The 41004-nt window shown below is 66.2% G+C and carries 33 protein-coding genes and 1 pseudogene (1 of these 34 running past the window's edge); 13 read left to right on the top strand and 21 right to left on the bottom strand.

Annotated features, from left to right (window positions below):
* The 9 genes from P1U75_RS12230 to P1U75_RS12190 form a co-directional block, all read right to left on the bottom strand.
* Positions 1-1053 (bottom strand): acyl-CoA dehydrogenase family protein (locus P1U75_RS12230; RefSeq protein WP_300243700.1); only part of this gene is annotated, 1053 nt, incomplete at its 3' end.
* A gap of 5 nt (positions 1054-1058) precedes the next feature.
* On the bottom strand, positions 1059-2249 hold the full coding sequence (locus P1U75_RS12225; protein ID WP_300243696.1) for an acyl-CoA dehydrogenase family protein: 1191 nt from the start codon (positions 2247-2249) through the stop codon (positions 1059-1061).
* 13 nt (positions 2250-2262) lie between these two features.
* Positions 2263-3438 carry an acetyl-CoA C-acyltransferase gene (locus P1U75_RS12220; protein WP_300243693.1) on the bottom strand — a complete coding sequence of 392 codons (1176 nt, stop codon included), beginning with the start codon at positions 3436-3438 and terminating at the stop codon, positions 2263-2265.
* 15 nt (positions 3439-3453) lie between these two features.
* A complete protein-coding gene (locus P1U75_RS12215; RefSeq protein WP_300243691.1) occupies positions 3454-5541 on the bottom strand; it encodes an FAD-dependent oxidoreductase in 2088 nt (695 codons plus the stop codon).
* A gap of 298 nt (positions 5542-5839) precedes the next feature.
* Entirely contained in the window at positions 5840-7072 is a 1233-nt protein-coding gene (locus P1U75_RS12210; RefSeq protein ID WP_300243688.1) for a Tm-1-like ATP-binding domain-containing protein, read from the bottom strand.
* A 24-nt stretch (positions 7073-7096) separates the two neighbouring features.
* Positions 7097-8476: an aldehyde dehydrogenase gene (locus P1U75_RS12205; protein ID WP_300243686.1), complete on the bottom strand. Its 1380-nt coding sequence runs from the start codon at positions 8474-8476 to the stop codon at positions 7097-7099.
* Positions 8446-10068 (bottom strand): tripartite tricarboxylate transporter permease, encoded by a 1623-nt coding sequence (locus P1U75_RS12200; RefSeq protein ID WP_300243683.1) that lies wholly within the window; start codon positions 10066-10068, stop codon positions 8446-8448. Before P1U75_RS12200 ends, P1U75_RS12205 begins: the two co-directional genes overlap by 31 nt.
* A complete protein-coding gene (locus P1U75_RS12195; RefSeq protein WP_300243680.1) occupies positions 10068-10598 on the bottom strand; it encodes a tripartite tricarboxylate transporter TctB family protein in 531 nt (176 codons plus the stop codon). The genes P1U75_RS12200 and P1U75_RS12195 overlap by 1 nt, the downstream gene beginning before the upstream one ends.
* 56 nt (positions 10599-10654) lie before the next feature.
* On the bottom strand, positions 10655-11593 hold the full coding sequence (locus tag P1U75_RS12190) for a tripartite tricarboxylate transporter substrate binding protein (protein WP_300243678.1): 939 nt from the start codon (positions 11591-11593) through the stop codon (positions 10655-10657).
* A 152-nt stretch (positions 11594-11745) separates the two neighbouring features.
* Here P1U75_RS12190 and P1U75_RS12185 point away from each other — a divergent pair, with 152 nt between their 5' ends.
* Both P1U75_RS12185 and P1U75_RS12180 read left to right on the top strand, forming a co-directional pair.
* A complete protein-coding gene (locus P1U75_RS12185) occupies positions 11746-12525 on the top strand; it encodes an IclR family transcriptional regulator (protein WP_300243676.1) in 780 nt (259 codons plus the stop codon).
* A gap of 88 nt (positions 12526-12613) precedes the next feature.
* Positions 12614-13969 carry an aspartate aminotransferase family protein gene (locus P1U75_RS12180; RefSeq protein ID WP_300243674.1) on the top strand — a complete coding sequence of 452 codons (1356 nt, stop codon included), beginning with the start codon at positions 12614-12616 and terminating at the stop codon, positions 13967-13969.
* A 37-nt stretch (positions 13970-14006) separates the two neighbouring features.
* Here the strand turns inward: P1U75_RS12180 and P1U75_RS12175 are convergent, their stop codons facing one another.
* The gene (locus tag P1U75_RS12175; protein WP_300243672.1) at positions 14007-14546 is read right to left on the bottom strand and encodes a winged helix DNA-binding protein; all 540 of its coding nucleotides are present in this window, start codon (positions 14544-14546) and stop codon (positions 14007-14009) included.
* Positions 14547-14667: 121 nt separating this feature from the next.
* Here P1U75_RS12175 and P1U75_RS12170 point away from each other — a divergent pair, with 121 nt between their 5' ends.
* Together P1U75_RS12170 and P1U75_RS12165 are read left to right on the top strand one after the other, a co-directional pair.
* Complete coding sequence (locus tag P1U75_RS12170) at positions 14668-15759, top strand: LLM class flavin-dependent oxidoreductase (protein WP_300243670.1); 1092 nt, start codon at positions 14668-14670, stop codon at positions 15757-15759.
* Positions 15760-15764: 5 nt separating this feature from the next.
* Complete coding sequence (locus P1U75_RS12165; RefSeq protein ID WP_300243668.1) at positions 15765-16265, top strand: flavin reductase family protein; 501 nt, start codon at positions 15765-15767, stop codon at positions 16263-16265.
* Between the two features lie 227 nt (positions 16266-16492).
* On the opposite strand, the gene katG is transcribed toward P1U75_RS12165, so the two are convergent.
* From katG to P1U75_RS12145, 4 genes are all read right to left on the bottom strand, one after another.
* Entirely contained in the window at positions 16493-18658 is a 2166-nt protein-coding gene (gene katG, locus P1U75_RS12160; protein WP_300243666.1) for a catalase/peroxidase HPI, read from the bottom strand.
* Positions 18659-18887: 229 nt separating this feature from the next.
* Positions 18888-19124 carry a thioredoxin family protein gene (locus tag P1U75_RS12155; RefSeq protein ID WP_300243664.1) on the bottom strand — a complete coding sequence of 79 codons (237 nt, stop codon included), beginning with the start codon at positions 19122-19124 and terminating at the stop codon, positions 18888-18890.
* 10 nt (positions 19125-19134) lie between these two features.
* Positions 19135-20193 (bottom strand): permease, encoded by a 1059-nt coding sequence (locus P1U75_RS12150; protein WP_300243661.1) that lies wholly within the window; start codon positions 20191-20193, stop codon positions 19135-19137.
* A complete protein-coding gene (locus P1U75_RS12145) occupies positions 20190-20480 on the bottom strand; it encodes a metalloregulator ArsR/SmtB family transcription factor (RefSeq protein ID WP_300243659.1) in 291 nt (96 codons plus the stop codon). The genes P1U75_RS12150 and P1U75_RS12145 overlap by 4 nt, the downstream gene beginning before the upstream one ends.
* A 195-nt stretch (positions 20481-20675) precedes the next feature.
* Between P1U75_RS12145 and P1U75_RS12140 the strand changes: the two genes are divergently transcribed.
* The 7 genes and pseudogenes from P1U75_RS12140 to P1U75_RS12110 form a co-directional block, all read left to right on the top strand.
* Positions 20676-20858, top strand: a complete 183-nt coding sequence (locus tag P1U75_RS12140) for a hypothetical protein (protein ID WP_300243657.1) — start codon at positions 20676-20678, stop codon at positions 20856-20858.
* A 39-nt stretch (positions 20859-20897) separates the two neighbouring features.
* Positions 20898-21077, top strand: a complete 180-nt coding sequence (locus tag P1U75_RS12135; RefSeq protein ID WP_300243654.1) for a hypothetical protein — start codon at positions 20898-20900, stop codon at positions 21075-21077.
* Between the two features lie 54 nt (positions 21078-21131).
* Positions 21132-22967 (top strand): carbamoyltransferase, encoded by a 1836-nt coding sequence (locus P1U75_RS12130; protein ID WP_300243651.1) that lies wholly within the window; start codon positions 21132-21134, stop codon positions 22965-22967.
* 17 nt (positions 22968-22984) lie between these two features.
* The gene (locus tag P1U75_RS12125; protein ID WP_300243648.1) at positions 22985-24043 is read left to right on the top strand and encodes a hypothetical protein; all 1059 of its coding nucleotides are present in this window, start codon (positions 22985-22987) and stop codon (positions 24041-24043) included.
* 61 nt (positions 24044-24104) lie between these two features.
* Positions 24105-25439, top strand: a complete 1335-nt coding sequence (locus P1U75_RS12120) for a Rieske 2Fe-2S domain-containing protein (protein WP_300243646.1) — start codon at positions 24105-24107, stop codon at positions 25437-25439.
* A 9-nt stretch (positions 25440-25448) separates the two neighbouring features.
* A complete protein-coding gene (locus P1U75_RS12115; protein ID WP_300243643.1) occupies positions 25449-26294 on the top strand; it encodes a class I SAM-dependent methyltransferase in 846 nt (281 codons plus the stop codon).
* 225 nt (positions 26295-26519) lie between these two features.
* Positions 26520-26621: pseudogene (locus P1U75_RS12110) on the top strand (IS110 family transposase); the annotation flags it as partial.
* Between the two features lie 1683 nt (positions 26622-28304).
* Here P1U75_RS12110 and P1U75_RS12105 read toward each other — a convergent pair.
* Entirely contained in the window at positions 28305-29357 is a 1053-nt protein-coding gene (locus tag P1U75_RS12105; RefSeq protein ID WP_300243640.1) for an NAD(P)-dependent alcohol dehydrogenase, read from the bottom strand.
* Between the two features lie 297 nt (positions 29358-29654).
* On the opposite strand from P1U75_RS12105, the gene P1U75_RS12100 reads away from it, so the two are divergent.
* Together P1U75_RS12100 and P1U75_RS12095 are read left to right on the top strand one after the other, a co-directional pair.
* Complete coding sequence (locus P1U75_RS12100) at positions 29655-31535, top strand: sigma 54-interacting transcriptional regulator (protein WP_300243637.1); 1881 nt, start codon at positions 29655-29657, stop codon at positions 31533-31535.
* Positions 31536-31683: 148 nt separating this feature from the next.
* A complete protein-coding gene (locus P1U75_RS12095) occupies positions 31684-32676 on the top strand; it encodes a 4Fe-4S dicluster domain-containing protein (protein WP_300243634.1) in 993 nt (330 codons plus the stop codon).
* A 175-nt stretch (positions 32677-32851) separates the two neighbouring features.
* Here P1U75_RS12095 and P1U75_RS12090 read toward each other — a convergent pair whose 3' ends face one another.
* The 6 genes from P1U75_RS12090 to P1U75_RS12065 form a co-directional block, all read right to left on the bottom strand.
* Positions 32852-35317 (bottom strand): arsenate reductase (azurin) large subunit, encoded by a 2466-nt coding sequence (locus P1U75_RS12090; RefSeq protein WP_300243632.1) that lies wholly within the window; start codon positions 35315-35317, stop codon positions 32852-32854.
* A 12-nt stretch (positions 35318-35329) separates the two neighbouring features.
* Entirely contained in the window at positions 35330-35848 is a 519-nt protein-coding gene (locus P1U75_RS12085; RefSeq protein WP_300243630.1) for an arsenate reductase (azurin) small subunit, read from the bottom strand.
* 150 nt (positions 35849-35998) lie between these two features.
* Complete coding sequence (locus P1U75_RS12080; RefSeq protein WP_300243627.1) at positions 35999-37216, bottom strand: response regulator; 1218 nt, start codon at positions 37214-37216, stop codon at positions 35999-36001.
* Positions 37213-38631 (bottom strand): HAMP domain-containing sensor histidine kinase, encoded by a 1419-nt coding sequence (locus P1U75_RS12075; protein WP_300243624.1) that lies wholly within the window; start codon positions 38629-38631, stop codon positions 37213-37215. Before P1U75_RS12075 ends, P1U75_RS12080 begins: the two co-directional genes overlap by 4 nt.
* Positions 38628-39479, bottom strand: a complete 852-nt coding sequence (locus P1U75_RS12070) for a PhnD/SsuA/transferrin family substrate-binding protein (RefSeq protein WP_300243622.1) — start codon at positions 39477-39479, stop codon at positions 38628-38630. Before P1U75_RS12070 ends, P1U75_RS12075 begins: the two co-directional genes overlap by 4 nt.
* A gap of 178 nt (positions 39480-39657) precedes the next feature.
* Positions 39658-41004: the 3' portion of an NADP-dependent isocitrate dehydrogenase gene (locus tag P1U75_RS12065; RefSeq protein WP_300243619.1), read on the bottom strand. Its footprint extends 867 nt past the window's final position; only the last 1347 of its 2214 coding nucleotides appear in the window; the start codon falls outside the window, past its right edge; it ends in the stop codon at positions 39658-39660.

The raw sequence follows: 41004 nt of genomic DNA, 5'->3' as shown, positions 1-41004 counted from the left end.
GGCGATAGGGGCCAGTTCGTATTCCTGCGACATGGCGAGGCCGCCGTGCATCTGGATCGCCTCCTCGGCCACCACCCGCCCGGCGCGCCCGATCAGGTTGCGCGCCGCCGCGATGTGCCGGTCGCGCGACAGGGGGTCGTCGGCCAGATGACCGGCGGCGTTGATCACCGCCGAACGGGCCTGCTCCAGTTCGATCAGCAGGTCGGAGAACCGGTGCTGCAGCGCCTGGAACGTCCCGATGGGCCGACCGAACTGCTGCCGCGTCATCAGGTAGCCGCGGGTGAGTTCCGTCGCGGTCTCCATCGCGCCCAGCGCCTCGGCCGACAGCGCCACGCTGGCCGCCGCCACCGCCGCCGCGATGGCGGGGTAAGCTTCGCCAGCAGCCCCCAACCGGGCCGAGGCGGGCAGGCGCAGGTTGTCGAGCGTGATCTCGGCGGCACGGCCGCCGGCGAGCATCGGATAGCCGCGCAGGGCCACCCCGGCGCTGTCCGCCGGCACCAGGAAGAGGGAGATTCCGTCCGCGTCATCCGCAGCACCGCTTTCGCGGGCCGAGACGATCAGGGACCCGGCGGCCTCGGCGTTGACGACCACGGCCTTGCGCCCGTTCAGTACGATTTCCGCGCCGTTTTGTACGGCCGTGGTTTCGACCCGGCCGAGGTCATAGCGGCTGGTCGGCTCACCATGCGCGACGGCCAGGTGCAGGCTGCCCGCGATCACCTTTTCGAGCAGCGCCTGCTGGTCCGCGTCACCCAGCGCGGCGATCAGCCGTCCGCCCAGCACCGCGGTGTCGAGAAACGGCTCAACCACGCCGGCGCGGCCCAGTTCCTCGAACACGGTGGTGATGTCGAAACCGGCGCCGCCGAAGCCGCCCTGCTCCTCGCTGAACAGCGCGCCGATGACGCCCAGGTCGGCCAGTTCGGACCAGATCGTGGCGCTGATCCCGGTGTCGCTCTCGAGGATCTTGTTGCGTGCCTTGGTGGTGTACTTGTCGGCCAGATAGCGCCGCAGCGTGTCCTGCAGCATCTGCCGTTCATCGGTCAGCGTGAAATCCATGTTCCTCAGCCCTCCATCTTGACTTTGGCGATGATCCCGCGCTGGATCTCGTTCGAGCCGCCGAAGATCGACAGCTTGCGGTTGTTGAAATACTGCGCTGCCACGGGCCCGGCGTACTCCGGGCCGATCGGCGCGTTGTCGCCTTCGACCGCCTCGGAGGCGAAGGGCATCGCGTAGGGGCCCACCGCGCGCCGGGCGAGATCGTTGATCTCCTGCCGGATGATGGTGCCCTTGACCTTGAGCATGGAGCTTTCCACGCCGGGGGCTTGCCCCGCCGCCGCCTGGCTGATGATGCGCAGGTTGGTGGTGGACATCGCCATCAGGTCGATCTCGACCCGTGCCAGCCGGGCGGCGAAATGCGGGTTCTCGATCAGCGGGCGACCGCCGGCCATCTCGGCCCGCGCGATGCGCTTGACCGCGTCGATCCCGGCCTGGGAAAACCCGACGCCGGCGATGTTGGTGCGCTCATGCGTCAGCAGGTACTTGGCATAGGTCCAGCCCTTGTTCTCCTCGCCCACCAGGTTCTCGACCGGAACCTTCACGTCGTTGAAGAAGACCTCGTTCACTTCGGGCGTGCCGTCGAGCAGGATGATCGGGCGCACCTCGATGCCCGGCGTGTCCATGTCGATCAGCAGAAAGGAGATCCCCTCTTGCTGTTTCACGTCCGGGTCGGTGCGCACCAGGCAGAAGATCATGTTGGCGTGCTGGCCCAGCGTGGTCCAGGTCTTCTGCCCGTTGACGATGTAGTGATCGCCGTCGCGCACCGCGCGGGTCTTGAGGCTGGCCAGGTCCGAACCGGCGCCCGGTTCGGAATAGCCCTGGCACCACCAGTCTTCGCCGGACAGGATGCGCGGCAGGTAATGGTCCTGCTGTTGCTTTGAGCCGAATTTCTGCAGCACCGGCGCCAACATGCCGAGGCCAAAGGGCACGATGCGCGGGGCGTTGGCCATCGCCGCCTCCTCCTCGAAGATATGGCGTTGCACCGCGTTCCACTCGGCGCCGCCAAACGCCTTGGGCCAGTTCTGGGCCAGCCAGCCGCGCGCGTTCAGGATCGCGTGCCAGCGTTCGATATCGGCCTTGCCCAGCTCGGCGCCGGAGCGGACCTTGTCGGACAGTTCCTTTGGCAGGTCGTCGCGGAGAAAGGCGCGAACCTCGTCACGGAACGCCTGCTCCTCGGGGGAATAGCTCAGGTCCATCGGGACGCTCCTCTCAGTAGATTTCGAACAGGCCCGCCGCGCCCATGCCGCCGCCGATGCACATGGTCACCACGCCCAGCTTGGCGCCGCGCCGCTTGCCCTCGCGCAGGATGTGGCCGATCATGCGGCCGCCGGTCATGCCGAAGGGGTGGCCGATGGCGATGGAGCCGCCGTTGACGTTGCATTTCTCGTCGTCGATTCCGAGCCGGTCGCGGCAATAGAGCGCCTGCGACGCGAAAGCCTCGTTCAACTCCCAGATGTCGATGTCGTCGACCTTGAGCCCGTGACGTTCCAGCAGGCGCGGCACGGCAAAGACCGGGCCAATGCCCATCTCGTCGGGCTCGCATCCGGCAACGGCAAAGCCCTTGAAGGCACCCATCGCCTCGATCCCGCGCTTCTCGGCATCGGCGCTGTCCATCAGCACCACGGCGGCGGCGCCATCGGAAAGCTGGCTGGCGTTGCCGGCGGTGACGAAGTTGCCCGCGCCGCGCACCGGCTCCAGCTTGGCCAGCCCCTCGAGCGTGGTTTGCGGCCGGTTGCATTCGTCGCGGTCGACCACGACCTCTTGCATCGTGATCTCGCCGGTTTCCTTGTCCTTGACGGCCATGGTGGCGGTCATCGGCACGATCTCGTCGGCGAAGAGGCCGCTTTCCTGCGCCTTGGCGATCCGCTGCTGGCTGCGCAGACCGTATTCGTCCTGCGCCTCGCGCGTGATGCCATAGCGGTTGGCGACGATGTCGGCAGTTTCGATCATGGTCATGTAGACCGCCGGCTTATGCTCCAGCAGCCACGGATCGGGCGCTTGCCGCGCCTTGGGCTGCACCATCGAGATGCTTTCAACCCCGCCGGCGACCATCGGGCCGGCGCCTTCGCAGGTGATCGCGTTGGCGGCCATCGCCACGGTCTGCAGCCCGGAGGAGCAGAACCGGTTGACCGTCACGCCGGATGTGGTGATCGGCAGCCCGGCGCGCAGGGCGATCTGGCGCGCGATGTTGCTGCCGGTCTCGGCCTCGGGCGTGCCGCAGCCCATGAAGCAATCCTCGATCTCGCCGGGTTCGAGCCCGGAGCGCTCCACCGCGGCCTGCACCGCGTGGCCACCCATGGTGGCGCCATGGGTGATGTTGAACGACCCCCGGAAGGACTTGGCCAGACCGGTGCGGTTGGCAGCTACGATAACAGCTTGTTTCATCGGGATTTCTCCTTTTCAATCCTTGTTCAGATCGTCGAACGTGCGCCCTTCGGCGACGAGTTGCTCCAACAGCGGCGCAGGGTCCCAGAAATAGGGATCCGCCTCGGCCCAGGACTTGATGTCCGCGAGCAGCCCGTCAAGGCCCTGCATGTCGGCCCATTTCATCGGCCCGCCGCGATAGCGCGGAAAGCCGTAGCCGTAGAGCAGGGTGACATCGACATCGAGCGGTCGCTTGGCGATCCCCTCGCCCACCACCTTGGCGGCCTCGTTGACCATCGCGGCCATGTAGCGGCGCACGATCTCGTCGTCCGTGAACGCGCGCGGGGTGAGGCCCTGCGCGGCGCGGTCGGCCTCGATCAGCGGCATCATGTCGGGGTTGGGCACGCGGGCCTTGGCGCCGGCGGCATAGTCGTAATAACCCTTGCCGGTCTTCTGGCCGAAATTGCCCCCCTCGCAGAGCTTGTCGGCATAGGTGAAATCGCGCGCGCGCGGGTCCATCCCCTCGGCGCGCTTGCGCTTGCGCACGGCCCAGCCGATGTCGAGCCCGGCCAGATCGCCCACCGCATAGGGGCCCATGGCAAAGCCGAATTTCTCAAGCGCCGCGTCGATCTGATAGGGGCTGGCGCCGTCAAGGATCATGTAGTCGGCGCAGGTGCGGTATTTCGACAGGATGCGATTGCCGATGAAGCCGTCGCAGACCCCGGCGCGGACCGAGACCTTGCCCATCTTCTTGCCCAGCGCGAAACCGGTGGCGGCCACGTCCGGCGCGGTCTTGTCGGCGACCACGACCTCGAGCAGTTTCATCACATGGGCCGGCGAGAAGAAGTGCAGCCCGATGACGTCGCCGGGACGCGAGGTGCAGGCGGCAATCTCGTTCACGTCGAGGTAAGAGGTGTTGGAGGCCAGCACTGCGCCCGGCTTGCAGACCGCGTCGAGCTTGCCGAACACGTCCTTTTTCACGCCCATCTCCTCGAACACCGCCTCGATCACCAGATCGGCGTCGGAGAGCGCGGCGTAATCAGTGGCCAGCGTCAGCGATTTTTCGGTCAGCTCCTCGAACTGCGCCTGGCTGATCTTGCCGCGTTTCAGCGCACCTTGCAGGTTGCCCGAGATCCGGGTCTTGGCGGCCTGCGCCGCCTCCGCGTTCATCTCGATCAGCGTGACCTTGAGCCCCGAGAGCAGCGCCGAGGTGGCGATGCCCGCCCCCATGGTGCCGCCGCCGATGACGCCGATGGCGGTCAGGTCGCGGGGCGTCACCCCGTCCAGTTCGGGCAGCTTGCCAACTGCGCGCTCGGCAAAGAAGGCGTGGATCAGCCCCTCGCGCTGGTCGGTGGCCATGAGTTCCATGAACAGCTCGCGCTCGCGCTTCATGCCCTCGGCGAAAGGCAGTTCGCTGCTGGCCTGGATGCCGCGCACGGCGACGGCGGGGGCAAGCTGGCCGCGGCCCTTTTTCAGCACGGAATCATAGAGCGCGTCGAAATCCACCGGGGCGGGCGCGGCCATCTCGCTGATGGCGCGGCGGGGGGCGTTCGTGTCGATCAACTCTTGCGCATAGGCCAGGCCGATCTCGCGCGGGGTGCCGTCCTCGATGCGGTCTATGAGGCCCATCTCCAGCGCCTCGGCGGCGCCGACCTGACGGCCCGAGGTGATCACGTCGAGCGAAGCGTCGATGCCGATCAGACGCGGCAGGCGCTGGGTGCCGCCGGCGCCCGGCATCACACCGATCAGAACCTCGGGCAGGCCCATGCGCGCCTTGGGCACGGCGATGCGGTAATGCGAGCCCAGCGCAATCTCGAGCCCGCCGCCCAGCGCGGTGCCGTGCAGCGCCGACACCACGATCAGCGGCGAGGATTCGATGCGGGTGCAGACGTCAGGCAGGAAGGGTTCGGTCGGCGGCTTGCCGAATTCGCGGATGTCGGCGCCGGCGAAGAACGTCCGCCCCTCGCCATAGATCAGCACCCCCTTGGCGCCGTCCTTTTCGGCCCGCTCGATCCCCTCGACCAGCCCCTGGCGCACCGCGAGACCCAGCGCGTTGACCGGCGGGTTGTTTGCCGCCAGTACCGCGATATCGCCAATTTTCTCGTAAACAATGGCCTCGGACATCCGGCCTTTCCCCTCTTTGTGACCGGCCGACCCGCGCGCGGGCCCTTGTGCCGGTGTTGGTCGCAGTCTATCGGATTTCTAGCGGTGAAGGCGGCGCCTGTGCAAACCCGCAACGCATAACATTGCGTCACTTCCGGCTGTGCGGCGCGCGGTCAGGCCTCCCCTCCGACAATTTCGCAATGCGGAACCGGGTTCCGCAAGCTGCGCGCAGACTAGGCGCAAGCGGCAGATGAGATCAAGTCCAAAGCCCCGCGCGTAAGAATATTGCGGCGGGAACCGGGGGGGCGCGGGGATACGATCACGGGCGGGGAATGATCCCCGCGTCCACCCATGCGTCGAACCGGGCCAGCGCCGCTTCGGCAAAGGCGGCGTCGTTGATATGCGCCGTCAGCTGCTGCAGGTCCACGTTGGCAGGGCAGCAGGCCGTCACCTCGTCGCAGAAGGCGGCCAGCCCTTCGGCGTCGTGCAGGTCGGCGCCGGGGCGATCCCATTCGTTGCAACCGCCGCGCGGCAGCAGCAGGGCAACCGGGCCCGAAGCATCGGCCAGCTTGCCGCAGATCTCGCGCGCGACCTGCCGCCGTTCCCCGGAGGTCAGAACCGCCGAGGTCAACAGCCGGTTATGCGCATGGCTGGGCCGGTCGGCAAGCTGCGGCGGCGCCGGTTGCCAGCCGACATAATCGATCAGATCGTAGCACCCCGGCGCGACGATCTGCGGAATGCCGAGACGGCCCGCATGGGTCATCCGGTCCGCGCCTGCGCTGAGGCCGCCGAAGATATGGTTCGACACCTCCTGCGGGGCGAAATCCATCACGGCGGCAAAGGCCCCCTCACCGGCCAGCGATTCGAAGGCCCGCCCGCCCATGCCGGTGGCGTGGAACACCGCCACCTCGTATCCGCGTTTCTCAAGCTCGGGCTTCAGCGTCACCATGTAGCGCAGCACGGTCTTGCCGAATGAGGTCATGCCGATCAGCGGCCGGTTGCGTTTGGGCATCTCGACCGCCCGCGCCGCCCCCAGAACCGCGCCAGCAGCCTGGCTGAGCGAGGATTTGCAGACCGAGTTCAGCCCGTAAAGCCCGCCGGCCCAGAGGATCATCTGCACATCGGCCGGGATCCGTTCGGGCGGCAGAAGCGGCGAGAAGGACACTGTCGAGACGATGTACTTCGGCACCCCCAACGGCAGCGCCGCGCAGAGATCAAGCGCCAGGTCGGTGCCCATGGTGCCGCCCAGCACGATCACCCCGTCAATCCGTCCCTCTTCATAAAGCCCGCGCGCCAGGACCGCCGCGCCGCGCGCCATGATCTGCATCGCGGCATTCTCATTGCCGCTGTCGATCACCTCCTGGATGGAACTGCCGCCGGCCTGGGCGACGCGATATTTGGGAATGACGGTGCGTTCCTTCGGATCGCCCAGCACGCTGACGTCCATCGTCAGCACGCTGCCGCCCTGCCCGGTGATGCAATCGCAGAGGTAGTTCAACTCGTCGTCCTTGGTGTCATAGGTGCCCGCGACGAGGATGGTCTTGTCTGTCATGGCGTCCCCCCTCCCTGGGTTGCGTTACAGCTGGATCCAGGCTGTCTTGAGGTCAACGTATTTGTCGAGCGCGTGCAGCGATTTGTCATGCCCGTTACCGGATTGTTTGACGCCGCCCAGCGGCACGGTCATGTCGGCGCCGCCGTAGGTGTTCACATGCACCACGCCGGCACGGATGCCCGCCACCATGCGATGCGCGCGGCCAAGGTTGCCGGTCCAGACCGCGGCGGCCAGCCCGAAGTCGGTCGCATTGGCCAGGTGCAGCGCCTCTTGCTCGCTGTCGAACGCCGTGACGGCGAGGACCGGGCCGAACACCTCGCGCTGAAACAGCGTGGCGTCGGGGGTGACATGGGTGACGACGGTGGGCGCCATGTAGGTGCCGCCGGTCTCCTGCAGGATGCGGCTGCCGCCGGTGGCGATCCGTCCGCCCTCGGCCCGCGCCATGTCCATGAACGAGAGGTTGCGGCGCAGCTGATCCTCGGAGTTCACCGCGCCGATCTGAGAGGCGAGATCGAGCGGATCGCCCACTCGCAACGCCTCGGCCTCCTCGGTCAGCATGGCAACGAAGTCATCATGGACCGCGCGCTCCACCAAAAGGCGTGAGCCGGCAACGCAGACCTGCCCGGAATTGCGAAAGATCCCCATCGCCGAGACCTTTGCCGCCTGCCCCAGATCGGGGGCATCGGCAAAGACGATGTTGGGCGACTTGCCGCCCAGCTCCAGGTAGACCCGCTTGAGGTTGGAGGCGGCAGAGGCCTCCAGCAGCCGGCGGCCCGTGGCGCCCGATCCGGTGAAGGTCAGCACATCGACCCCCATCGAGGCCGACAGCGCCGCGCCGGTCTCGGCCCCGGGGCCGGTGACCACGTTCAGCACCCCGTCGGGCAGCCCGCAGTCGGAACAGATCTCGGCCAGCCGCAGCAGCGTGAGCGAGGCGGTCTCGGCCGGTTTCAGCACCACCGAATTGCCCATCGCCAGCGCCGGCGCCAGTTTCCACGCCCCGATCATCAGCGGGAAGTTCCAGGGCACGATGGCCCCCACCACCCCCACCGGTTCGCGGTGCACGAGGCCCAGCACATCCGCGGCGGTCGGCGCGATCTCGCCCGCCACCTTGTCGATGGCCTCGGCGTAATAGCGAAAGGTGCCCGCCGCCGATCCCGGCTCGGCCTTGAAGGCCATGTTGAACTCGGTCCCGTTGTCGCGAATGCCCAGCACGGCCAGTTCCAGCGCCTCGGCCTCGATCCGGTCGGCGATGGCGTGCATCACCTTCTTCCGCGCGGCAGGCGCCAGCCGCGACCAGCGCCCGTCGTCAAAGGCGGCGCGGGCACTGGCGACCGCGCGCTCCACATCCGCGGCGGAGGCGCCCGCAAGTGTGGTCAGAACAGATCCATCAATCGGCGATACCACTTCAAGCGGCGCGCCCTCTGCAGCTTGCCACGTTCCATCAAGAAAGAGCTTTTGCGGCGCAACAGCAGCCTGCCGAAGCTCGTCGATCTGTGATTGCTCAGCCATTCGGCCTCCTTGAGGTCACGGCGGTCCAGCCAGAGACGGCGGACATGGATCACCAGGACCAAGACGATGATAAGAAAAAGGATGAAGGAAACCGGGCGGTCGATCATGTCGAGCGGGGTTTTCACCCGTGCCATTCCGGCGCGCAGCTTGACCTCCATGATGCCGCCCAGAACCATGCCGAGGATGATCGGCACCGCCGGAAGCGACAGCCGTTTCAGGATATAGCCCAGCACCCCGAAGACCGCCGCGAGCACGCAATCGGTAGCCGAGTTGCGCAGCGAATAGACCCCGACGAAACTGAGCGTGAGGATGCAGACCCCGAGAAAGCGGTTGGGGATCTTGACCACCTGGATCAGCGATTTGGTCGCCACCAGGAGAAAGGCCAGCACCAGCAGGTTGAGGATCAGCAGCGCGATATAGAGGGCGACGACGAAATCCATGTCGTTCTGGAACAGGCCCGGCCCCGGCACCACGTTGTGAACGTAGAAGACGCTCAGCATCATCGCGGTCAGCGCCTCGCCCGGGATGCCCAGCGCCAGCAGCGGCACCATGGCGGCGGCAGGCACCGCGTTGTTGGCGGTCTCTGCCGCGATCAGCCCCTCGGAGGAGCCGCGACCGAAATCCTCGGGTCGTTTCGAGGTGCGCTGCGCGTAGGTATAGGACATGAACTGGGCGGTGAATTCGCCGACGCCGGGGATCATTCCCATGATCACCCCGAAGCCCGCCGAGACGCTGGCGATGCGCGGATGACGCAAAAGCTCGCGCATCCCCTGGAACAGGCTGCCGCCGGAGAGCCGGGTGGTGCGGATCTTCTCATCCTCGCTGGTCAGCAGCACGAAGGCCTGGCTGAGCGCAAAGAGGCCGAGCACCACCACGATCAGGTTGATGCCGCCCTGCAGGAACGGCTGATCGAAGGTGTAGCGCTGGGAATATTTCACCGGCTCCAGCCCGATCGTCTGCAGAAAGATGCCGAAGGCGGCCAGCGCCCCGGCCATCAGCGCCTGCCCCCGGTGGGCGACGACCACCAGGATGATGCCAAGAAGGGCCGCGAGAAAGATCTCGCGGCTGCCGAACATCGGCGCGATCCTTGCCAGAACCGGCGCGAAGAGGATCAGGCAGATCACCGAGAAGATGCCGCCGAAGAAGGACGACGAATAGGCCAGCGACAGCGCGCGGCGCGGCTCTCCGCGCGCGGTCATCGGGTAGCCGTCATAGGTGGTCAGCGCGTTGACCGCGGTGCCCGGCGTGTTGATCAGGATGGCGGGGATCGAGCCGCCGTACATGGAACTGCCGTAGATGCCCAAAAGCACCGTCAGCCCGACGATCGGGTCCATCGAAAAGGTCGCGGGCAGCAGGATGGCGATCGCCACCGCCGGGCCGACGCCGGGGATCGCGCCGATCAGCACGCCGCCGACCGAGCCCACCAGCAGCGCCAGCGCCACGTCCCAGCGCATCAGGATCTCGATTGCGGAGAGAAGAAGATCCATCAGAGGTTCAGGATGAAAAAGCTGCGCAATCCGCCGGGCAGATACTCATAGACCGCACCGCCGGGGATCTTCACGCCGAGAAAGGATTTGAACAGCACCACCACCGCCACCGCGAAGACGAGGCTGACGACCATCATGAACCGGCTGCGATAGCCCATGCGCCAGGCCAGCAGCGGCACGAAGATCAGGGTCACAGGCAGGTAACCCAGCAGCGGCACCAGCAGCACGTAGACAAGGAACCAGACCGCGTATTCCAGCACCGAGGCCCAGCGGCGCAGTTCGGCCCGGTCGGCGGTGGTGAAACGGCGCCAGGGCAGCCGCTTCAGGTGCAGCCCGCCCAGCAACACCATGCCGCCCAGCCCCACCGCCGGCCAGAACCGGGGTTGGGAAAAGAAGGCGGTGCGCTCGGCCCAGCGGGTCTGGCTGCCGATCTGCGTCAGCAGCAGAACCGACAGCGCCACGAAGCCCAGCGCAAAAAGGATCTGGCCGCGCCGGGGTCCGGCAAAGCGGCGCTCACGTTCGGTTGCCATCTGGCGTCACTCCGCAGGGCCAGGGGCCGGGGACATTCCCCGGCCCCCCGGGCAGATCATTCCAGCAGTTCGCCGATGCGGGCAACGGTGTCGATGTCCTTGGCGATGCGCGCGGCGCTGTCATCGGCGTTCTGCCAGTAGACCAGCGCGCCGGTCTCCTTGGCGACGTTCTGCGCCCGCTCGCTCATCACCGTCTTGCTGGCCACCGCGATGATCTTGTCGCGCACGTCCTGCGGCGTGTCCTTGGTCACGAAGAGCCCGTTCCACAGCGCGATGTCGAGGCTTGCCTCGAGCTCTCCGATGGTGGGGGTGTCGGGGATCAGCGGGATGCGCTCGTCGGTGATCGAGACCAGAACCTTGACGCTGTCGAGACAGGGCAGGATCAGCTGCAGTGTGGTGTTGATCACATCCGCGTCGCCGCTGGCCAGCGTGTTGCAGTCGAGCGCGTCAAACGCCGCGTCGGAGCCGAAGTCGAAACCGGCGGTCTTGGCATAGGCCTTGGTCACCTGGGTCGGTGTCAGCACGTCGCCGAAATGGCCCAGCGCAACCTCGTTCTCCCTGGCGTAGGCGGCCAGTTCGGCCATCGAGGAATAGGGCGCGTCGCCAGAGGTGGCGATGACGAAGGGATAGGTCAGGAAGATGCCCAGCGGATCGAACTTTGCCGGGGTCAACGGCGGGATGTCGATCTGGTGGCCGACCACCGGCACGCCGATCACGAAAGAACCGATGGTATAACCATCGGCCGGCGCATTGGCCACCTCGATGGCGCCGGGGAAAGGGCCGCCGCCGCCGCCGGGCTTGTTCACCACCGCCGCCGCGATGCCGTATTCGGTCTGGAAATCCTCGGCGATCATCCGGGTCAGCACATCCTCCAGATCGCCCGGCGGCCAGGGCACGATGAAGTTTACCGGCTTTTCGGGGTATTCGGCCAGCGCCGCGCCGGCACTCATCAGCGCCGCCGCCGCTGCCGTGGCGAGGGTAAGGGAAAGTTTCATTGCAGACCTCCTTGTTGCCGGTTCATTATTTGAACCATTGGTTTGTTTTAGATTGACAGCCCACGCGCCGATCTGTCAACACCATTGCAGACCGGCTGGCCGAAAAACATGAAAAAGCCTGCAATCCAATCGCAGCGGGAGGACGATGAAAGATGGGTACCGTCACCAAAGCCTTGTCGTTGCTGACGTTTTTCACCCAGACACGGCCCGAGATCGGGCTCAGCGATCTCACCCGGCTTTCGGGCATGAACAAGGCCACCGCCTATCGCCTGCTCACCGAATTGCAGGCGGGGGGATTCGTCGAACAGGCCGGAACGGGCCGCGCCTATCGTCTGGGCCCGGAGGTTCTGCGGCTGGCCGCCCTGCGCGAGGCCTCGGTGCCGATCCTCACCGTCTCGCGCGGGGTGCTCGACGGGCTCAGCGCGGCGACCGGCGAGACCACCCATGTCTCACTGGTGCGCGCAGAGGTGCTCAACACCATCGCGCACGCCTACAGCCCCAGCCATGCCACCCGCGTGGCGATGGACGATGCCGAGGTGATTTCCTTTCACGGCACCGCCTCCGGGCTGGCGTTTCTGGCCTATGCCGATCCGGGCTTTGTCGATGCCGTGCTGTCCCGGCCGCTGGCCGCCCATACCGGCGACACCGTCACCGATCCCGAACGGATCCGCGCGTTGCTGGACCGGGTGCGCGCCGAGGGCATCGCCGAATCCATCGGCGGGTTCGAGGCCGACGTGCATTCCCACGCCACGCCGATTTTCGGGGCCGATGGCAGGCCGATCGGCGCGCTGGCCGTGGCCGCCCCGGTGTCGCGCATGACGGCGGAGCTGCGCGCCCTGATCCGAACCGAGTTGAACCGCGCCGCATTGGCGCTGACGCGGGACATCGGCGGCAGCTGCCCGCCGGCCTATCCCAGGCGGATGGCCGCATGACCCGCCCCCCTTTCCCCTTTGCCTCCGCCATGGCGGCGCCCCCCTATCCGGCCCTCGACCGAGTGGCCCCCAGCAAGGAGCTGTCCCGATGAAAGATTCCAATTTCCTAAAGGAACACAACGCCCGGTCGCTGTGGCATCCGATGGCGCATCCGGCCGACAGCCAGGCCAACCCGCCGACCATCGTCACCGGCGCCCAGGGCGTGCGGATCACCGATGTGGACGGCCACGAGGTGGTCGATGGCGTCGGCGGGCTGTGGAACGTGAACCTCGGGTTCTCCTGCCAGCCGATCAAGGATGCGATCGCGGCCCAGCTCGACCAGCTGCCCTATTACTCGATCTTCCGGGGCACCACCAATGACGCGGTGATCCAGCTGGCCGAAGAGCTGCGCGACTTTTTCGAACCCGACGGACTCAGCCGCGCCTTCTACACCTCGGGCGGATCCGACTCGGTGGAAACCGCGCTGCGGCTGGCGCGCCAGTACCACAAGATCCGGGGCGAGGCCGGTCGGGTCAAGTTCCTGAGCCTGAAAAAGGGCTATCACGGCACCCACATGGGTGGCGCATCGGTCAACGGCAACGCCAACTTCCGCACCCAGTACGAACCGCTTCTGCCCGGCTGCCACCACATCCCGGCGCCCTATACCTATCGCAACCCGTTTGATGAGACCGACCCGGAGCGGCTGGCACAGCTTTGCCTGTCGGCGCTGGAGGATGAGATCGCGTTTCAGGGCGCCGGCACCATCGCGGCGATGATCATGGAACCGGTCCTCGGGGCCGGCGGGGTGATCCCGCCGCACGAAAGCTTCATGCCCGGGGTGCGCGAGATCTGTTCCAGGCACGGCATCCTGCTGATCGCGGACGAGGTGATCACCGCCTTCGGCCGCACCGGAAGCTGGACCGGATCGCGCCACTGGGGCGTGCAGCCCGACCTGATGTGCACCGCCAAGGCGATCACCAACGGTTATTTCCCGTTCGGCGCGGTGATGATCGCCGAACATGTCGCCGAGACCTTCGAGAAGGACGAAAGCGGCCGCGCCGCCGTCGGCCACGGCTACACCTACTCCGGTCATCCGGTCGGGGCCGCCGCCGCGCTGGCCTGTCTGGCCGAGACGTTGCGGCTGAACGTGCCGGAAAACGCCGCCGCGCGCGGGGCGCAACTGCATCAGGGCCTGCTGACCCTTCAGGAGAAATACGAGGTGATCGGCGACGTGCGCGGTGGCCACGGGTTGATGTGCGCGATGGAACTGGTCAGCGACCGCGCCAGCAAGGCGCCGATCGACAAGAAGACCATCAACACGGTGCAGGAGGTGGCCTATCAGAGCGGCGCGATGGTGCGGGTTTCGGGGCCCAACATCATCCTGTCGCCGCCACTGATCCTGTCCAGCGACGAGGCCGATATCATCCTCGCAGCACTCGACGCCGGGCTCTCCGCCGCGGGCTGAGGGAGCGGTCGGGGGCCGCGCTGCTGGCCCCCGCACCTCAGCGCCGGTGCGTTGCCGCCACCCGCGCGGCCTCTTCGTAGATCCCGGTCAGCAGGTTGAGCGCGCGTGTCGCCTCGGCCAGTTGCTCGGGGAATCCGGGCAGGCTGTTGATCTTCTCGATCAACAGTTTGCGGCGCAGGATGCTGTAGCTGTCGGTGACCCGGCGCCCCTCTTCGGTCGCCTCATAGGTGACGCCGGTCCGCCCGGACCCCTGTTTCTCGACCAGCCCGGCGCCGGTCAGCTTGCGCAGCGAATACTGGATATTGGGGATGTCGTCGCGGTTGGTGAGCCGTGCCAGTTCCTTGATCGACTTGGGCCGGTCGTTCATCCGGATGATGTGCAAAAGCGCGTTCTCCGGCCCGCTCGCCGCCAGGTCGCAGACCGAAGCCAGACACTCCGACTGCCAGCGCCCGAATCCCTCGAACGCCCGCATCAGGGCAAACTCCGCCTCGGTCGTGCTGACCTCGCCGGGGTCGCCCGAGAGGTGCCAGAGAAAATCCGGCCCATCGTCGGACTCGCTGTTTTTTGATGCATTCACAAGCATTTCCCTCCGGACAGCGAGTTTCCCGCAGCGATGCGGGTGGTGCAATGTAATTTTTAAATAGACTTTCAAGTTAAAAATCCACAGTATTTCCACGTCCAACACGGAGATACATGCAATGACAACTAATTTGATGATGAAAAGAGACGGCTTCAAGCTCGGCACCTTCTCGTCCAACTGCTCCTCGGGGATGACCGTGACCAAGGCGCCGGAACGCTGGAACAACAGCTGGGAGAACAACCTCAGGCTCGGCAAGATGCTGGATGCGGCGGGCATCGACTTCATGCTGCCGATCGCCCGCTGGATCGGTTATGGCGGCGAGACCGACTTTCACGGCGGCGTGCTGGAGACGATGACATGGGCCGCCGGTCTGCTGGCCCATACCCAGAACCTGACCGTCTTCGCCACCATCCACACCGCCGCCAACAACCCGGTGGTGGTGGCCAAGCAGATCGCCACCATCGACCAGATCGGCAAGGGGCGCGCCGGGCTGAACATCGTGGCCGGCTGGAACAAGCCGGAGTACGAGGCGCTGGGGCTGACCCTGCCCGACGATCACGAGACCCGCTATGGCTATGCGCAGGAGTGGCTCGACGTGATCCGCAAGCTGTGGGAATCGGAAGAATATTTCGACTGGGACGGCAAGTACTTCAACCTCAAGCACGTGGCGGGCGACCCCAAGCCGTTGAGCGGCACGGTGCCGATCCTGAACGCCGCCGGATCGCCGCAGGGCCGTGATTTCGCCACCGACAACGCCAACTACCTGTTTACCCCCGCAATCGACCTGGCCCGGTCCAGGGACGAGATCCAGGAGTTGAAGGAACAGGCGCGCGGCAAGGGCCGCGATGTCGGCGTGCTGACCTTCAGCCACGTGATCTGCCGCGAGACCGAGGCAGAGGCGCGCGCCTATCAGAAATACATCACCGACGACAACGCCGACTGGGAGGCGGTCGACAACCTGGTCAACCTGCAGTTCGCCCATGCCCACAGTTTCCCGCACGACCTGCTGGCACAGATCCGCTATTTGATGGCGCAGGGGCACGGCGGTTTCCCCCTTGTCGGCACGCCGCAGCAGGTGGCCGAGGGGATCATCAAACTGCATGAAACCGGGTTCGCCGGCAGCACGCTTTCCTTCGTCGATTACGCCGAGGAATTCCCCTTCTTCCGCGACAACGTGCTGCCGATCCTGGCCGAAGCGGGAATCCGGTGAACGCGATGACCCCGATCACCGACCCCGACGCCAAGAGCTTCACCGGCGCGATGCGCGCGCTGGTCGGCAACTGCTCGGTGCTGACGGTGGGAGATGGCGCCGAGCGCACCGGCCTCGTCGTCACCTCGGCGATCTCGCTCTCGGCGGAGCCGCCGCTGTTGCTGGCCTGTGTGAACCGCAGCGCGTCGAGTTGGCCGATGTTCGAACGCTACGGGCGGTTCGGCTGGTCCTCGCTGGGCAAGCAGCACGAAGAGGTGGCCAAACGCTTCAGCGGGTTCGGCGGCGTCAAGGGGGCGGACCGCTACGCCGGGGCCGGTTGGGTGACGGCGGTGACCGGCGCGCAGCTGCTGGCGGATGCGCCCGCCGCCTTCGACTGCGAGGTCGAGGAAATGATCGACCGGGCCACCCATTCCATCGTGATCGGACGGGTGCGGGCGGTGATCACCAACCCGGACCAGGGCGCGCTGGTCTATTGGGACGGCGGGTTCCGCAGGCTGGCCGCCTGAACCGTACATTCCGGCGCCGGTTCCGTACGTTTTCGAACCGGCGCCGCTCTTTGCTGCCGGTGGCGCGCCTCTCCCCGTCGCGCCGCCGGACCCTGACCCGGCCGGGCCGGTCCCGCGCGGGGTCTTTTTTCGATCCCGGACGCCAGCGCAAAAAAAGCGCGCCGCCAAAGCGACGCGCCTTCGGTTTTCCGACAGGGGGATCGTGCCCCCTGCCCGTTCAGTCCCGATCAGGCCATATCGAAGCGGTCGGCCTCCATCACCTTGGTCCAGGCGGCGACGAAGTCCTTGGCGAACTTCTCCTTGTTGTCGTCCTGGGCATAGACCTCGGCATAGGCGCGCAGGACCGAGTTCGAACCGAACACCAGATCGACGCGGCTCGCGGTCCACTTGGTCTCCCCGGATGTGCGATCGACGATGTCGTAGGAATTGCTGCCGGTCGGATTCCACTGATAGGCCATGTCGGTCAGGTTGACGAAAAAGTCATTGGTCAGCGCGCCGACGCGGTCGGTGAACACGCCATCCATGCTGCCGCCGTGGTTGGCGCCGATCACCCGCATGCCACCAACCAGCGCGGTCATTTCATGCGCGGTCAGCCCCATCAACTGGGTGCGGTCGAGCAGCAGTTCCTCGGCGGTGACGACGTAATCCTTCTTCTGCCAGTTGCGATAGCCGTCGGCCAGCGGTTCCAGAACATCGAAGGAGGCGGCGTCGGTCTGCTCCTCGGTCGCGTCGCCACGGCCCGGGGCGAAGGGCACCGTGATGTCGAAACCTGCCGCCCGTGCCGCCTGTTCGACACCGAGATTGCCGGCCAGCACGATCACATCTGCGACGCTGGCGCCGGTTTCCGCCGCGATTGGCTCCAGCACCGACAGCACCCTGGCCAGACGCTCGGGCTCGTTGCCCTCCCAGTCCTTCTGCGGTGCCAGCCGGATGCGCGCGCCATTGGCGCCGCCGCGATAATCCGACTGGCGGAAGGTGCGGGCGCTGTCCCAGGCCGTCGCCACCATCTCGGCTGCGCTCAGGCCGCTGGCGGCGATCTTGGCCTTGACCGCGCCGATGTCATAGGCGGTGGAGCCCGCGGGCACCGGATCCTGCCAGATCAGATCCTCGGCCGGAGCCTCGGGACCGACGTAGCGGGCCTTGGGGCCCATGTCGCGGTGGGTCAGCTTGAACCAGGCGCGGGCAAAGGCCTCGTCGAATTCCTTGGGGTTCTTGTGGAACCGCTCCGAAATCTCGCGATAGGCCGGGTCCATTTTCATTGCCATGTCCGCATCGGTCATGATCGGGTTGTGACGGACCGAGGGATCGGAGGCATCGACCGGCCTGTCCTCGTCCTTGATGTCGACCGGCTCCCACTGCCAGGCTCCGGCGGGGCTCTTCTTCAGCTCCCACTCATGGTTCAGCAGCAGATCGAAATAGCCGTTGTCCCATTGCGTCGGGTTGGTGGTCCAGGCGCCCTCGACGCCGGAGGTCACGGCGTTGGCTGCCTTGCCGCCCATGTTGGGGTTGCTCCAGCCGAGGCCCTGCGCTTCAAGTCCCGCGCCTTCGGGTTCGGCGCCCAGCAGGGCGGCATCGCCGTTGCCGTGGGCCTTTCCGACAGTGTGGCCGCCGGCCGTCAGGGCGACGGTTTCCGCGTCGTCCATCGCCATCCGCGCGAAGGTCTCGCGCACCTGGGCGGCGGTCTTCAGCGGGTCGGGCTGGCCGTTGACGCCTTCGGGGTTCACGTAGATCAGGCCCATTTGCACGGCGGCCAGCGGGTTTTCCATGCTGTCCGGCTTGGCGACATCGTCATAACGCTCGTCCGAGGGCGCCAGCCACTCTTTCTCGCTGCCCCAGTAGACGTCCTTCTCCGGGTGCCAGATATCCTCGCGGCCGAAGGAGAAGCCGAAGGTTTTGAAGCCCATCGATTCATAGGCCACGTTGCCGGCCAGGATGATCAGGTCGGCCCAGGAGATCTTGTTGCCGTATTTCCTCTTGATCGGCCAGAGCAGGCGGCGCGCCTTGTCGAGGTTGCCGTTATCCGGCCAGCTGTTCAGCGGCGCGAACCGCTGGTTGCCGGTGCCGGCGCCGCCACGGCCATCGGAGACGCGGTAGGTGCCCGCGGCATGCCAGGCCATGCGGATCATCAACCCGCCGTAGTGGCCCCAATCGGCCGGCCACCAGTCCTGGCTGTCGGTCATCAGCGCGGTCAGATCCTTTTTCAGCGCGTCCACGTCCAGCGTTTTCAGCTCTTCGCGATAGTCGAAATCCTCGCCCATCGGATTGGTCTTGCTGTCATGCTGGTGCAGAATGTCGAGGTTCAGCGCCTTCGGCCACCACTCCACCACCGATTTGTCGTTGGCCGTGATGGCCCCGTGCATGACCGGGCATTTGCCGATATCGTTTCCGTCCATAACTCTCTCCCATTTCATCGCTATGCTGCAAACGCGCCAAAGGCAGCGCGGCCCCAAGGACATTGCGCGCCTTTTCTCTGGAATCGTTCTAACAAATCCGCGCCATTGGGATAAGTTCTATTTGTTGATCGGAGCGATAATCTTTGACTATGGATCTACCGAGGCGGGCCGCATCAGGCCACGACGCCGCACCGATGGGAAATCGCGCCCATCGGTCGGAATGCCCCGCTTACGCGGCCAGCCAGCCGTCGAGCTTTGCCTTGTCCGGCAGGCCGCCCGCATGGACCAGCTTGCCATCGACCGCGATTCCGGGCGTCGACATGACACCGGCCATGGCGATCTGGCGCGGATCGGTGACCTTTTCGACCGCGACCTCGACGCCCAGGCGCTCTGCCGCCTCCTGGATCATTTGCGCGGTGGCTTCGCAGCGTTTGCAGCCGGGGCCATAGACTTTGACGGGTTTCATGGATGTCTCCTCAGAAAATCAGGTTGAACAGAAAGCCGACGGCGAGGATGCCGGAGGCGACGGTGCCGATGAAGACCGCGATCAGCCGCAGGGTCAGCACCTGGCGCAGGATGATCATCTCGGGCAGCGACAGGGCGATCACGCTCATCATGAAGGCCAGCACCGTGCCCAGCGCGGCGCCCTTGCCCAGCAGCGCCTCGACGATGGGAATGACACCGGCGGCATTGGTGTACATCGGGATACCCATGACGACGGCGGCGGGCACCGACCACCAGGCGTCGGCGCCCATGATCCGGGCCATCAGATCTTCGGGCACATAGCCGTGGATCAACGCGCCCATGCCGATGCCGGCGATGATCCAGACCCAGACCCTGGCGAAGATCTCGCGCACCGCCTCGATGCCCAGCCCGTAGCGGTCGGTCATGGTCAGGCGTTCGCCGTCGGGCAAGTCAGGGGCATTGGCGCCGGAATGGATGTCGCGCACCCAGTCCTGCAACCAGCCCTCCAGGTGCAGCTTGCCGATCACGAAGCCGGCCAAGATCGCGATGCCAAGCCCGAAGGCCAGATAGGTCACCGCCACCTGCCAGCCGACCAGCCCGAACAGCAGCACCAGCGCCACCTCGTTCACCATCGGCGCCGCGATCAGGAAGGAAAAGGTCACGCCCAAAGGCACCCCCGCCGAAACGAAGCCGATGAACAGTGGCACCGCCGAGCAGGAGCAGAACGGGGTCAGGATGCCGAGGCCCGCCGACATCACGTTGCCAAGACCCTCGCGCTTGCCCGAGAGCAACGCGCGGGTCTTTTCCGGGCTGAAGAAACTGCGCACGACACCCATCGCGAAGACGATCAGCGTCAGCAGCATCATCACCTTGGGCACGTCGTAGAAGAAAAAGGCCAGCGCCTCGCCGGTGTGGCTGTGCCGATCGACCGGGAGTTGCGCCACCAGCCATTCGGACAGGGGCACAAGCTGGTGATAGACCAGCCACCAGGCCACGGCAAAACCCGCCACGCCGAGGTGCCACTGCCATTCCGGCCGCGCCGGGTGCGGCGTTGTTACATCGCTTGTCATGCTGCTTTCCTGTCTTCGTTCTTGCGGCAGGCCAGAACCGCCGCGACTGCCGCCGCGATATCCGCCGGAAGATCCGGATTGATCCGGTAACGTACCCATTGCGCGTCGCGCCGGTCGACCACCAGCCCAGCCGCCTTCAGCACCCCCATGTGCCGCGACATCCGCGATTGCGTGGCACCGCAACGCTCCATCAACTCGCAGACACAATGCTCGCCGTGATCGGCGAGGATATGCATCGCGCTGAGGCGCGTCGGTTCGGCAAGTGCGCTGAGAACGTTCAGAATCATATCAACCTCCGCTTATGCGCATATACGCATAAGCTAGGCCGACATCAAGATCCGTTCGCGACGATCCCTCTTTCCCATGCCGCAGCGGCGAGGGCACGGGCAGGGGCGCGAGGCCCGGGTTGCAGTTTACAGCGGCCTACCGATTGTTGCAGGCTGCAGGCAAAGGTTTTGGTTTGAGTAAAGGGATTCTTGGCAATGACATCCTCAGTCGATGACGCGGCAGGCCGGGGCAGGTCCGAAAAGGACATGTCGGCCAAGAAGGATGCAAAACCGTCCGACGAAAAGCCCGACGCCCGCAGGCAGTCGCGCATGGAGCGGCTCAAGAAGAAAGTGCGCAAACTGCAGGGCAAGAACCCCGATATCTACCCGATGTGGTAGCCGTAACCGGGGTTTCCCCCATTTCTCGCGGGAGACGGAATGACCATTCTTGCAACCCTGTTCTGGGGCGTTCTCTTTTTCACGGTCTGGGTTCCGGTTGCCGTCCTTGTGCGCGTGGTGTCGGGACGGCGGCTGGTCATCCGGCATGAGGCCGACCGGCAGAGCCTTTGGCAGCCCCGCAGGACCGGCGCCTTTCGCGACATGGACCGGATGCGCTGAAGTGACGCGGGTGGTCCGGAAATCCTGCGATCCGGGACAAACCGGGGCGAGGCGATGAAGGTTCTCGGGCTCTCGGCGTTCTATCATGACAGCGCCGCGGCGCTGGTCGATGGCGGCGAGATCATCGCCGCCGCCCAGGAGGAGCGGTTTACCAGGCGCAAGTTCGATCCCGGCTTTCCCGCCCAAGCGATCGGCTATTGCCTCGAACAGGCAAACTGCGGGCTGGGCGATATCGACCATGTCGTTTTCCACGAAAAGCCGGTTCTGAAATTCGGCCGGATGATGCGCGGCTTTGCCGATTTCGCGCCGCGCGGGTTCTGGTCCTTCCGGCAGGCCGTGCCGCTCTGGCTGGGGGGGAAGCTCTGGCAAAAGCGGCAGATCCTCCGGGAACTGGAGGCGCTGTTCCCGGGATCCGGCCATTCGGCAAAGCTGCTCTTTGCCGAGCATCACCAGAGCCATGCGGCGTCGGCCTTCTACCCGTCGCCCTTTGACGAGGCGCTGGTGCTGACCCTGGACGGCGTGGGGGAGTGGGCGACGGCCTCGGTCTGCCTTGGCAAGGGCGCGGAGCTGGTGCCTGAACTGGAGCTCCAGTTCCCGAATTCGCTCGGGTTGCTCTATACGGCGGTCACGCAGTACCTGGGCTTCAAGGTCCTGTCGGGGGAATACAAGGTCATGGGGCTCGCGCCCTATGGCACGGCCCGTTTCCGCGATCTGTTCTTCGATCACCTGGTGGACCTCAAGGAGGACGGCAGCTTTACGCTCGACCAGCGCTATTTCGACTATTGCGTCGGGCAGTCGATGATTTCCGAAGCCTTCGGCGCGCTGTTCGGGCAACCGACACGCCGCGGCGAGGACGAACCGCTGACGCAGTTTCACATGGATGTGGCGGCCTCGCTCCAGGCGGTGACCGAGGAGATCGTTCTGCGCATGGTCCGCGCAATGATGCGGCGCTACGACCAGCGCAACCTATGCCTCGCGGGCGGGGTTGCGTTGAACTGCGTCGCCAACGGGCGGATCCTGCGCGAGACCGGTGTCGAACGCTTGTGGATCCAGCCCGCGGCGGGCGACGCCGGCTGTGCACTGGGCGCAGCGCTGGCGGCGACGCATCAGCACCTTGGCCAGCCGAGGCGGGCACCCAACGGCACGGATGCGATGAAAGGCGCCTACCTGGGGCCGGATTTCCCGCAACCGGAGATCGAGGCGCGCCTTGGCCGCGCCGGAGCCGTCAGCGAAACCCTCGCCGAGGGGGAGATGATTGCCAGGACAGCAGAGGCCCTGGCCTCGGGCAAGGCGGTGGGCTGGTTCCAGGGGCGGATGGAGTTCGGGCCAAGGGCGCTCGGGGCGCGGTCGATCCTCGCCGATGCGCGCTCGGAAACGATGCAGAGGGTTCTGAACCTCAAGGTCAAGAACCGCGAGAGCTTTCGCCCCTTCGCGCCGGTGGTGTTGGAAGAGGACGTGTCGGAGTGGTTCGAGCATGACGGCGAAAGCCCCTACATGCTGATCACCGCGCCGGTACGCGCGGAGCATCGCCTTGATACCGCAGGGGGCGCCGGCGAGGACATTCTGGACCGGCTGAACCGGGTGCGTTCGACCATTCCGGCGGTGACCCATGTGGATTTCTCGGCGCGGCTGCAAACGGTCAGCCGGCGGACCAATCCGCGCCTGCACAGCCTGCTGAGCGCGTTCAAGGAGAGGACAGGCTGCCCGATCCTGGTGAATACCAGCTTCAACGTGCGGGGGGAGCCGATCGTGTGCACGCCAGAAGACGCGTTCCGCTGTTTCATGGGCACCGAGATCGACATGCTGGTGGCGGGAACCAGCGTACTGGACAAGGCGAGGCAGGATCCGGCATTGCAGCTGGATTACAAAAGCGCCCTGGACCCGGATTGAACAGGAAGGGGCACGGCATGGGCATCAGCAGAGGCGCAAGGGGGGTCGCAAGGCGCCTGTTGCTGTTCATGGGCCTTGGCGGTGCCCTGGCCCGGTATCGCGCCTGGCGTCTCGACAGGTCGGAGATTGTCGAGGTCACGCCTCTGGCAGGACCGGCGGCGACAGGCCGCAAACCCGCGCCGGGCGCGCATTTGCTGGCCTGCGACGCCCGGACGGCCCTGCATGTGCCCGGCAGCACCAGCCTGACCTATGGCAGCGACACCAGCGAAACCGTCGAGTATCGTTTCAATTCCGCCGGGTATCGCAGCGAGGAGCTGGACCCAAAGGCACGGATTCGGGTTCTTCTCGTGGGGGAAAGCCACGCCCTGGGCAATGGCGTTCCATTCGAGCAGACCCTCGGCCAACGCTTCAAGACTCATCTGGCCCTTGCGCTGACCTTGCCCGAAGAGGCGATCAACGTGATCAACCTCTCCGCCGGGGGAACCTCGGCCGATTATTGCGCGCGAACGCTGATCCGGCAGGTGGATATCGTTGCGCCTGACCTTGTCCTGTGCCTGTTCCCGGAGCCGGACCGGATCGAGGATTATTCGGCCAATCGGGTGAAAAGCTACAAGGTTGCGGGCATCGACCCGGAGCAACTCGAAACGGCGCCGATCCCGGTTCAGGGGTTCATCGACCTTTACAATGTTCATTTCGGACGCATGAACATGGCCAGGAACGCCCTGCTGATCCAGTCGATGTGCCGCCTGCGCGGGATCGAGAACATCATCGTTTCGGATGAATTGCGGCCGAGGCATTTCCGGACACCGGTTCTCCAGCCGGTTTATGCGCAACTGGATCGGGGCCGACTTCTGTTGCACAGTTTCTTCGCGAACCGCGCCGACCTGGCGGCTGACGGAATGCATGCAGGGGTGCGCACCCATGAGGCGGTGGCTATCATGATGCTTGCCCGCTACGCGGCGCTTCTCAAGGCCGGGGGCCAAGCGGAGCGCGGCGGCCGGCTGTCGGATTATGTCCGGCGGCTGAAAAAGGACAGCGAGGACTGGAAGTTCGTGCGGCACGCGCAAAAGGGATGAGCCTGCCGCCATTCCGCACAACCAGGGGCGGAACACCGCGAAGGAGTCAGGGGACCTGATCATGGACCAAAGCACACTCGACGCCGGCGCGGCCGAGACCGGCAAGGCGGGCCCGGCCTTTGACTGGGAAAACTGCTGGTACCCGGTGTCCTTTCTCGAGGACCTTCCCCGCGACAAGCCGAGCCAGGTTTCGATCTACGATACCGGGCTGGTGCTGTTCTTTGACGGCTCCGGCCAGCTGAACTGCCTGCGCGACCTGTGCCCGCACCGGATGGCGCGGCTTTCGGACGGGCAGATCGTCGATGGCAGGCTGGAATGCCTCTATCACGGCTGGCAGTTCGACGGCGCCGGCGACTGCCAGTTGATCCCGCAGATGCTGGAAGGCCGGGATTACCCGATCCGCTCCTGCGTGCGGCGCTACGCGCTGGAAATCGTCGACGGGATCGTCTGGGTCTGGGCCGGCGCGGCGGATGCGGCCGATGCGTCGCTGATCCCGGCCGGGCAGGCATCTGGCGCGGAAGGGATTACCGCGGTGACCTTCCAGATGGACCTGCCCTATGACCAGAGCTACCTGATCGAGAATGTCATCGACGTGGCACATATCCACATCGCGCATCACGGCGTGCGCGGCGGCGGGTTGCGCCAGGCCGCCAGCCCGCTGAAGTTCGAGATCATCCACAGCGGCTTGGACGGCATCCGCGCCACCTATCGCCATATCGGTCTGCACCGGGACGAGGACGCGCCGGAGATGGGCGCGGCGCATGTGGCGTTCGTTGCCCCCAATCTGGTCCGCTATACCTCGGAATACGCAGATGCCGATCTGGTGGCCGGGCTCGATCTGTTTTCCCTGCCGATGGGCAAGGGGCGCTGCCGGTTGCTCTATCGGAAGTACAGCAATTTCACCGGCCTGCTGGAGCGGATGAAGCCGCGCTGGCTGGAGCACCAGTCGCAGATCCTGATCCTTGAGCAGGACATGGGCGTGGTCGTCGGCCAGCACCGGGAGATCGAGGCGGCCGACCGCCCCCTCAGCAAGTCCTGGCTGCCGATCAAGACATCGGACCGCCTGGTTGTGGAATACCGCCGCTGGCTCGATCGCCATGGCGCGGCGCTGCCGTTCTATCGCGGCTTTACCACCGCCAGGAACAGCGGCGTCGCCCCGGACGAGGTCAACGTACCGCAGGACCGGCACCGGCTGCACACCGCGATCTGTTCGAGCTGCCAGCGCCTGTTGCGCCGGATCGACCTCGGGATCAGGGCGCTGGCGGCCCTGTCGGCAGCGGCGGCGGCGGTGGCCATTCTCAGCAGCGGTGTGGGGCTCCGGGCCGCGCTGGTTGGGGTGGCGCTGCTGTCCCTGCTCGCAATCGCCGGGCTGCGCCATGCCCGCAATTATCTTTAGGAGACCAGGATGACCCACCCCGCCTCGGTGACCGACAGGGTCCGGGATTTCTACCGCGACATGCCGTTCAACTTCTACTCCGACGCTGGCGTGGCCGCCGACAGCATCGCCCGCAACCCGATCGCCGCCTATCCTGATCTCGACGCGCTGCTGGAAGAAGACGAGATTGCCTCGGTGCTCGAACTCGGCTGCGGGGCGGGCTGGGCCGCGAACACCATGGCCAGCCGCTACGGCAAGAGGGTTACGGCGGTGGATTTCACCGCCCCCGCCCTGGACCGCGCCCGCGATGTCGCCGGACGCCTGGGCACATCGGACAGGGTCGATTTCGTCGAAAGCGATCTCTTCGCGTTTGAAAGCGCCGCGCCCTTCGATCTCGTCGTCAGTATCGGGGTCCTGCACCACACCCGCGATTGCCGCGCCGCTTTTGCCCATGCCGCCCGTATGGTCGCCCCCGGCGGGTTCCTCTTCGTCGGGCTCTACCACCTTTATGGCCGGCGGCCGTTTCTTGACCTGTATCGGGGGATTTGCACGCGAGAAGGCGAGGACGCCGCGTTTTCCCGCTTCCGGGACTGCGCCGAGACGCTGAGCGATGAAACCCATCTGCGCTCGTGGTTCCGCGACCAGGTCCTGCATCCGCACGAAACCCAGCATACGCTGGCCGAGGTCTGGCAATGGCTGGACGACGAGGGGTTAGCGCTCTTGTCCACCAACCTCAACCGATACGCCGAAGTCGAGGACCGCGCCACGCTTGAGGTGCAAGAAAAGGCGCAGGAGGCCCTGTCATTGCGGCGCAACCGCGACGAAGGCCGCTTCTTTCCGGGATTTTTCACCGTTCTGGCACAACGCGACCCGTAAAAGGCCGCAGGCCAGATCCCACGGCAACCCGGCCTTCCGTCTCGGCGGGTACGGTTTCCCGAAACAGCAACCCCGCCGCGCCGGGCGCGACGGAGACGCCCGCAAGGTGCGAGTAATGCGGGCGAAAGCCGTGATGACGAAGGGACTTTGATGCTGTGACCGCCCCCCCCCGACTGCATCGATGTGCCAAGGTGGGTCTGCAATGATCCACAAAGGAGGTCGGTCATGTCGGACAATACCACGGCCGGGCTCGATCTGGCGAAGAACGTGCTTCAGGTTCATGGAGGCGACGGCGCGGGTCGAGCGGTCACAGCACCAAAGCTGCAGGTCGGGCCGGCGGGTGCATCGCCGGCCTATTCGACCAGCTGGCCATCGCTGTAGATCAGCAGGTTCTCGGCCGGGACGGTGACGCCAAGGGCGCTGCCGGGACCGGGGGCCGTGCCGGTCGGTGTGCGCACCCGCATAGGCCGTGCGGACCCGGTCGGCACCGATCCGGCCCACGATATCGGTCCACTCGGCGGCGACGCCATCAAGCGCCTCCTGCGGGCTTGCCTCGCCCGACATCGCCCTGGCCACGCCGGCCGCGAGCGACGACATGAACTCGCCCACGCCGGGAACCCGCAGATCGAACACCTGGTTGGTGCCGCCGTCGATCGAGGCCAGCGTCGAGGTGTAGCTTTCGGCCACGCCGGCATCCCACCCCATCAGGTCCTCGTAGAGTGCGGGGTCGAAATGGCTGGCGCGGTAGGGGTTCACCCCATAGCGGCCGATCTGCAGGTCATGCAGGGTGTTGGCCTCGTTCGAGAAGAAGCACAGGTAGTCGAACGCCATGTCCTGGTTGGCGCTGGCCGAGGCCACCGCCGATGTCCAGCCCCAGGTGACGTAGGGCGCCCGGTTGGGGGTGTCGAAGTGATCCCACTGGCCGGTATCGCGGTTCCAGACCTCCTGCGCGCCCGGCAGCGGCGCGGTCAGCACCTTGTTGCGGATCAGGCTGTCTTCCTGCATCGCCTGAATGAAGGCGTCGTCCCAACTGTAGGACATCAGCGTCTGGCCGCCGCCGAACGAGAAGATTTCGTCGCCCAGGCCAAACGAGGTGCCGCCCGGTGGCATCGATGTCTGCGCATCCACGAAAAGCTCAAGTCCGCGCACCCAGCCGGGGGTGTTGACCAGCGGCGTCATCGTCTCGAGATCGAAGAAGAAGCCGCCCTTCACGTCGGGGTGCTTGGCATAGGGCGCCACCCGGCTGATGAAGGCCGAGAACATCAGGTCGTCGCGCTTGGTCACCTCGGCGGTGCCGAAATTCGGCTGGCCATCGCCGTCGAAGTCCATGTTGTTGAACACCGAGGCGACCTCGTTGTACTCCGTCCAGGTCGCAGGCACCGTCAGGTCGCGGCCGGTCTTGTCCTTGAAGTAAGCCTGCATCTCAGGGTTCGAGAACACGTCGGCACGATACTTCAGATAGTGGCGGTCGCCATCCATCGTGTAGTCGAGCATCTTGCCGTCCCAGGTCGCGACCCCCTTGTAGGTGGGCGTGACGGCCGCCATGCCCGAGGTCTCCTGGTACGACTGCGGAACTTCGGCAAAATAGGGGTTGAAGTCCCCGAGCCAGAGCGAGGCGAAGAACAGCACGTCATAGGCCGCCTGCTGGGTCTGGAACGGGATCATGATCCGCTGGAACAGATCGCCGAACGGCACATGCACCACGTTGACCGTCGCCCCGGTGAGGTCCTGGAACTGCTGCGCGTGCAGGTCGGTGGGCTCGCCGATGACCGGGATCGCGTGGGTGATGATGTTGAGCGTCCGCCCGGAGTAATCCTTGGCATCCATCGCCGCATAGCTACAGGCGCCCGGCACGTCCTTGTCGATGCCGTATCCGGTGTAATCCCCGGCCCGCGCGGCACCGGCAGCAGCGCCGATCACCGTGGTGGCCAGCAGGGCCCTTCGCAGGGTCTTTCTGGTCGTTGATGTCATCTTTTCCTCCCGTTGACATTGTTGTTTCTGCGCACCCGCTCAGGGGATGAGCACAGCGCGACCGTGGATCTTGCCTTGGTTGAGGTCTTGCAGCGCCTGGTTGGCGTCGGCGAGCCGGTAATCCCGGGTGTCCAGTTCGACCAGGCCGCGATCGGCCAGCGCCATCAACTCGGTGAGTTCGGCCCAGGTGCCGACCAGGTTGCCGATGATGTTCTTCTCGGTGATGATCATCTCGACCGTGGGCACGCGAATGTCTTCGCCGTAGCCGACGATGTAGTAGTTGCCCATGTTCCGGGTCATCGCGAGGCCCTTCGAGGTGGTGCCCTTTTCGCCCACGAAATCGATCACCGCCTCGGCGCCAAGGCCGCCGGTCAGCGACAGCACCGCCTCGACCTCGCCGCCATCGGCCTTGACCAGGTGATCGGCGCCGTACCTTCCGGCCATCGCCAGGGCGTCTTCGGAGATGTCGATGACGATGATGCGGGCCGCGCACATCGCCCGGAGCACCTGCACGCCGATGTGACCGAGCCCCCCGGCGCCGATCACCACGGCGGTCTGGTCCGGCAGCAGGATCTGCGCCGCCTTCTTGGCGGCATGGTAGGCGGTGAGGCCGGCGTCGGAATAGGGCGCCACGTCTTTCGGCGCCAGCGTCTTGGGAAGCGCCACGAGGTTGCGCGCCGATGTCTGCAGGTATTCTGCATAGCCGCCATTGGCATCCAGCCCTGGAAAGGCGCCGTCGCCGTGCATGTCGTGCCCGCGGCGGCAGGCCATACAGGTGCCGTCCGACCGCTTCGGGTGCACGATCACCGGGTCGCCGACCTTGAAGCCTTCGACTTCGGGACCGACCTCTTCCACCCAGCCAGCGTTTTCGTGGCCCATGATGAGCGGCAGCAGCGCATCGCCGGTCGGGTCGGTGATCGGCTTCCAGACCCCTTCGATGATGTGCAGGTCGGTGCGGCAGACCCCGGCTCCGCCGATGCGCACGATCACGTCGGTGTGCTTCTCGATTTTCGGGTCCGGCACGTCTTCCAGCGTTACCCAGGTCGGGGCGGTGAGGGACGTGTCGTAGGTGTGGAGAACTTGTGCTTTCATAGTAAGTGCGCCTTGCGACCACCGCCGGAAGTGACGGCGAAGGCGACAATCGCGGCGGCTTTCGCAGGATGACAAGCCGCGCTGCAGCATCGCGCAATTGCGTGCAGCACGTGAACACTGCCGGCCCCCGCGCGTTCAATCACTGGACAGTTTGCCCGCCTGCGCCGACCGCGAGGGGCCCGTCAGCGGCCCTGTTCACGATCTGGACAGAGCGCCGCGAATCAGTCTTTCGGTTGACAGGTCGCGCGTATCTTCCGCTATGGTCTGCCTCAGCCGGAGACTGGGGAGGGTCTGGCGATGAATTACCAGACGACGCCGCTGACGCGCGCGCGCCATTATCTTGAAACACAGGGGCGGTTCCCGGGCGGGGCGCTGCCCAGCGATATATCCGACAGCTGGCTGCGCAGCCTGTCGCATGGGCTCGACCCGTTGCTGGCTGCGAGCAGGCTGATGCTATCGGAGGCGGAAACGCGCGAGACCAACCAGCGTCATGCCGATCTCATCCGTTTCGCACGCCCCGAGCTGGAGCTGCTGTTCGACCAGATTGCCGGCTCGAATTTCATGATCGCGCTCGGCTCGCCCGAGGGGGTCGTCCTCGACGCCCTGGCCGACACCCAGTTCGCCGAGACCGATGCCGGGCGCATGGTAGTGCCGGGATCGATCTGGACCGAGGAGCTGCGCGGCACCAATGCGCTTGGCATCTGCATGGCCACTGGCCAGCCGGCGCAGGTCTACGGCGGCGAACATTTCATGCGCGACCACCGGGACGTGTCCTGTATCAGCGCCCCGATCTTCGATGGACGCGGCAACCTCACCGGCATGCTTGACGCCTCGTCGCACAGCACCGCACGCCAGCAGCACACTGCGGCGCTGGTGCAGATGTCGGCCAGCAATATCGAGAACAGCCTGCTGCGGTCATCGCACGACCAGCGTGTGGTGCTGCAGTTTCACCCCCGGGCCGAGTATCTGGGCACGCTTTCGGTCGGGATGCTGGTCCTCGAGGAAGATTTCCGTATCCACGCCGTCAATCGCCGCGGCGAGATGTTTCTCACCGGGTTTCCGCAGCTGCGGGGCGAAAGCTTCGACCGGATCTTCGAGCAACGGTTCGAGGACGTGGCCCGCCGCCTCGCCCAGGGCGAGACCCTGCGCCTGCGCGATCGGATGGGCTCGACGGTATCGGTGCGCGCGGTGGCCAACCGGGCGAACTTTGCGCTGGCCGGACGGCTGCGCCCGGACCCGCCGGACAACGCGGCGGCGCATCGCGATACGGCGACGGAACCAAAGAACCGCTTCAAGGACGTGGTGATCGAGGACCCCGAATTGCAGCAGCGCCTGCGCGCGCTGCCCGAGGCTGCACGCCAGGGCAAGCCGATCTTGATCACCGGCGAAACCGGCACCGGCAAGGAGGTGGTTGCCCGTCTGGCCCATGCCGCCTCCGGGCGCAGCGGCCCTTTCATCGTGCTCGACGGGCGGGTTGTTGACGACACCGAGTTCTCTACCACCTTCTTCGGCATCGGCGGCGGCGAGCCCGGTCTGCTCGAGCGTGCCGACGGTGGCTGCCTGTTCCTCGACGAGATCACCGCGCTTCCGATCGCGGCCCAGGCCACGCTCGCGCGCATCCTTGACAGCGGGGAATACCGCCATCCGACGCGCGGAATGCTGCTGCGCTGCGACCTGTTCGTCGTTGCCGCCGCAAGCGAGGATCTCGACCTCGCAATGCATGCGGGCCGGCTGATCCCGGCGCTGCGCTTCCGCGTCGAAGCCCTGCGGATCAACCTGCCGCCCCTGCGGGAACGGTCGGACATCGCGGCACTGGCCAGGCGGATCGCCCGATCCGTTCGGCCGGGGATCGAACTCGGTGACGGGGTGGCCGAGCGTCTTGCCGCGCACGACTGGCCGGGCAATCTCAACGAGCTGCGCGCGGTGATCACCCAGGCAGCACTGTGGCGCGACGCGGACACCCTGCTCTGGGCCGACCTCGACGGAATCCTGCCCAACATGAAGGCCGCCGGTGCGGCCAGCGGGGCCTGCGATCAATGTGCCGGCGTGCCTTGGAAGGAACAGCAATGCTGCAGCATCCGTCACGCGGTCGAACGGCACCGCGGCAATGTCACCGCAGCGGCCCGCGCGCTCGGAATGTCACGCACCACGGTCTACAAGCACATGACCCAGACCTGATATCGGCGGTTCCCATGGGGCCTTCCCGGCCTTTCGGGCGCCTCGCCACCTCAGGCGCAGGATTGGGGACACCTCCCTCGCCCCCTGCGCCGCTTTCTTTTGACAGGGGTTCATTCTGTCGTAGGCTGCGGAAAAGGAGGGCCGTCCCATGCCCAAGGACAACGCATACCGCCCCTTTACTCCGAACCCGGAGTTCATGGCGCTTTGGCCCGAGGGCTATTCGGGCAATGCCATCAACGGGCTGGGCGAGGAAGGGGGGCGGCGACCCACCATGGTCTGGTGGACACCGGACATGGACACGGCCGAGTTCGGCCCGCTGCAGAAATGGTTCTACCAGCGCGAGGAGCCCGACGAGACCATGCTGGAGCTGCGCCGGCTCCGGCGCGAGGCCTGCGAAGCCCCCGACCCGCCGGTTGCCGAAACCCGGGCCGAGCGCAGCCCGGAGGACTGGACCAGCGCACTGCGGGGTTTTGTCGAGTCCGGCGATTGCGAGATGACCGGGGTGGCCCGGATGCGGCCCGAATGGGTATTCGATCACCAGGAGAGCGACCTTCCCAACGTGGTGATGCTCGGCGTGCAGCACATTTATGACGAGCTGCGCCACGTGCCCGCCCTGCGCGGCGGCACGGATGTCACCCGGCAATACTGGCGCGCGGCGGCCGTGTCCAAGAAGGTCGCAGCCTGGCTGCGCGGGCAGGGCTGGCAGGCAGAGGCCGTCACCGGCCCGATGGTGGGCAAGATCCTGATGATCCCGCCGGCGCTGGAATGCGGGTTCGGCGAACTGGGCAAGCATGGATCGCTGATCAACCCCGAATTCGGCTCGGCCTTTCGCCTGGGCGCGGTGCTGACCGATGCGCCTTTTGCGATGACGCCCAAGCGGGAGTTTCGCATTGATGAATTCTGCAGCAATTGCCGGGTCTGCGAAGATGCCTGCCCGCCCTTTGCCATCGCGCCGGAAAAGAAGACGGTGCGCGGCGTCGAGAAGTGGTACGTCGATTTCGACGCCTGCATTCCCTATTTCGCCGAAAGCTCCGGCTGCGCGATCTGCATCGCCGCTTGCCCCTGGTCGCGGCCCGGCGTCGGGTTGAACCTCGCGGCGAAGCTGGAGAAGCGGGCCGAGCGGCTTGGCGGTGGTGCATAGAGACCGCAATTCCAGGCGGTGTTCAAAGCCCCGGCAGCCGTGAGATGCCGCAGGAGAGACCGATGCACCGCTGATCCGGTCAGGTAAGGAAACCAGGTTACGCCATCGCGTATTCCCCCGGAAGGCAGGGAAAGATCGCCCGCCCCGATCTCGGGGCGGGCGGGGGGCGTTTGTGTCAGAGCCTCACTTCCTTGGACTTGAAGGAAATCGCCCGCGTCTCCGGCGTGGCATCCGCGATCTTGCGGATGTCGCCCCAGCAATGCTTGTAATCGGGCAGCACCAGCTCGTTGACGCCGGGGTTGACCACATTGCCCTGGCTGCCGGCCGGAGAGCCGAACACCATCGCAACCTGCCCGCGTTTGGCTGTTGGCGTCGGATAGGCCATGCCCTGGGTCACGCCGTTGTCGTTGACGATCTCCAGCAGGTCGCCCGGGTTCAGGCCAAGGTCGACCATGTCGTCGGGATTCATCTCGACGAAGGGGTGCGGGAAACGATCCTGGATAAAGTCGTTCTCCTGATCCAGGAACTGGTTCTGCCAGAATATGTTGGCGCGGACGTTGTTGATCCAGAACCTGTGCGCGGCCTTCTCGCGCGCCTTGCCCGGTGCCTGCCAGCCGCGCCAGCCGGCGGCACAGAACAACGCCTTGCCGTCGTCGCGCCCGTGCCGGTCGAAGCTGCCGTCAGTATAGAGACGTTCGGTCCCGACCAGTTCGCCGTTCTCATAGCCGACAACCGGCTCCTGCACCCCGTTGTTGCCCATGGCGCGCAGACGATCATAGGTCACCTCCGGGTTGCCCTTGTTGTAGCCGTCCATGAAGGCGTCTTCCTCGGTCGTCCAGTCGTAGCCCTTGAACTGGTCGGCATAGGCATCGTTGCCCATTTCGCGCAGAACGCGTTCCATGTGCTGGGCGACACCGGCCGCGATCAGGCAGTCGGGGCGGGAATTGCCGAACGGGTCCATGTAGCGTTCCGACAGGCGCATCCGGCGTTCGCCGTTCATCGAGGTGAGGTTCATCTCGTTGGCTTCGCAGGCGGGCAGGATGACATGGGCGTTCTGGCCGATCTGGCTGTGGATGATATCCACGTCCACCACGAACAGCCCGCCCGCGTTGATCGCGGCGACGATGGCATCGACCACCTGTTCACGGGTGCCGCCGGCGGCGGCGTCGATGGCGTCCTTGACCATGTCCGAGCGGCGCTTGTGCACCCGCTTGAACTCGGACGCGTTCAGCGTGGTCTTGTAGTGGTCGCAAGCCCAGATGTGATGCACCCCGCCCAGGCCGCGGATCAGGAACTGGTCGATATATTCGGCGGGACGCCCGACATGGGCATCCGATGGCCGATAATACCCCTCCTGATGGCCTCCGAGGCGGCAGACCCCGCCGCCCTCGCGGCCGATGTTGCCGGTGGCCAGCGCGATGTTCACCAACGCGCCGATGGTGCGATAGTTGTCGTTGCCCCAGATGATCCCCTTTTCATAGGCGGTGACACATTTGCGGCGGCTGCCGTCGTCATGCGGCCTGGCAATCCATTCGGCGGCCTTGACGATGTCCTGCGCGGCGACGCCACAGATATCCGCCGCCTCTTCGACCGAGGTGCGACAGGTTGCCATCGCGTAGTCGAGGCTGCCGAGCCCCGCCGGATGGGCCTCGTCCTGGGCCACCGCCTCGCCATTCTGGAAGGTCGAATTGGCGATGAACTCCGCATCCACCCAGCCGTTGTCGACGATAAGGGTCAGCAAGGCGTTGAACAGCGCCATGTCGGTGCCCTCGTTGATCGCGAGATGCAGCACGTTCTCCTTGCCCGCGAATTCCTCGGCCGAGCTGATCGTCAGGGTGCGACGCGGATCGACGGCGATGAACTTCGCCCCGGCCTGAAGCCCGGGCACCATATGGTTGAGGTAAAGGTTGGTCTGGGTCTCCATCGAGTTGGCCCCGACCATGAAGATAGTGTCGGTCAGCTCGTAGTCCTTGTAGGCATAGTTCAGCTCGCCCACGCCCATGTCGCGGGTCGAATGAACCTCGGAGTTGTAGGCCGGGCGGTTGTGGATGCGGCAGTTCCTGATCTTCATGCTCTCGAAGTAGAGCTTGCCGGTGCCCCAGGTGTTCTCATACCCGCCGGCTGAACCGCCATGGTCGAACATCGACACCACGAGATCGTCTTCGGAGCCCTCGGTCACCACCCGCGCCGTCACCCGTGCAACCAGGTCGAGCGCATCGTTCCAGGTGGTGGGCTGCCAGACGCCGTTGCGCCAGACCCGGGGATCGGAGAGCCGCTGTTGCTGCGTGCCGGTCACCTTGGAGGGACGGTTTTCCGCCATCCGGGCGCCGCGGATTGATCCGAGGCCGGAATTGACCACGCAATTCACGTCGGGTTTCACCACCAGGTGCACGTCCTTGCCGCCCTGCCGGACGATGTTGTACATCGACGGCGCGTACCAGGCTTCGGTATCCTGGAATTGCTGCTCGCCCAGATCGACACCGAACTTGTTCTCGGCCGGCGCGGTGCCGCCCTGGCTGTTCATCGGCCAAGTGTAAGCCTTGTAGCCGCAGCCGACGATGCAATAGTGGCAGGTGACGTTATGCTCCGTGGCATTCGCCGGGATGATCGGAAGCCGGTCTATCTGTCTTTTGTAAGCCATGGTTGTTCCCCCTCAGAGCACGTTGGACAGGCGGCCATAAATCAGCTCGTCCACCCCTTCGGCATGAATGTCGCCCTTGTCGTCGACGCGCAGGACGAATTGCGGCAGGTTGTGGGTGGCATGGCCCCAGACCTGCTGACCGCCCGCCTCGGCATCGAAACGCGAATGGTGGCCGGGGCAGTTCAGCGTCCGGTCCTCGGCGCTGTAACTCAGCATCCAGCCCTTGTGCGGACAGAGCACCGAGAAGGCGACGATATCGCCATCCGGCCCGACACCGCCCTCGACCGCCTGGCCGAGCTTGAGCAGCACGCCCGGGCTGTCGGCATCGGGGTACTCGATGTCCACCGGGTCGTTCACCACGAGGTCCGCGACATTGGCGAGCCTGTTGGCCGGGTATTCCACCCGTGCGAGGCTCCGGGCCTGCGCCTGCTGTGCAGGCAACACCGCGGACGCCGCAGCCCCTACCGCGCCGACCATGCCGCCACGCAGGAACTGACGGCGGCCCGCATCGACCAGCCGATTGCATTTCATGAAACAATCCTCCCTTGCATTTCCGGGCCCATGTTAGGCCCCGACCCGGGGCATGCGCGACGCCGCGATGCGCATTGCCGCATCGCGGCTGTGGATTGATTTCAAAGGGGATTTTTAAATGTTCGGAAATCCGAACATTTTCGCGGCGGATCAGAGGCCGAGTTTCTGCATCTTTTCCCACAGAGTCGTGCGCGACACCCGAAGCAGTTTCGCCGCCTCGCCGACCTGGCCATCGGTGCGGGACAGCGCCGCCGCGATCTGCTGCCGCTCGGCGGCCTCGCGCGCCTGGGCCAGGGTCGGGAACCGGTCGCTCTCGGCGCCGATCTCCGGAAAGAGGTCGGAGGGGAACACCCGGTCGCCCTGCGCCGCCTCGACCGCGCGCAGCAGCCGCGCGCGCAGTTCGCGCCCGTTGCCCGGCCAGTCATGCGCCCGAAGCGCCGCCTCGGCGTGCGACGACAGTCCCCTGAGCGGCGCGGCGCGGCGCCCATTGAGAACCTCGAAGAATTGCCCGGCCAGCCAGACCGCATCCTCGGGCCGTTCCGACAGCGGCGGCACGAAGACCTCGTGCGCCGCGAAGAGATAAAGAAGGTCCGCCCTGACCGCGCCGCCCTCCGTTGCCTCGGTATCCGGCCAGGTCGAGGCGATGGTTCGAAACGGCGCACCCTCCGTCAGGGCCTCGAAAAGGCGGCCCTGATCCCGGGGCGAAAGCCGCTCGATCCCGTTGATGAAGAGCGTGCCTTCGCCCACCGCGCCGATGGCCTCGGCCAGCGCGGGCCGAGCACCGGTTGCACGGTAGGAATTGCGCTCGACAAACGGGGCGGCGCGGCGATCCGACTGGTCATGCATCCGGCGCGCCAGGCGGGCCTTGCCCAAGCCCTTGGCGCCACGGATCAGGACCGGATGATCGCCGGCGGCATATTCGGCGACCAGCGCATCGACCCGCCGTGCCCCGGCGGAGATACCGGTTTGCGGCGGCAGGCCAGCGTCCTCCTCCGGGCGCAGGATCAGCGCCAGCCGGTCGAGGAAGCCGCCCATGTCAAAGGGTTTGGTGACGTAATCCGCCGCCCCGGCGCGCAGCAGCCGCACCGCCTGGTCGATGCCGCCCTGCCCGGTGATGAACAGGAACGGCGGCGGGCTGCTGGTGCGGCAGAGGGTTTCGTACAGTTCCTCGCCGGTTCCGTCCGGAAGGCGGATGTCGCAGACCACCGCATCGACCGGGCGGCGCGGGGTCCGGATCGCCGACAGCCCGCGCCCCATCAGCTTGACCCAGGTGACGGATGCCCCCTCCAGCTCCAGCCGCTGATGGACCGATCCGCCCATTATCTCGTCGTCCTCGACAAGAACGATATGCCGGCCCCGGAGCGTCATGCGCGCCCCGATGGCAAGCGGACCACCAGCGCGGTACGCCCTGCCTCGCGGTGATGTCGGATGCGCCCGCCCAGCCCCGCGACAAGATCGTGGACCAGCCGCAGCCCCACGCCGCCGCCGGGTGCCACCGGCACCGAGGACATCAGCCGGTCGAGATCCCTTGCGCCCAGCCCGGGCCCGTCGTCGGTTATCGCCAGTTCGATCGCATCCTCCTGCGCGGTGACATCCAGGCCGATCCGCCCGCCCTCCGGCGCCGCCGCCGAGGCGTTCAGCAGCAGGTTCAGGACGATCTGGCGCAGCGGCGCCGCCGGCAGCGTGGCCAGGGCCGCGCCATCGGCCCGGATCGTCCAGTCCAGGCTCTGCGCCTTGCGGGTCGCCTCGGGTTCGAACAACAGTTTCAGATCGTCGAAATCCGAGGGCCGCAGCGGCGTTCCGGACCGGTCGAGGCGGTTCTCCTCCAGAATGGCGCGGCTGACATCCTTCAGGTGCAGCAGCCCGCGCTGCAGCAGCTCGGCCGAGCTTTGCACCACCTCGGGCCGCCCGGCATAGGTGCGGATGGTGTCGGCGGTGTTCAACAGGCCGCCCAGCGGGTTGTTGATCTCATGCGCGAGCGACGAGGACAGCCGCCCCAGGCTGACGAACCGTTCACGCTCGGCCAGCCGCCTTTCGGCCTCGGTGCGCGCCTCGATCGCGCCGGTCATGGTGTTGAAGCGCCGCAGCAGCCGGGCCAGCTCGGTATCGGACTCCGGGATCTCGGCCTCGGGGATGCGGCCCGGCGCGCCGCCGGCGCTGTCCATGTGCTGGGTCAGCAGCGTCACCGGCTTGAGCATGCGCGCGACAAGGACATATCCGGCGCAGGCCAGCAGAACGGTCGCGGCGGCGTTGGCCAGCAGCAGAAACAGCGAGACGCGCCGACGCTCGGCCACCAGGTCGCCGACGTCGATCTCGGTCACGATCTGGCCGACGCGGCGCCCGGCCACCAGCAGCGGCGCGCGCACCCGCACCTGTGGCGCGCCGCCCGACGCGGTCAGGGCGGCAAGATCCGAGGCATCCTCGGAAAACCGGGTCGCATCGCTGTCGATCGGCGCGCGCAGCGGATCGGAGGCGGCCAGAACCCGGTTCCGGTCGTCCGCGACCACGGTGAACAGCATCCGCTGACCGTCGGAGGCGGTCCGGGCCCGGTCGAGGGTGTCGTAGATCTCCCACACGTCCTTGTGCAGCGCCAAGGGACCGAGCGCGACAGAGAGCCCGCCGACGTGCAGCCGAGCGATCTCTCTCAGCCGGTCGTCATGCAGCCGGCTGAGGGATCGCAGCACCTGCTGCGAAGCGACCAGACCCAGCAGGATCATCAGCCCGCCCATGGCCAGCGCGACACGCAGGGTGATCGGAATGCGGCTGAATGTGCGCCGGGTCATCCATCCTGCCCAAGTTCGGCCATGCGCAGGGCGATGCCGTCGAACAGCCGCAGGTCGGGGGCGGCGATCCGATCGAGGAACAGCAGGTCGAGCGCCGCCCGCCCGGTGGCGGTCCCGTTCATGCCGAGCAGCGCGCGCTGAAGCGCCGCGACATCGGCATCGCCGATGCGGTCCGTCCGCGCGGCGAAGGGCGGAAAGCCCAGCAATTCCGACCGCGCGATGACACGTGTCCGCGGCACCAGGTCAGGCTCGACCACCGAGAGCGCCTCCCAGACATAGCCGTCGACGCTGCCCGAGCGGACCAGCCCGCCGGCCACCGCGCGGACCACATTGCGATGCCCCCAGGTGAACAGGGTACGGGAAAAGAACCCGTCAGGCGTCTCGCCCATCCGGGCCAGATCGGAGGCGGTGACGAGAAAGCCAGAATTGCTGTCCGGATCGGAAAAGGCGTGCATGCCGCCGCGCAGATCCTCGATGCGTTCGGCGGCGTCCCCGGCCGAAACGATGAGGTAGGACCGGTACAGGGGCCTGCCGCGCCAGACCGGCACGCCGAGCAGGGAGAGCTGGTCCTTGTGTTGCAGGAACGGGTAGCCGCAGACCCAGGCGGCATCGACCGACCCGTCGAGCAGCGCGCCGGTGATCTCCTGGTAGGTCCGGCGCTGCACGAGGTCGATGTCCTGGCCCGTCCCCTCCGACAGGGCCGCCCTGAGCTGTTCGATGACCCTTGCGTCATTGTCCAGAAAGACCGGTGTGAGCGCGAGGCGAAAGCGGGTCTGCGCGCGCAGGATCGGGGGGGCGGACAAGGCCGCGGATGCGGCGAATGCCGCGATGACCTGCCGTCGTCTCATCTGTGGTCCTCCCGTGACGGCAGAATAAGCACCTCGCATCCTCCGGCACAATCCTGTCGTGGACGCGGCGAAAGGGCGCCTGCGACCGCCGTATCACGTCTTTTGGTCACCGGGCCGAAACGAAAAACGCCCGGAGAGGTTGCTCTCCGGGCGCGTTTGCCTGCCGGTGTCGGTGGGATCAGCCGACGATGGCGTTCAGCGTGGCGCTGGGGCGCATCACCGCCGCCTTCTTCTCGACGTCGGGCAGATAGTAGCCGCCGATATCGGCCGGCGCGCCCTGGGCGGCGGCCAGTTCGGCCAGGATCGCCTCTTCCTTCCCGGCCAGCTCTTTCGCGATGGGGGCGAAATGCGCCGCCAGTTCGGCATCGTCGGACTGCGCCGCCAGCGCCTCGGCCCAGTAGCGGGCGAACCAGTAGTGGCTGTCGCGGTTGTCCGGCTCGCCGACCTTGCGCGAGGGCGAACGGTTGTCGTCAAGGATACCCTGCGTCGCGACCTCGGCCGCGGCGCCCAGCACGGCGGCCTTGGCATTGCCCTTGGCGTCGGCGAGGAACTTGAGCGATTCCGACAGCGCGCAGAATTCGCCCATCGAGTCCCAGCGAAGGTGGCTTTCCCCGACCAGCTGCTGCACATGCTTGGGGGCCGAGCCGCCGGCGCCGGTTTCGAACATGCCGCCGCCGTTCATCAGCTTGACGATCGAGAGCATCTTGGCCGAGGTGCCCAGTTCGAGGATCGGAAACAGGTCGGTCAGGTAGTCGCGCAGCACGTTGCCGGTGATGGCGATGCTGTTGTTGCCCGCGGTGATGGTCTCCAGCGAGGCGACGGTGGCCTCGCGCGGGGCCATGATGGTGAACTTGTCGGCGACGCCGGCCGCTTCGAGCGCGGGTTTGACGTATTTGATGATTTCGGCGTCATGGCCGCGGTTCGCGTCCAGCCAGAAGATCGCCTGAAACCCGGTCAGCCGCTGGCGGTCGATGGCCAGCTGGATCCAGTTCTCGATCGGCGCTTTCTTGGCGGTGCAAGCGCGCCAGATATCGCCCGCTTCCACGTCGAGCGAATGCAGAGTGTCGCCATTGGCCAGCACGATGCGGATGCTGCCGTCTGCCGGGGCCTCGAAAGTGGTCGGGTGCGACCCGTATTCCTCGGCCTTCTGGGCCATCAGGCCGACGTTCTGCACGGTGCCGACGGTGGCCGGGTTGAGCGCGCCGTTGGCCTTGAAGAACTCGACCGCCGCGTCATAGACCGGGGCATAGCAGTTGTCGGGGATCAGGCAGTTGCTGTCGCCCTCTTCTCCGTCCGGACCCCAGCCCTTGCCGCCGGCGCGGATCAGCGCGGGCATCGAGGCGTCGATGATCACGTCGCTGGGCACGTGCAGGTTGGTGATGCCCTTGTCGGAGTTCACCATGTACATCGCGGGGCGGTTCGCATTGCAGGCCTCGATCGCGGCCATGATCTCGGCGTTGTCCTTGACCCGCTCCAGCACGTCGCCCATGCCGGAGTTGGGGTTGACGCCCAGCGCCTTCATCTC

This window comes from Antarcticimicrobium sp. (genome assembly GCF_029212575.1).
Classification (GTDB): Bacteria; Pseudomonadota; Alphaproteobacteria; order Rhodobacterales; family Rhodobacteraceae; genus Antarcticimicrobium.
The sequence above is the reverse complement of the archived record's forward strand: the minus strand, read 5'-3'. Positions and strand labels throughout refer to the sequence as shown.

Coding starts and splice junctions, on each gene's coding strand:
- P1U75_RS12170 (WP_300243670.1), top strand. CDS start 14,668: ATGACAACTAATTTGATGATGAAAAGAGACGGCTTCAAGCTCGGCACC.
- P1U75_RS12150 (WP_300243661.1), bottom strand. CDS start 20,193: ATGACAAGCGATGTAACAACGCCGCACCCGGCGCGGCCGGAATGGCAG.
- P1U75_RS12095 (WP_300243634.1), top strand. CDS start 31,684: ATGCCCAAGGACAACGCATACCGCCCCTTTACTCCGAACCCGGAGTTC.
- P1U75_RS12130 (WP_300243651.1), top strand. CDS start 21,132: ATGAAGGTTCTCGGGCTCTCGGCGTTCTATCATGACAGCGCCGCGGCG.
- P1U75_RS12105 (WP_300243640.1), bottom strand. CDS start 29,357: ATGAAAGCACAAGTTCTCCACACCTACGACACGTCCCTCACCGCCCCG.
- P1U75_RS12070 (WP_300243622.1), bottom strand. CDS start 39,479: ATGAGACGACGGCAGGTCATCGCGGCATTCGCCGCATCCGCGGCCTTG.
- P1U75_RS12215 (WP_300243691.1), bottom strand. CDS start 5,541: ATGTCCGAGGCCATTGTTTACGAGAAAATTGGCGATATCGCGGTACTG.
- P1U75_RS12190 (WP_300243678.1), bottom strand. CDS start 11,593: ATGAAACTTTCCCTTACCCTCGCCACGGCAGCGGCGGCGGCGCTGATG.
- P1U75_RS12080 (WP_300243627.1), bottom strand. CDS start 37,216: ATGACGCTCCGGGGCCGGCATATCGTTCTTGTCGAGGACGACGAGATA.
- P1U75_RS12145 (WP_300243659.1), bottom strand. CDS start 20,480: ATGATTCTGAACGTTCTCAGCGCACTTGCCGAACCGACGCGCCTCAGC.
- P1U75_RS12225 (WP_300243696.1), bottom strand. CDS start 2,249: ATGGACCTGAGCTATTCCCCCGAGGAGCAGGCGTTCCGTGACGAGGTT.
- P1U75_RS12220 (WP_300243693.1), bottom strand. CDS start 3,438: ATGAAACAAGCTGTTATCGTAGCTGCCAACCGCACCGGTCTGGCCAAG.
- katG (WP_300243666.1), bottom strand. CDS start 18,658: ATGGACGGAAACGATATCGGCAAATGCCCGGTCATGCACGGGGCCATC.
- P1U75_RS12075 (WP_300243624.1), bottom strand. CDS start 38,631: ATGACCCGGCGCACATTCAGCCGCATTCCGATCACCCTGCGTGTCGCG.
- P1U75_RS12120 (WP_300243646.1), top strand. CDS start 24,105: ATGGACCAAAGCACACTCGACGCCGGCGCGGCCGAGACCGGCAAGGCG.
- P1U75_RS12125 (WP_300243648.1), top strand. CDS start 22,985: ATGGGCATCAGCAGAGGCGCAAGGGGGGTCGCAAGGCGCCTGTTGCTG.
- P1U75_RS12195 (WP_300243680.1), bottom strand. CDS start 10,598: ATGGCAACCGAACGTGAGCGCCGCTTTGCCGGACCCCGGCGCGGCCAG.
- P1U75_RS12115 (WP_300243643.1), top strand. CDS start 25,449: ATGACCCACCCCGCCTCGGTGACCGACAGGGTCCGGGATTTCTACCGC.
- P1U75_RS12085 (WP_300243630.1), bottom strand. CDS start 35,848: ATGAAATGCAATCGGCTGGTCGATGCGGGCCGCCGTCAGTTCCTGCGT.
- P1U75_RS12135 (WP_300243654.1), top strand. CDS start 20,898: ATGACCATTCTTGCAACCCTGTTCTGGGGCGTTCTCTTTTTCACGGTC.
- P1U75_RS12210 (WP_300243688.1), bottom strand. CDS start 7,072: ATGACAGACAAGACCATCCTCGTCGCGGGCACCTATGACACCAAGGAC.
- P1U75_RS12165 (WP_300243668.1), top strand. CDS start 15,765: ATGACCCCGATCACCGACCCCGACGCCAAGAGCTTCACCGGCGCGATG.
- P1U75_RS12140 (WP_300243657.1), top strand. CDS start 20,676: ATGACATCCTCAGTCGATGACGCGGCAGGCCGGGGCAGGTCCGAAAAG.
- P1U75_RS12180 (WP_300243674.1), top strand. CDS start 12,614: ATGAAAGATTCCAATTTCCTAAAGGAACACAACGCCCGGTCGCTGTGG.
- P1U75_RS12185 (WP_300243676.1), top strand. CDS start 11,746: ATGGGTACCGTCACCAAAGCCTTGTCGTTGCTGACGTTTTTCACCCAG.
- P1U75_RS12100 (WP_300243637.1), top strand. CDS start 29,655: ATGAATTACCAGACGACGCCGCTGACGCGCGCGCGCCATTATCTTGAA.
- P1U75_RS12200 (WP_300243683.1), bottom strand. CDS start 10,068: ATGGATCTTCTTCTCTCCGCAATCGAGATCCTGATGCGCTGGGACGTG.
- P1U75_RS12090 (WP_300243632.1), bottom strand. CDS start 35,317: ATGGCTTACAAAAGACAGATAGACCGGCTTCCGATCATCCCGGCGAAT.
- P1U75_RS12155 (WP_300243664.1), bottom strand. CDS start 19,124: ATGAAACCCGTCAAAGTCTATGGCCCCGGCTGCAAACGCTGCGAAGCC.